We start from the raw sequence: 57,671 nt of genomic DNA, 5'->3' as shown, positions 1-57,671 counted from the left end.
CGTCTGGCTCGCCATGTGCGACGTCCAGGACGTTCCCGCCGAACGGCGGCTCGGCCGGGACATCAAGCCGAGTCCCAGCTAATTCCTACCCGCGGGCAGAGTCCTGACACGCCGACCGATTGTTCGAATATTTGTTCGGACGGGACTATGCTTTTTTCAGCGGGTTATCCACATACGCGGTCCCGCCCGGCAATATTGTCACAGGGCGGCGCTAGCGTCAGTGATGACAGAGAACAGGGCCGCACAGGCCATTCCACAGCGAGAAAGCATTAGAGGTGTGAACCATGGCGGCAGCCCCGGATCGTGCAAAGGCGCTTGAAGCAGCGCTTGCCCAGATTGACAAGCAGTTCGGCAAAGGCTCGGTCATGCGGCTGGGCGATGAAGTCCGCGCCCCCATCGAGGTCATCCCCACGGGATCGATCGCCTTGGATGTTGCCCTGGGAATTGGCGGACTGCCGCGCGGCCGCGTTGTTGAAATCTACGGTCCGGAATCGTCCGGTAAGACCACCGTTGCGCTGCATGCCGTCGCCAACGCCCAGCGGCAGGGCGGCATCGCGGCGTTCATCGACGCCGAGCATGCCCTGGATCCCGAGTACGCCGCCAAGCTCGGCGTAGACACGGACGCCCTGCTGGTCTCCCAGCCGGATACCGGTGAGCAGGCGCTGGAGATCATGGACATGCTGATCGGTTCCGGCTCCCTTGACGTCATCGTCATCGACTCCGTGGCGGCACTCGTGCCGCGGGCGGAAATCGAGGGCGACATGGGCGACAGCCACGTCGGCCTGCAGGCCCGCCTCATGAGCCAGGCCCTGCGGAAGATCACCGGGCGGCTCAGCCAGACCAAGACCACGGCCATCTTCATCAACCAGCTCCGCGAAAAGATCGGTGTGTTCTTCGGCTCACCCGAGACCACCACCGGCGGCAAGGCCCTGAAGTTCTACGCGTCCATCCGCATCGACGTCCGGCGCATCCAGACCCTGAAGGAAGGTGCCGATTCCGTCGGCAACCGCACCAAGGCCAAAATCGTCAAGAACAAGATGGCCCCGCCCTTCAAGATCGCCGAATTCGACATCATTTACGGCCAGGGCATCTCCCGCGAGGGCGGCATCATCGACATGGGCGTGGAGCACGGCATCATCAAGAAGTCCGGTTCCTGGTTCACCTACGACGGCGACCAGCTCGGCCAGGGCATGGAGAATTCCCGGCGCTTCCTCCGCGACAACCCGGAACTGGCGGCGGAACTCGAGCGGCTCATCAAGGAAAAGCTCGGCGTCGGAGTGAAGCCCGCCGCCGATGCCGAGGCGTCACCGAAGCTGAAGGCCGTTGACGGTTTCTAGCAGCAGGCGGCGCGGCCGGGTGCCCGGCGCTGAGGCGGGCCGGCCGTCTGCCCCAGCGCTGCCGCCCGCAGCCGCGGAAGACAGGGACGCCGACCCCGCGTCAGTGGCGCGGGCGATTGTGCTGCGACAGCTGACCAGCGCGCCCAAGAGCAGGCTCCAGCTGGAACGGAAGCTGGCCGAACGCAATGTGCCCGAGGATGTCGCCGCCGCGGTCCTGGACCGTTTTGAAGAGGTCAGGCTCGTCGACGACGCTGAATTCGCGGACATGTGGGTGCGCAGCCGTTCTCAGACCCGGAAGCTGGCCAAGGGCGCGCTCCGCCGCGAACTCGCTGACAAGGGGATTGATCCGGAGACGGCCGCGTCGGCCCTGGAACAGCTCAGCGACGAAGACGAGGAAGCCGCGGCCAGGCACCTGGTGGAACGCAAGCTCCGCCCGGGCGCAGACCTGTCCGACCGTGCCGAGCGGGACAAGACCACCCGGCGTCTGGCCTCCATGCTCGCACGCAAGGGGTACCAGCCCTCGCAGGCCTTCCGGATCGTTGGCGAGGTGCTTGACGCCGCGTCCGGGGGCCGGGCATAGTCTCCGGCGCCGGGCGTAGCTTCTGGGCCGAGGCTGGCTGTCAGGACGGGCAGCACCTCCAGTTGGCCACAGCCGGTACGCTTAACGGGTGAGTCTGACCTACCCTTCCCCCGCATCCGGCGCCGTCCCTGCAGCAGCCGACGCCGCCGGCGCACCCCGCACCTACCAGGTGCGTACCTTCGGCTGCCAGATGAACGTCCACGATTCCGAACGGATGGCCGGGATGCTCGAGGCGGCGGGCTACGTTCCCGCGGAGGGCGCCCAGGCCGACGTCGTCGTCTTCAACACGTGTGCCGTCAGGGAGAACGCGGACAACAAGCTCTACGGCAACCTCGGCATGCTGGCGCCGGTCAAGGAAGCCAACCCGGGAATGCAGATCGCCGTCGGCGGGTGCCTGGCGCAGAAAGACCGCGAAACCATCCTGAAGAAGGCGCCGTGGGTGGACGCGGTCTTCGGCACGCACAACGTGGGCGCCCTTCCGGCACTCCTGGACCGGGCCCGCCACAACAGCGAAGCCCAACTCGAGATCCTTGAATCCCTCGACGTTTTCCCCTCCACGCTGCCCACCAAGCGGGACTCCGTGTATTCAGGCTGGGTGTCCATCTCCGTGGGTTGCAACAACACGTGCACGTTCTGCATCGTGCCCGCACTCCGCGGCAAGGAGAAGGACCGCAGGCCGGGGGACATCCTGGCGGAAGTTCAGGCGCTCGTGGATGACGGCGCCATCGAAGTGACCCTCCTGGGCCAGAACGTGAACTCCTACGGAGTGGAGTTCGGTGACCGCCAGGCATTCTCCAAGCTGCTCCGCGCCTGCGGTGAAATTCCCGGCCTCGAACGCGTCCGCTTCACCAGCCCCCACCCGGCCGCGTTTACGGATGACGTCATTGACGCCATGGCCGAAACGCCCAACGTCATGCCCCAGCTGCACATGCCTCTCCAGTCAGGCTCGGACAAGGTCCTCAGGGAGATGAAGCGCTCCTACCGCTCCGCCAAGTTCCTCGGCATCCTGGACAAGGTCCGTGACAAGATCCCGCACGCCGCGATCTCAACGGACATCATCGTCGGCTTCCCGGGGGAGACCGAGGAGGATTTCCAGGCAACGCTGGACGTTGTCGAAAAGTCCCGCTTCGCCACAGCCTTCACGTTCCAGTACTCCAAACGCCCCGGCACACCTGCAGCGGAGCTTCCCGGCCAGCTCCCCAAAGCCGTCGTCCAGGAACGCTTTGAACGGCTCACCGCCCTGCAGGACCGCATCGCCGCAGAAGAGAACGCAAAACAGATGGGACGCCGCGTCGAGGTCATGGTGACTGCGCAGTCAGGACGCAAGGCAGGGGAGACCCACCGCTTGTCCGGCCGGTCCCAGGACCAGCGGCTCGTGCACTTCTCCGTCCCGGACGGCGCCCCGGCACCCCGGCCTGGCGACCTCGTCACCGTTACCATCACCGAGGCCGCGGCCTTCCATCTGGTCGCCGACCCCGCAACGGCCGCTGACTACTCTCTGCGGCGTTCACGTGCCGGTGATGCGTGGGACAGGTCGCAGGCAGACTCGTGCGGGGCTCCCGCACCGGCGGCCGCGGGCGGCAAAGCCGGCGTTTCGCTCGGCATGCCGTCACTTCCCGTGCGCAGCCGCTAGCCCGTGGCCGCCAGGCAGCCGCCCGTCATCGCGGTGGTCGGGCCAACGGGTTCCGGAAAATCCGACCTTGCCGTCGAGCTGGCGCTGAAGCTCGACGGTGAAGTGATCAACGCCGACGCCATGCAGTTCTACCGCGGCATGGACATCGGAACGGCCAAGATCACCGAACCCGAGCGCAGGGGAATACCTCACCACCTGCTGGACATCCTTGACGTGACCGAGGAGGCATCGGTGTCCGAGTTCCAGCAGCAGGCAAGAGCGGCCGTCACGGACATCCACCGCCGGGGCAAGCGGGCGATCCTCGCGGGCGGGTCCGGGCTGTATGTGCGCGCAGCCCTCGACGTCCTGGAATTTCCGGGCACCGACCCCGGCATCCGCGCCCGCCTCGAGCAGGAACAGGCCGAGGCCGGAACGGCGCCGCTGCTGCAACGCCTCCGGGAGGCTGACCCCGTCTCAGCAGGCCGGCTCGGAGATGCCCGCCGGATCATCCGCGCGCTGGAGGTCTACGAACTCACAGGACGCCCGTTCAGCTCCTTCATGCCCAGCCGGGAGTACTTCCAGCCCGCCGTGCAGGTCGGCCTGGCCGTGGACCGGGACGAGCTGCGCGAGCGCCTGGCGGCGCGGGTCCACCGCATGGTGGACCGCGGGCTGCTGGCCGAGGTCGAGCGCCTGGACGCGGCAGGACTCCGCCGCGGCCGGACGGCGCCCCGGGCCCTGGGGTACGCCCAGTTCCTCAAAGTGCTCGACGGCGAAGCCGACGTTACGCAGGCGGCAGAGGAAACCATCGTGGCCACCCGCCAGTTCGCCCGCCGCCAGCTCACCTGGTTCCGGGCCGACCCGCGCATTGCCTGGCTGGACTGGCAGGATCCCGCCCTGGCGGCCAAGGCCGCCGCCCTCTGCGCCTGATGTCCGGCCGAACACAGCAGGGCGGCTGTTTTCCGGGACCCCGCGGCGTGCGGGTAACCTTGAAGCATGAATGAAGCCCTTGCAGAAACCGCTGAGCGCGCCATCTCACAACTGAGCGGGCTCCGCTTCTCCAAGGGCCACGGAACCGGCAATGATTTCGTCCTGATCGCCGACCCAGAGGGCATGCACGTCATTTCCCCGGAACAGGTCGCGGAGCTGTGTGACCGCCACCGCGGCATCGGCGGGGACGGGCTCATCCGGGCCGTCCCCTCGCGGCTCATCGACGAGGGCCGCCGGCTCCTGACCGAGCACCCCGATGCAGAGTGGTTCATGGACTACCGCAATGGTGACGGCTCCCTGTCCGAGATGTGCGGCAACGGCGTCCGGGTGTTCGTCCACTTCCTCCTCGCCGAGGGGCTCGCCGAACTCCCGACGGGGGGCTCGCTGACCATCGGCACGCGCGCCGGCGTGAAGACCATCGTCCGCACGGCGGACGGCTACGCCGTGGACATGGGGCCGTGGGAGTTCATCTTCCCGGCCGAGGCCGCGGCCCGCGCCATGGACTCCCTGGTCAGTGCCGACGGCCTGGAAGTGCCGCGGCCGGCGCTGTCAGTCAGCATGGGCAACCCGCACACCGTCGTCGCGCTGGCTGAGCTGTCCGAGCTGGAAGCCACCAGGCTCTTTACAGCCCCGCATGTTGACCCCAAGCCGGCACACGGCACCAACGTCGAGTTTGTCGTGCCGTCCGAGCCGCTGGTCCACGAGGGCGTCGGCACCGTGACTATGCGCGTCCACGAGCGCGGCGTCGGTGAGACGCAGTCCTGCGGCACCGGAGCGTGTGCTGCCGCGGTCGCAACCCGCCACTGGGCCGGCCAAGGGGCACCGGACGCCTGGCACGTGAAGGTGCCGGGAGGCGTCGTCGGCGTTAAATTCTTCACCGTGGCAGACGGCCACGAGCACGTGGAACTGAGCGGTCCGGCAACGATCGTTGCTAGTGGGACGCTTTCCTGACCCGCAGGATGCGGAACGACTTGGACGTGCTCTCGCGGGTCACCGCGAACGAATCGTCAAGCTCCTCCGCGAGCCAGCGCTGAAGCGAATCGGACCCCAGGTTCTTCTGCACCACCAGCCAAGCCGAGCCTCCCGGCGCCAGGCGGGGCAACCACAGCATGAGCAGCGAATGCAGCTCATCCTTGCCAATCCGGATCGGCGGATTGGACCAGATGGTGTCGAAGCGCAGTTGCGGATCCACGGCCTCCGGCGTGCTGGCCGTGACATTGCCAAGGCCCAGCAGGGACGCGTTCTCGTTGGTGAGCGTGATGCAGCGTTCGTTGACGTCCACCGCATACACCTGGGCGTGCGGCGCCCGCAGCGCCATGGTCAGGGCGATGGGACCCCAGCCGCAGCCGATGTCCAGCAGGTTTCCCTGCGGAGCCGGTGCGGGGACCTCCGCGAGCAGGACAGCTGTGCCCTTGTCGATGCCGTCCGGGCTGAAGATGCCGGAGGAGGTCTGCAGTCTGCGCGTTTCGCCGGCCAGTTCCACGGTGAGCGGCTTGCGGGTGAACGGCCCGGCGGGCGAGGCGCTGAAATAGTGGGCAGACTCCATAACTGGCCAGATTAGTGGGCTTTCTACCGGGATGGGAAACCGGGATGGGAAACCGGGATGGGAAACCGATGGGAAACCGGGTGGTCCGCATCTGCTACTCTGGAAGGCATGTTCCTGATCTTTGAGTAGCCGGTATTTTCCGCCGCAGGCTTCCAGCCGCGGCGCCGGCCCCGTGCCTCCCGTTGCGATGCAGGTCTACCACCTTCCGCCCGGAGCGCGCCGAACCACACTCAATCAGTCCATTCTTCTGCCGCTCAGGCCTGTGCGCCGACGGCATCCCAGGAGCCCTTATGCCCTCCAGTCGTCAGCCCAGCGCGAATTCTGCGCCCAAGGCAGCCAATCAGCACTATTCTGAAGATGCAGAACCCTTTAAGGAGACCATGACCAGTCAGCACAATTCCGGATCCGAGCCAGCAGCCCAGGACATGAGTCCCGAGGAAATCCAAGCTGTCATCGACCGGATTCTCTCCAAGGACGTCCCGGCAAAGAATGCCGCGGCTGCCAACGGCGCAGGTGCCGGCAGCAAGGCCGTCTTTGGCCAGGCGCAGGCCATCTCTCGGCTTGACGAGGAACACAGCACGTTCGACGGCGACCAGCAGGATCTCGAGGAACGCCGGGCCCTGCGCCGCACCGCCGGACTGTCCACCGAACTCGAAGACGTCACCGAAGTTGAGTACCGGCAGCTGCGCCTGGAGCGCGTGGTCCTGGCCGGGCTGTGGACCGAGGGCACCCTCGCCGATGCCGAGAACTCCCTGCGTGAACTCGCTGCCCTGGCGGAAACCGCGGGCTCGGAAGTTCTCGACGGGCTGGTCCAGCGCCGGGCGAAGCCGGATCCCGGAACGTTCCTCGGCTCAGGTAAAGCCCTGGAGCTCAAGGATGTGGTGATGTCCACCGGCGCGGACACCGTGGTGGTGGATGCCGAACTGGCACCGTCGCAGCGGCGCGGACTGGAAGACATCGTCAAGGTCAAGGTCATCGACCGCACGGCGCTCATTCTGGACATCTTCGCGCAGCACGCCAAGAGCCGTGAGGGCAAGGCACAGGTGGAGCTGGCACAGCTCGAATACCTGCTCCCGCGCCTCCGCGGCTGGGGCGAGTCGATGTCCCGCCAGGCCGGCGGCCAGGTGGGCGGCGCAGGTGCCGGCATGGGTTCACGCGGTCCCGGTGAAACGAAGATCGAACTGGACCGGCGCCGGATCCGCACGCGGATGGCGAAGCTGCGCCGCGAGATCGCCGCGATGAAGCCGGCGCGCGAGACCAAGCGGGCCAACCGCCGTCGTAATGCAGTTCCCTCCGTGGCCATCGCTGGCTACACCAATGCGGGCAAATCCTCCCTGCTGAACCGGCTCACAGACGCCGGAGTCCTCGTGGAGAACGCCCTGTTCGCCACGCTGGACCCTACCGTCCGCAAGGCTGAGACGGCGGACGGCCTGGGGTACACTTTGGCTGACACTGTCGGCTTCGTCCGTTCCCTTCCCACGCAGCTCGTGGAGGCGTTCCGGTCCACGCTCGAGGAAGTGGCGGACGCGGACCTCATCCTGCACGTGGTGGACGTCTCGCACCCTGATCCGGAGGGCCAGATCGCCGCGGTGCGCTCGGTGTTCTCCGAAGTGGACGCCCGCAAGGTGCCCGAGATCATCGTGCTGAACAAGGCCGACGCCGCCGATCCGTTCGTAGTGGAGCGGCTGAAGCAGCGCGAACCGCGCCACGTGGTGGTGTCCGCCCGTACCGGCCAGGGGATCCCTGAGCTGCTGAAGGCGATCAGTGAAGGCATCCCGCGGCCGAGCGTCAAGTTGGAACTGCTGGTGCCGTATCACCGCGGTGACCTGATCAGCAAACTCCACGACTCCGATGCGGAGATCCTGAGCATGGATCACGAAGAGGGCGGCACCCGCGCCGTGGTCATGGTCCGGGAAGGCCTCGCGGCTGAACTGGAATCCTTCATCGCCAATGACTGAGCAGGCGGCGGAGCCCGCCGATGCCGCGGCCGGCGAGGAGTTTGTCATCGAACTCCTCGACCGGGCTGTGGCCGGCATGGGCGGACAAAGCCGCAGCGGCCAGCATGAGATGGCGCGGCAGGTGGCGCGGGCGATCGACACCGGCGACCACCTGCTCGTCCAGGCGGGCACGGGCACCGGCAAGTCCCTGGCCTACCTCATCCCGCTGATCGCCCATTCGCTGGAAAGCGACAAGCCCACGCTCGTCTCCACCGCCACCTTGGCGCTGCAGACACAGATTGTGGGCCGGGATCTCCCGCGGCTGCTGAAGAACATCACGCCGGCGCTGGACCGGTCGGTCAAGGTGGCCCTCGTCAAGGGGCGGTCCAACTACGTCTGCCGGCACAAGCTCGAAGGCGGATTTCCCTCCGAGGAGCCCTCGGAGGGACAGCTCTTTTCGCTCGGCGAGGACACCAGCGTCCCGCACTTCGCCGCCGCCATGGGAGGACCTTCCTCGCAGCTCGGCAAGGAGGTGGTCCGGCTCCGCGAGTGGGCAGAAAAGACAGCCACGGGGGACCGCGACGAACTTCTCCCGGGGGTAACGGACCGGGCCTGGCGCCAGGTGTCGGTCACGTCCATGGAATGCCTCGGTGCGCAGAAGTGCCCCCTCGCGGCCGAGTGCTTCAGCGAACTGGCCCGGCACGACGCCGCCGATGCCGATGTCGTGGTGACCAACCATGCCATGCTCGCTGTCAGCGCCTTTGAGGGCCTGGCCGTGCTGCCCGAGTACGACGTCGTGGTTGTGGACGAGGCCCACGAGCTCCAGGACCGTGTCACCGGGGCGGTGTCCGGGCAGCTGTCCGTCGCGATGGTGCATGTGGCAGCGTCCGGCGCCCGGAAGCACACCGGGATCACCGTGGATGCGCTGAACAACGCCGCCGCCAACCTTGAACTTGCCCTCGTCGGCGTTCCCAGCGGGCTGCTCCCAAACGGACTCAACGCGGAGCAGCTCGACTGCGTGGACCAGCTGCGTGAGGCCTGCCGGGCGGCGCTCTCCGATTCCAAGGGGGACAGCAACAACGCGGCCGACGGCGGGCGGCAGCTTGCGCGGTCCCGCCTCCTCGTCATCCTGGAGCTGTGCGAGCGGCTGCTCGCCGCTCGGGAAAACCGCGAGGTGGTGTGGTTTTCACGGAACAGCACCTTTGACCCCCAGCAGGGGTATTCGGCACCCGATGACACGCAGCCCGCGCTGATCAACATCGCTCCCCTGAGTGTTGCCGGGCGACTTCGGGAGGGCCTGTTCGAAGGCCACACCGTGGTCCTGACCTCGGCAACGCTGGCCATCGGCTCGGCCTTCGAACCCGCCGCCGGCGGACTCGGTCTCCTGGGCGAAGGCGCCCCCAGCTGGACGGGCGTGGACGTCGGGTCCCCGTTCGACTACCCGAAGCAGGGCATCCTGTACGTGGCCGGCCACCTTCCGAAGCCGGGCAGGGGGATGTCGCCGGAAGCGCTCGACGAACTGGAAACCCTGATCCGTGCCTCGGGCGGGGGAGCGCTGTGCCTCTTCTCGTCCCGGCGGGCCGCGGAGGACGCGGCGGAGGCGCTGCGCCCCCGGCTGGACGTCAGCGTCCTCTGCCAGGGCGACTCAACCATGACCGCATTGGTGAAGCAGTTCGCCGACGAGCCGGACACCTGCCTGTTCGGCACCATGTCCCTGTGGCAGGGCGTAGATGTTCCCGGCGGTTCGTGCCGGCTCGTGGTGATCGACAGGATTCCGTTCCCGCGGCCGGACGACCCGCTGATGACGGCACGCTCCCGGGCCGTAGCCCAGGCCGGCGGCAACGGTTTCATGTCCGTGTCAGCCACCCATGCCGCGATCCGCCTGGCCCAGGGCGCGGGGCGCCTCATCCGGTCCACGGACGACAAAGGTGTGGTGGCGGTCCTGGATTCGCGGCTCTCGACGGAGCGCTACGGCGGGTTTCTCCGCGCCGCGCTCCCGCCGTTCTGGCCCACGACGGACAGAAAGATCGCCGTGGCGGCGCTGGAAAGGCTCGCCGGGGCGCAGTCCTAGGGAGCGTCCCTCGGCGCGCCCGATTTAGCACACCCTTGGCGCACCTCGAGCGAGCCGGGACCTAAAGCGACCGCAGTACGGACACGACCTTGCCCATGACCACGGCGTGGTCGCCCAGGATGGGCTCGTACTGGGTGTTCTGAGGAAGCAGCCAGGTGTGGCCGTCCCGCTGCCGGAAGGTCTTGACGGTTGCTTCGTCATCCAGCAGCGCCGCTACGATGTCGCCGTTGACGGCGTCGCTCTGGCGGCGCACCACTACCCAGTCGCCGTCGCAGATCGCGGCGTCCACCATGGAATCACCGGCGACCCTCAGCATGAACAGCTCCCCGTGGCCGACGAGCTGGCGCGGCAGGGGCATGAGGTCCTCCACCATCTGGTCGGCGAGGATGGGGCCGCCGGCGGCAATGCGCCCCACCAGCGGAACCAGCGCCGTGTCCGTGGCGCTGGGCAACTCTGAAACGGACCCACGGCCCGCGCTGTGCTGCGGCGTCCCCTTGTCCCCGCCCGCGGACTTGGAGACCCCGGCATCCAGCGTCAGGGGCATGAGGACTTCCATTGCCCGGGGTCGCTTGGGATCGCGACGGAGGTATCCGAGCTTTTCAAGCTGCGAGAGCTGGTGGGTGACGCTGGACAGGCTGGCCAGGCCAACGGTGTCGCCTATCTCCCGCATGGAGGGAGGGTACCCGTTCTCGTTGACCGAGCGCTGGATGGTTTCCAGGATCTTTTTCTGCCGGACGGTGAGTCCCTTGGGTGCTGTCCGGGACCGCTGGCTGCGCTGGGTAGCTTTGCCGTCGGAGGCTTGTGCTGCCATGTTCGCCAACGCCTTTCGTTCCTCCCGGCTTGCTTGGCTGCAGTTGCCGGGAACTTCCGGCCTGAAATGTCAGACCCTGCTGATCAACTGCAGAAGTGGTTGTTCTTTGATTTCAAACGTAGGCCAGCCACAAGGCTTTTTCAAACATTTGTTCTAGCGAGTCTCGACTTTATTCGTCGATAAGTGCTAAAAATGGAGAAGCAAAGTTCGAACATGTGTTCTAGTACAGCTGCGGAGCGGCCCGGTCATTCGAAAATGTCGGCGGATCCCCGGCGGACCGGGACACACCGGGCAGCACAGAGTGGTCCAGGAGGGCTCAGTTCATGTCAGCTTCAACAGCAGTTCACCATTCACGTCCCCAGAATCGCGTGGGCGCCCAGGGCCTGCAGGCGGGCGGGCAGCCTGGCGGGCCGGCGGCGCGGCCGCCGCGCCTGCGGCTCACCCGCCGCGGGCGGATCGTCCTGATCGGACTGCCGCTGGTACTACTGGCTGCGCTTCTCCTGTCTCTCACCGGCTTGCTGAACTCACCGGCCAAGGCTGCCGACGCCGCCGGCGGGCTGTCAGTGACACAGACCGTTTCCGTGACGGTGCAGCCAGGGGAATCGCTGTGGGCCATTGCGGGGAGTGTTGATCCGGCCAGGGACCCGCGCGATGTCATCGCGGATATTGTCCAGCTGAACAACTTGGAGAACGGCAAGGTCATGCCGGGGCAGCAGCTGTTCGTCCCGTCCAAGTAGGCCTTGATCCCTGTGGCCGGCCCTCCCTGACCTGTCACAGTTTCCCGCTCGCCGTCCGGGGCACTTAAACTGTCCAAGTGACTGACCAGCTTGAGCGACTGAACCGACTGCCCCTTCGGACCAACCTGCGGGGACTGACGCCTTACGGGGCGCCGCAGTTGGAGGTGCCGATCCTGCTCAACGTCAATGAGAACACCCATGGGGTGCCGGCTGATGTCAGGGCCGCCATTTCCGAGGCCGTGACTGAGGCAGCAGCGGGCCTCAACCGCTATCCCGACCGGGAATTCACCGAGCTCCGCGAGGCCCTGGCGGAATACCTGGGCCACGGGCTCGCTGCCGAAAACATCTGGGCCGCCAACGGCTCCAACGAAGTCCTCCAGCAGATACTGCAGGCGTTCGGCGGACCCGGCCGAAAGGCGCTGGGCTTTCCGCCCACATACTCCATGTACCCGCTGCTGGCCAGCGGAACGGACACCGAATATATCGTGGGGCAGCGCGCGGAGGACTATGGCCTGAGCGCTGAGTCCGCAGCCCGCCAGGTCAGGGAGCTGCAGCCGAATGTTGTGTTCCTCTGCTCTCCCAACAATCCCACCGGCACCGGCCTGGGGCTGGACGTGGTGGAAGCCGTCTACGACGCCGGCGAGTCCAGCAGGACCATCGTCATCGTCGATGAGGCGTACCACGAATTCGCCCATGACGGCACCCCCAGCGCGCTCACCCTATTGCCGGGCCGTGAGCGGCTCATTGTCTCCCGGACCATGAGCAAGGCCTTTGCACTGGCGGGCGCCCGTCTCGGATATATGGCCGCGGCCCCCGAGGTGGCCGACGCGCTGCGCCTTGTCCGCCTCCCGTACCACCTGTCCGCGATCACCCAGGCCACCGCCCTTGCGGCGCTCCGGCACCGCGAGGCGCTCATGGCCGACGTTGAGGACATCAAGCGGCAGCGCGACAGGATCGTCACCGAACTCACCAGAATGGGGCTTCGCCCCGCTGCGTCGGACTCAAACTACGTCTTCTTCGGCGGCCTCGAGAACCCGCATGAGGTCTGGCAGGCGCTGCTGGACACCGGAGTCCTGATCAGGGACGTCGGCATCCCGGGCCACCTGCGGGTGACGGCCGGCACTGAGACGGAAACCACAGCCTTCCTGGAGGCGCTGGAACGCATCCTGGCAGGGCAGGCTGCACTTCCCGCCTAAACTTGGGGGTAGACCCGCAACGTCTGCACCTTCCTTCGTCAAAAAGGACACCTATCACTATGAGCGACACCGGAATCAAGGCTGCCGAGTCCCGGACTGCACGCCTCGAGCGTGCCACCAGCGAATCTTCCGTTCTGGTGGAGATCAACCTCGACGGCACCGGCGTTTCAGACATCAGTACCTCGGTCCCGTTCTACGACCACATGCTGACCGCCCTGTGCAAGCACTCACTCATCGACATGACGGTCAAGGCAACCGGCGACATCCACATCGATGTACACCACACTGTCGAGGACGTGGCCATCACCTTCGGTGAGGTACTGCGGACCGCCCTCGGCAACAAGGCAGGCATCCGCCGCTTCGGCGAAGCCACCGTCCCGCTGGACGAGGCGCTGGCCCACGCCGTTGTCGATGTATCCGGCAGGCCCTACCTGGTGCACGGCGGGGAACCGGCAGGCCAGGAGTACCACCTCATTGGCGGCCACTTCACCGGTTCGCTCACGCGCCACGTCTTCGAAGCCATCACCCTGCACGCCGGAATCTGCCTGCACATGAACGTCATTGCCGGCCGCGACCCGCACCACATCGTCGAAGCCCAGTTCAAGGCCTTCGCCAGGGCGCTGCGTGCCGCTGTCGAGCCCGACCCCCGCGTTGAAGGCATCCCGTCCACCAAGGGCGCCCTGTGACCGGGAAGGTTCTGCGGGACGGCGCCATCATCGACCCCTCGGCCACGGTCAAGCCGGCCTCTCCAGAGGGGAAGCCCACCGTTACCGTCCTGGACTACGGCTCGGGCAACGTCCGGTCTGCTGTCCGCGCCCTCGAACGCGCCGGCGCCGAAGTGATCCTTAGCGCGAAGCCGGAGGACGTCCTCAACGCCGACGGCCTGGTGGTTCCCGGAGTCGGTGCCTTCGAGACCGTCATGCGCGAACTGAAAGCCGTCGACGCCATCCGGATGATCGGCCGCCGGGTTGCCGGCGGACGGCCCGTCCTCGGTATCTGCGTGGGCCTTCAGGTGCTGTTCGAAGCCGGCGTGGAACACGGGACCGAAGCCGAGGGCATGGGGGAGTGGCCCGGCAAGGTAGAGCTCCTCCCGGCGGACGTCGTTCCGCACATGGGATGGAATACCGTCAAGGTCCCCGAGGGTTCCAAGCTCTTCCAAGGCGTGGAAAACGATCGTTTCTATTTCGTGCACTCCTACGGTGTGCAGACCTGGGACTTCGATGTCGTGCAGCCGCGCATGGCGGCACCGCTCGTTACATGGTCCGAACACGGCGGTCCATTCATCGCCGCGGTGGAAAACGGGCCGCTCTGCGCTACGCAGTTCCACCCGGAAAAGTCCGGCGACGCCGGCGCCCGGCTCCTCCGGAACTGGGTCAACGGCCTCCGCCACCAGCATGGCCGGACCGCCTAGATGTGGTCCATTGTCCTGATGGGCCTTGCCGGCCTGCTGGCCGGCGGCGCCCTGTCCTTCAGGCAGCAGAAGAAGCCGCTCTGGACGCAGATCGCGTTCTGGGTCCTGGCCGGCATGTCGCTGCTGGCCGCCTACCTGCTAACCCTGCCTGCGGCCTGACCCGCTGACCGGCTAACTGCTTACGGCCACTCCTTGTCGGCCACCCGCCTCCTACTGAACGCCAACTGAGAACTGAGGACCCGAGATGATCAGCCAAACCGATCTGCCCGCACTGGAACTGCTCCCCGCAGTCGACGTCGTGAACGGCCAGGCGGTACGCCTGGTCCAGGGCGAGGCCGGCAGCGAGACGAGCTACGGCACACCGCTGGAGGCTGCCCTGAACTGGCAGCAGCAGGGCGCCGAATGGGTCCATCTCGTGGATTTGGACGCCGCGTTTGGCCGTGGCTCCAATGCCGAACTCCTCCGCGAAGTTGTGGGCCGGCTCGACATCAAGGTTGAGCTTTCCGGCGGTCTGCGCGACGACGAGTCTCTCGAAAACGCCCTTGACCTGGGCGTGGCCCGGGTCAACCTGGGGACCGCCGCCCTGGAGAATCCCGAGTGGACGGCGCGGGCCATCGACCGGTTCGGTGACCGGATCGCCGTTGGGCTGGATGTGCGGGGAACGACGCTCGCGGGCCGTGGCTGGACCAAGGAAGGCGGAGACCTCTGGGACGTGCTGGGCCGCCTCGAGGAAGCCGGCTGCGCCCGCTACGTCGTCACCGACGTGACCAAGGACGGCACCCTCCAGGGTCCCAACGTTGAACTGCTGCGGCAGATGGTGGAAAAAACCGGAAAGCCAGTGGTGGCCTCCGGCGGCATTTCGAGCCTGGATGACCTCAAGGTCCTGCGCTCCCTGGTGCCGCTTGGTGTCGAGGGCGCGATCGTCGGCAAGGCACTCTACGCGGGCGCGTTCACCCTGCCCGAGGCCCTCGACGTCGCCGGCCGCCGCTAGGCTCGCGCCATGGCAGGACAGGGGCTGACGCCCGGCGAAACGGACGGCGCAACGCACCAGCCGCCTGCCCGCAGGCTTCCCGGCCACATCGAGGCAGCCCTCGCGGGCGCCGGCGGCGCCACGGATTCCGCCGGCCAGCCCTGGGCCGGGCGGAGCCTTGCCGGCGATGACGGGAAAATCCACACTTTTGAGGACGACGACGGCACGGCGGACAGCGGATTTCTCGCCGCCGTTGACGCGCTTCTAAGCGGCGGTGGCGATGAAGCCGCCGTTGTTGCGGCGCTGGCGACGGCACGGGTTTTCGTTCCGGTCGTTGCACAGCTGGCGGAGGAAGCCGAAGGCGCCGGCGGGCTGCACGCCGACAAGCAGGCGGACATGGCGCTCGTGACCCTGAAAGCGCCGGACGGCAGGCTGGCCATGCCGGTCTTCAGCTCGTCCGCCGCTTTGACGGCCTGGCACCCCGAGGCCCGGCCCGTTGCCGTCTACGCAGCGAGGGCGGCACTTTCGGCTGTGGCAGAGGGAGCGGAATTGCTGGTGGTGGACCCCGGATCCGACGTGACGTTCGTCGTGAGAAGGCCGGCTGTCTGGTCGCTGGCCCAGCAGCAGCCATGGGTTCCCGCGTACCGCGACGCCGAACTGGCTGACATGCTCGGCGCGGCGGCAGCGGGTTCGTCCGCGGTGCGGCGCCTGGAAATCCTGCCGGGAGAAGGCGTCGCTGCCACCACCGGGTCCGGCCGCAGGATCTCGGGCGGAGGTCCCGGACCGGAGCTGCGCGTAGTGCTCTACCTGGAGGACGGGCTGGATGCCGCCGGCGTCCAGTCGCTGCTCGCCGGCCTGCAGAACAAGTGGAGCCGGAATGAATTGTTCGGTGAGCGCGTTGACTCGATCGAAATCAAACTAAGGCGCGCCGCGGAGTAACCGCCGGTCCATGGTCGGTCCGTCCTTATTCTGCCCGGCGGCAGACCGAAGGGCCTACCTGTGAATTTCAGCCTGTACCGGGAGCTGCTGGCCGTCGGGCCCATACGCCGGCTCCTGGCGGTCGGCATGATTGCCCGCATTCCCCATTCGGCCGCTGGAGTGCTGCTCACATTGCACATCGTGCTGAGCCTGGGGCAGGGGTATGCGGCTGCCGGAACGGCGGCCGCCGTCATGACCATCGGCATCGCCTTGGGCGCCCCATGGCGCGGCCGCCGTGTGGATACCGTCGGGCTGCGCAGGGCACTGATCCCGTCGGTCGTGTCCGAGACCGTCATCTGGTCCATCGTCCCCCACGTGTCCTACCAGTGGCTGCTGCCGCTCGTTTTCGTGGGCGGCCTGCTGACGCTTCCCATCTTCAGCGTCGTGCGGCAGTCGCTGGGCGTGCTCGCCGACGGCGACCAGCGGCGGACGGCCTTCGCCCTCGATGCCATCAGCACGGAGATGGTATTCATGATCGGGCCGGCGGCCGGCGCGGTGGTGGCCACCAGCGGCCACTCCGTCCTCGGCCTGACGGTCGTCGGCGCCGCCACCTCCCTGGCGGGGCTGTTCCTCATGTGGTTCAACCCGCCCACCCGCAGTGCTGCAGGTAGCGCCGCCCGCACCACCGCCCGAAATGAGGCCCGTGAAGCGGACCGGCGGGAGGAGGCCGGGGTGGCGGTAGTGGCTGCTGCACCTGTCCATGTCCAAGAGGCTGCCGCCGGCCCGCAACGGCCGTCGGCCGGCACGCGGCGCCCCAAGACGCGGAATCAAGGGCTGCAGGGCAAGGTCGCTTCCAGCTTCAGGTGGTTCACCCCCGCTGTGGCAGCTGTGTTCGCAGTCGCCTCCGGGGCAGGAATGGTGCTGAGTGGGACCGACGTCGGAATAGTGGCTGCCCTGGAAACAGGCGGTCACCAGGGGGAGATCGGGATGGTCTTCCTCTTCTGGTGCGCCGCTTCGGTTGTTGGCGGGCTCATTTACGGCGCCCTGCACCGCCCCCTGTCGCCGATCCTGCTCCTGATGGGCATGGCCGCCCTGACCATCCCGATGGGGTTCGCCACCGACACGATGACCCTGAGCCTGCTGTCGCTGCTCCCGGGCCTGTTGTGCGCGCCGGTCCTTTCGTCCGCGTCCGAGAAGGTGGCCGACCTCGTGGATGAGGCGCGGCGTGGTGAAGCGATGGGCTGGTACGGATCGGCGCTGACCGCCGGTGTGGCGCTCGGCGCGCCGCTCGCGGGCCTGTTTATCGACGGCGTCGGACCGTGGGGCGGTTTCGTGTCGGTTGGCGCGGGCGGCGTCCTGCTCTGCGCAGTCGGCATAGCCCTGCAGCAGCGCAGGCGCCGGCGGACCGCCGGCCCTTAGGGCACGTGCCGGGGGCCTGCCGTCGGGATCGTGCTTCGGAACCGCTTATTCGGGGGGAAGGACGGGAGGAGTCTGGGCTGGCTTTGTGAGCTGTATGACCTCGCTGGCGGTCACGGCGGCGCACTGGAATTCTGCACTGCAGGTCTGCAGGACTACGAATACGACCGCAGCTCCGGGGTCGAACGCGATCACGCGGGGAATGACCCGGATGGTGACGGTTTGGTTTTGCCGGGTGCAACTCAGTTGTGCGTTCCCGAAGCCGTTGGCAATCCGGCCCTCGGTGACTCTCTGGTTTACTTCCACTACGGGCACGGCGATGATGCGGGTCGGGTCGCTGTCACACACAAACGTTACCGGGACGTCCACCGCGGCGCCGTCGGCGACGAGTGTTCCCGGCCCTACACTTACGAGCGTTGCGGGGGCGGCGTAAGCCGGCGCTGCGATTCCCGTCAGTCCGAGGCTGGCGGCTAAGACGGCGGCGAAACGGGTTTTGGTGCCTAACATGGGGTTCTGCCTTTTTGGAAGGGCGGCAACTTATGGCCGACCAGGCGGTGACGGTGTGCAAGCCGGATGCCTGGGTATACGGGGCGTGCCCCTGACGGCAGCGCTGCTCAGGACGCAGCCAGATTCAAACCGGAAAGCCGGCTGGCCGCCGAGCTTACTCACTCTGCCGTGCGGTGACAATACCCAATTGGTGAGGTGCTTCCGCTGCCGCCGCCCAGGGCAGCTCCGCTTAAACAGAAGCGACGGCCGGCCGTCCCCTCAAGGGCAGCCAGCCGTCGTCGTAGGTTGTTTTCCGGCGTCAGTTCACCGCGCCGGTGTATTTTTCGCCGGGACCCTTGCCCGGGGCATCCGGAATGATCGACTCTTCCCGGAAGGCAAGCTGCAGGGAGCGCAGTCCGTCGCGCAACGGCCCGGCGTGCTGGGAACCGATCTCCGGAGCGGCTGCTGTCACGAGTCCCGCGAGGGCGGTGATGAGCTTGCGGGCCTCGTCCAGGTCCTTAAGCTCCTCGGCGTTCTCTTCGGCGGCCAGGCCGAGCTTAACGGCGGCGGCGCTCATGAGGTGAACAGCGGCTGTGGTGATGACCTCGATCGCGGGAACTTCGGAGATGTCCCGGACCTGCTGTGAGACGTCAGCCTGCTCGCCGGGGGCCTGGTAAACGTGTGAATTACTGTCTGAAGTGCTCATACTGGTAAGCTTGACACAGACCGACTGAATGTCGTTATTTCGCCGTGTAAGAGACCCATCGCCGCAATGTGCGGGGATTGGGTATCTTTCTGTAGAATCTATTTCAGTTTGCAAGCGGAGTTCTCTCCCACCCGCGCCAGCCGTTTTTCCTCGCAGTTCCAGAGGGAAGCAAGGTTGCCGGGTAAAGGTCGGGCGTTTCCGGCAGGCACAGTCCTGCGGTAGCGCGTGCAGCCCTAACGGGTATGCACGTCCGATCCTCGAGGCCTTCGATTGCTCCGGCAATTGGGGGCCTTCTCTATTTGCCGGTGGAACACCAATCACAAACACAGGAGCTTTAACATTAGCGAGCCAAGAATCAATGAGCGTATCCGCGTCCCTGAGGTGCGGCTGGTCGGCCCTGCCGGCGAACAGGTAGGAATCGTCCGTATCGAGGATGCCCTGCGTCTGGCTGCCGAGTCCGATCTTGATCTCGTTGAAGTTGCACCTCAGGCCAAGCCTCCGGTGTGCAAGCTGATGGACTTCGGCAAGTACAAGTACGAAGCCGCAGTCAAGGCCCGTGAGGCCCGCAAGAACCAGACCAACACGGTTCTCAAGGAAATCCGGTTCCGCCTGAAGATCGACACCCATGACTACGAGACCAAGCGCGGCCACGCCCTGCGCTTCCTCGGAGCCGGCGACAAAGTCAAGGCCATGATCCAGTTCCGTGGCCGCGAACAGCAGCGCCCCGAAATGGGCCTGCGCCTGCTCCAGCGCTTCGCTGAAGACGTCGCTGAAGTTGGCGTTGTGGAGTCGAGCCCTCGCATCGACGGCCGCAACATGGTCATGGTCATTGGTCCGCTGAAGAACAAGGCTGAGGCCAAGGCAGAGGCCCGCCGGGCAACGCAGCGTGCTGAGGCCAAGGCCCAGAACGAAGCCAAAGCCACCGGCCGCGTCGACACCTCGGGCGCTGACCAGGCACCCCTGACTCAGTCACTCGCGGACCTGCTGCCGGAAGGCTACCAGGTCAACACCCCGGCCGAGCCGGAGGCCCCGGCAGCAGCAGTTGCTCCGGAAGCCGCCGTCGAAACGCCGGCAGCAGCGGCTGCGGAGGCACCTCAGCAGGAAGCTCCCAAGCAGGAGGCTCCGAAGCAGGAAGCTCCCAAGCAGGAGGCTCCCAAGGCCGCACTGCCTAAGCGCGAAGCGCCCAAGGCTGCGGCGGCGAAGCCACCGGCACCCGCGGCCGCGGCTCCTGCCGCGCCGAAGGCCGCCGAAGCCGCAACCCCTGCTCCGGCAGCACCCAAGCCTGCGGCAGTGCCTGCTCCACCGAAGCCGGTGGCCAGGCCCGCTGCGCCGAAGCCCGCTGCACGCCCCGCGGCACCACGGGCCACGCCCAAGCCGGCGGGCAAGAAGACCAACTAGTTCAAAGCTGCGGAAGGTACCGCCTTCAGGCAGTCAGCAACCAGCATGCCGCCCGCAGGGGCGGCTGCACGAAAGACTGCAGGCATAGCCTGCGGATACGTTAGGAGATCGGTTCCCATGCCGAAGATGAAGACCCACAGTGGTGCTAAGAAGCGCTTCAAGCTGACCGGCAGCGGCAAGCTGCGCCGCCAGCAGGCCAACCGCCGCCACTACCTCGAGCACAAGTCCTCCAGGCTGACCCGTCGCCTTGCCGGCGACAAGATCGTCTTCAAGGGCGACGCCAAGGTCATCCGGAAGATGCTCGGCATCTAATTTCCAAGCACTCTGACTGATTGCCAACCGGCACCAGTCAACTACCCATAAGCCTTCTCAGGCCGGCCGGGTTACCGGCAGTAGACGCTTGGGATAAGAATTTTGAAGGAGTACGCACGTGGCACGTGTGAAGCGGGCGGTAAACGCCCACAAGAAGCGCCGGGTTATCCTCGAACGCGCCAAAGGTTACCGCGGACAGCGCTCACGCCTGTACCGCAAGGCCAAAGAGCAGTTGCTGCACTCGTTTGTGTACAGCTACGGCGACCGCAAGAAGAAGAAGGGCGACTTCCGCCGCCTTTGGATCCAGCGCATCAACGCTGCATCCCGCGCCAACGGCCTCACCTACAACCGTCTGATCCAGGGCCTCAAGGCCGCTGAGGTCGAGGTTGACCGCCGCATGCTGGCTGAACTGGCTGTCTCCGACGCCAACGCCTTCGCTGCGCTGGTCAAGGTCGCCAAGGACTCCCTGCCGGCTGACACCTCCGCTCCGGCTGTTGCGGCTGAAGCCGCACCGGCTCCGAAGGCGAAGAAGCCCGCTGCCAAGAAGGCTGCCGCCAAGAAGCCGGCCGCTGACGAGGCTGCCGAGTAGCAGTCCCGTTCTGGGTAGTTCGAGAACCTGCTGCAACAGCAACTAAGGTTCTTATATGAACGAAACAGGGCGCCCGCAAGATTTTCCACTGTCCAATCCCCGAGCTGATCGGGTCCGGGACGTGGCAAAGCTTGCCGGGCGCCCTGCCCGTTTAAAGCGCCGACAGTTCCTCGCTGAAGGCCCCCAGGCCGTCCGGGAAGCCTTGACCCTGCACCGCAAGAAAATGGACGCGGGGGAGTACGGCCTGGTCCGTGAGGTGTACGCCAGCGAGGCATGCCTGGACCGTTACCCGGAGTTTGAGGAACTGGCCGAAGGCGTCAACGCCAGGCTGGCCACCGACGACGTCCTCGCCGCGATGGCGGACACCGTGACCCCGCAAGGAATCATCGCCGTCTGCGACTTTGTCGATGTTTCCCTTCGCGACGTCCTTGATGCCCGGCCGCGGCTGATAGCCGTGCTGTGCCAGGTACGGGACCCGGGCAACGCCGGAACCGTCCTGCGGGCAGCCGATGCGGCCGGTGCCGATGCCGTGGTGCTTACCGGCTCCAGCGTGGACATCTACAATCCGAAGGCCGTGCGTTCCACCGCCGGCTCCCTCTTTCACCTGCCGGTCGTGCTCGGCGCCGACGTCGAAGAGCTGGTGGCGGAGTGCAGGGCCCGCGGCATTGGCGTGCTCGCCGCCGACGGTTACGGGAAGCTCAACCTGGACCGCCTCCAGGATGAGAGTGCGGCCCGGCGGCTCGGCAGCTCCACGGCCGGTTCGGACTATGCGCTGGAAAGCCCCACTGTCTGGCTGTTCGGCAACGAGGCGCAGGGACTGTCCGAGGCGGAGCTCGCCCTGGCGGACCACCGGGTGGCCGTTCCCGTCTACGGCGCCGCCGAAAGCCTGAACCTGGGCACGGCCGCCACAGTCTGCCTGTACGCCAGCGCGAGATCCCAACAGGACTGAAAAAGCGGGGGCCGACCGTGTGGTGGGCCCCCGCTTTTACTTTCAGCAGGTCCGCCAGTGGGGCGGACCTTACTTTTTACTTTCAGCAGGTCCGCCAGTGGGGCGGACCTTACTTTTTACTTTCAGCAGGTCCGCCAGTGGGGCGGACCTTAGTGGTCTTAGGTGGTCCGGTTGCGTCCGGTAATTGCCCCGTAGATGCCGGCGACTACCAGGCCGCCGATAATGGCGAGGATCCAGGTGCCGAGGTCGAAAAACGCCAGGTCACCCTTGCCGAACAGAAGGCTGCCGATCCAGCCACCAACGATGGCGCCTACAACGCCCAGAACCAGGCTGGTGACCCAGCCGCCGCCAACCCTACCGGGCATAACGGCCTTAACAATTGCGCCTACGATCAGGCCGAGAATAATCCAAGCAAGAAAACCCATTGTCTCCTCCTTCATATTCGTCGGGACCGATACATGTCACTCCCGACATGGCTTCAAGCTAACACAGCGCATGTTTATTTGTCAGCACGCTTAGTTTCAAGGTTTTTTGTGTCGCCGCGGCGCCAGGACTGCCGCTACGCCTAAGGCCGGGCGGGTACGGTAATTACAGTGGTTCCGGTGCGGGGCCGTGTCCATTTCGTTGTAACTCCCCTTGAAGAGGTGAAGCTCCCTTGGCGGCAACTGGCGGTACCAAGGCGATCGTCGCAGCTCTCGCTGCAAATCTGACCATCGCTGTTTTGAAGTTCGTCGCGTTCCTCCTGACGTTGTCGTCTTCCATGCTGGCTGAGGCCATCCACTCGGTGGCCGACTCCGGCAACCAGATCCTGCTGCTCGTCGGCGGGAAACGGGCAAAGCGGGCCGCCAGCGAGGAACATCCCTTCGGCTACGGCCGGGAACGCTACATCTACGCGTTCATCGTCTCCATCGTGCTGTTCAGCGTCGGCGGCCTGTTCGCTCTGTACGAGGCGTGGGACAAGTTCCAGCATCCGCACGCGATCGAGGGCGACTTCTGGTGGGTTCCCCTTGCCGTGCTGATCGGCGCCATCATTGCTGAATCTTTCTCGTTCCGGACGGCCATCATCGAATCCAACCACGTCCGGGGGAAGCAAAGCTGGGTCAACTTTGTGCGCAATGCAAAGCAGCCCGAGTTGCCGGTGATCCTCCTTGAGGATTTGGGCGCGCTGGTGGGTCTGGTCTTCGCGCTCTTTGGCGTCAGCCTGACGCTGCTGACGCATAACGGTGTCTGGGATGCGCTTGGAACGGCCATGATCGGCCTGCTGCTGGTGGCCATCGCCGTGGTCCTGGCCCTGGAAACCAAGTCGCTGCTGCTGGGTGAATCCGCCACGCGGGACGACGTCGCAAGGATCAGGGGAGCCATCGAGTCCGACGGCACCGGAATCATCCACCTCAAGACCCTCCACCTCGGGCCGGAGGAACTCCTTGTGGCTGCCAAGATCACGGTGGGCGCCGCGGTGTCAGGTCTTGAAATCGCCAGGCTGATTGACGCCGCTGAAGATCGTATCCGCACGGCGGTGCCCATGGCACGGGTGATCTACCTGGAGCCGGACGTGCACCGATCGGACCTGCCCAGTCAGGCCGTCGTCGGAGGTACCGGATCCTAGCCTTCGCGAACGTCCGCCGCCAAAGTTCGGCGGCGAAGTGACTGCAGAGAAATGACCCGCAGGCCGCTGGCCCTGTGACCCGGGGGGTTACGGGGCCAGCGGCCTTTTGCGTTCCAGCAGTCCGCTGACCACAGCCACGCCGAGGCCGAGGACGGCCAGCACGGCGCCCACCAGGGCCGGTGCAATATAACCCCAGCCCCAGGCGATGACGAGCCCGCCGAGGAATGCGCCCAGGGCATTGGCGACATTGAGCGCTGCGTGGTTCAGGGAGGACGCCAGCGAGGGCGCGTCCGGTGAGGCATCCAGCAGCCTCGTTTGCAGCGCCGGCACCAGCATGGATCCGGCCGCCCCGACGACGAACACCATCACGAACGCGGACCAGGGCCAGTGCACGGCGACCGCGTACACCACCAGCGCCACAGCGATTCCGGGCAAGACGCGGTAAATGGTTCCCATCACGGACTTGTCGGCGATCCGGCCGCCGACGATGTTGCCGGCCACCATGCCGAGGCCGTAGAGCGCCACCACCAGCGGCAGGAACGCGGAGGGAATACCGGCAACCGAGGTCATGGTGTGGGAGATGTAGGTGTACGTTGCGAAGAATCCGCCGAATCCGACGATCCCGATCAGGATGGCGAGCCACACCTGGGCCCGCTTCAGCGCCCCGAGTTCCCGGCGGATACTCGCGTCGGAGTGGGCCTTCTGGAACGGAACAAACTTCCAGATCAGGGCAAGGGTCACCAGCCCGAGGGCACCGACCAGGACGAAGAGCAGCCGCCAGCCGAAGGCTTGGCCGAGCCAGGTGGCAAACGGCACGCCGATGACGTTGGCAACGGTGAGTCCGGCCATGACCATGGAAATGGCCCAGCCGCGCTTGGTCGGTGCCACGAGCGACGCGGCGATCACGGCCGCCACGCCGAAGAAGGCGCCGTGCGGCAGTCCCGCGGCGAACCGGGAAACCAGCATGCTCCCGTAGTCGGGGGCGATAAACGATGTCAGGTTGGCGATGCTGAAGAACAGCATGAGGCCCAGGGCCAGGTACTTGCGCGGAAGTTTCGCGCCGACGGCGGCCAGCACCGGTGCGCCGACGACGACCCCCAGTGCATACGCCGAGATCAGGTGGCCGGCTTCCGGCGTGCCGATGTTGAGTCCAACCTCCACTTCTTTGAGCAGGCCCATCATGGCGAATTCGGTAACACCGATTCCAAAGCCGCCCATGGCCAGGGCCAGAATGGCGAGTCCGAGGTGTGAGCTGGCTGCTTTGGTTTTGCCGGAAGTGTGAAGTGTCGTCGTCATGTGCCTGCTTTTCGGAGCGTGAAGTGCGGATCTGGCCTCGGCGGAGTACCCGGATAAATCTGAGGCAGAGTAAACCCAAGGGGAGCTATAAATCTGATTTGTACAACATGGTGCCACGGGGAGGTATTCCCGGGCCGGGGGAGGCCGTTGCCGGAACGGGCGCCCCAGCCATTCTCCCCCATAGACTGGGGCGGTGACAGAACTGATCAACGTCGTGGGCGGTGCCGTGCTCGATTCGCTGGCGGAGCCCTCCCGTCTGCTGGTGGCACGGCGGACCGCCCCTCCCGAGTTCGCCGGCATGTGGGAATTCCCCGGCGGCAAGGTGGAGCCGGGGGAGGGGCCGGAATCCGCCCTGCACCGCGAACTGCGGGAAGAACTGGGTATTGGCGTCCGCCTGGGATCCGAGCTGGCAGCGCCGGACGGCTCCGGCTGGCCCCTGAACGAACGTGCCACCATGCGCGTGTGGTTCGCGGAACTCGCCGACGGCGACCCCCGGCCACTCGAAGATCACGATGAACTTGCCTGGGTCAGCATCAGGAAGAGTGATGAAGCTCTCAGCCTGCCGTGGATCCCTGCCGACTTCCCGATTGTCCGGGCGCTGCTGACAGAGCTGGGCGCAACCGCCTCCCAGGGAAACTACGCCGTCTGATCAGAAGAGCGTCGGCTGGGACGCCTGGGCCGACGCGGCCGCCCCGGCGCCGGCCGGGGGCAAACTTCCCTCCGGGTAGGCGGCCTCCTCGCCGCGGGGGTCGTCGACGTCGCGGTGGCTGAACCCGTGGGAGCCGGCAAATCCATGCCGGGCCTTGAAGTAGCGGACCCGCCCCGCCAGCCAGGCCCGGTATTCCTTCGACGCGTAGGATCCCGTGCCGTACAGCCGCCTGTACCGTCCGGCGAGTTCCGGATGCCTGGCCGCGATCCACTGCATGAACCATTCACGCGTGCCGGGCTTCAGATAGAGGGCCCCGGCGGTCACCCCGGTTGCGCCGGCGGCGGCCAGCGAGCCGAACAGGGAATCGAGGGCTTCGTCGCTGTCCGACAGCCACGGCAGGATAGGCATGGCCATCACACCGCAGGGCAGCCCGGCGTCGCGCAGCCTCGATATGAGCTTGAGCCTGGCCCTCGGCCCGGGCGTTCCCGGCTCAATGGCCTCGGAAAGCTGTTCGTCCGTCAAGGCGAGTGAGATGCCGATCCCCACCGGCACTTGGGCGGCGGCGTGTTTCAGCAGCGGGATGTCCCGTGCCAGCAGGGTTCCCTTGGTCAGGATGGACAGGGGCGTTCCGGAGTCGGCCAATGCACCGATGATTCCGGGCATCAGCCGGTACCGGCCCTCAGCCCGCTGGTAGGGATCGGTGTTGGTGCCCAGTGCCACGTGCTGCCGCCCCCAGGACGGCTTGGCCAGTTCCTTGCGCAACACGTCCGCGGCATTGATCTTGACGACAACCTGGCTGTCGAAGTCCAGCCCCGCGTCAAAGTCGAGGTAGGTGTGGCTCTTGCGGGCAAAGCAGTAGACGCACGCGTGGCTGCACCCGCGGTAGGGGTTTACGGTCCACTCGAACGGCATGCGGGAACCGGCGGCCACCTTGTTGAGCACCGATTTGGCGGTGACCTCATGGAAGGTGACCCCGGCAAATTCAGGGGTGGATACGGAACGCACCAGCCCGGCCAGCGGCAGCAGCGGCATTGCGGCGGGGGCGCCCGCGGCGCTGCCGCTGCCGCCCTTGCCGCTACCATCCGGGTCATGCTCTCCGGGTGCCGGATTGAGTGCCTGCGCGTCCCATCTCATGACCTCCATTCGAAGGTATGTTCGAACTTAAGTCAAGGTCCGCCGTTGGTGTTTCGAATGGTCCACCGGCTGCCCGGACGCCCTCCTGGACGCCTGCCGGTAACTCTGCCGGGACGCCTGCGGCTCCGCGCTGCTTCCGCCGGGCGGCCGGGGTATCCGCCGGCTTCGAGCCCTGCATGGCGTTCAAAGGGATTCCCTGACGCCGGGTCGCCGTGCCGCAGCAGTGACCACCCTGCGGCGGTGAAATAGAGCACGAGGAAGGGCAGCCCGAGGCAGGCGTACTGCGTGCTGTGCCGCTCCTCGTGGCCGAGGAGCGCGGGGTTCCCCAGGGCGGCCTCGGGCCCGGCGCGGAAAATGACCACATTGCCCACCGTGAACGCCCCGGCGAAGGGGAGCTTCCAGGTGTAGCCGGTGGCGATCGCCAGGCCGTGCGGGCCTCTGACGGTCGTGGTCCCGGCCAGCCGCGCGAGCAGAAGTCCCAGCAGCGTGGAGCCATTGAGCAGGTTCGCGAGCCGGCGCAACCACTGTCCCGGGGTCATGAGGCCATGCTAGCGGCGGGCACGCGCACTGCACATGGGCCGTCCCGTTCGGGCTGCGGGGCGCGGTCAATTAGACTGGGAACAGTGCCTGCCGGCCAACCTCCGGCGAGCCTGCCCTTGTCCTTGCAGGGCGTCACCGGATGGCGTCAGGCAATGACGTGCCAGTGACGGACGCGCTGCCGGGGAACCGGCACAGCAGCACCGGCCATTGGCATCACCCGACTCGTAGCTAAGAACAGTAGATGACTGAAACTTTGCCGGGCGCTGCCGTCCCGAACCCTCTGGATGAAGCCGCCATCACCGCCGCCGTCGAGCAGGCAATCTCCGCCATCGCCGGTGCCTCCACGCTCGATGAACTCAAGGCCGTCCGTTTGGCCCACACCGGGGAGAAATCGCCGCTGAGCCTCGCGAACCGCGAGATCGGGCGCCTGCCAAAAGACCAGAAGGCCGTCGCCGGAAAGCTCATGGGGTCCTCCCGCGGACGCGTCAGCAAGGCGCTCGCCGACCGCACCGCCGAGCTTGAGGCCGAGAACGACGCCCGCATCCTGGTCGAGGAAACCGTCGATGTGACGGCAGCCCCGCGCCGCCGCCGGGCCGGAGCGCGCCACCCGCTCTCCACACTGCAGGACCGCGTGGCGGACATCTTCGTCGGCATGGGCTGGGAAATCGCCGAGGGCCCGGAAGTCGAATCCGAGTGGTTCAACTTCGACGCACTGAACTTCAAGCCGGACCACCCGGCCCGCGAGATGCAGGACACCTTCTTCGTGGAGCCGCCGGAGGCGCACCTCCTCATGCGCACCCACACCTCCCCGGTGCAGGTCCGCTCCATGCTCGAACGCGAGGTGCCGATCTATGTGCTGTGCCCCGGCAAGGTGTTCCGCACCGACGAACTCGACGCCACGCACACGCCCGTGTTCCACCAGTTCGAGGGCCTCGCGATCGATAAGAACCTCAGCATGGCCGACCTGCGCGGCACCCTGGAGCACTTCGCCCGCCAGATGTTCGGCGACGAAGCGCAGATCCGGCTGCGCCCGAATTACTTCCCGTTCACCGAGCCGTCCGCGGAACTGGACATCTTCCACCCGGGCGCCAAGGGCGGTCCGCGCTGGATCGAATGGGGCGGCTGCGGCATGGTCAACCCCACCGTCCTCCGCGCCGCGGGCATCGATCCGGACATCTATTCAGGTTTTGCTTTCGGCATGGGCATCGAGCGCACGCTCATGTTCCGCAATGAGGTCGGCGACATGCGCGACATGATCGAAGGCGATGTACGTTTCAGCGAGCACTTCGGGATGGAGATCTAAACAGTGCGTATCCCACTTTCCTGGCTGCGTGAATTCGCGCAGGTACCGGCCGGAGCAACGGCTGAAGACGTCATGGCCGAACTCGTCAAGGTCGGCTTTGAAGAAGAAGCGGTCCACCGTCCTACCGACGGCCTCAAGGGGCCCGTCGTGGTGGGCCAGGTCCTGAGCCTGGTTAAGGAGCCGCAGACCAACGGCAAGACCATCAACTGGTGCCAGGTCCGCGTCGTCCCCGAGGGGCAGGAGCAGACCCTCACCGGCAAGGGCATTGATCCTTCGGGTGTCCAGGGCATCATCTGCGGCGCCCACAACTTCGTGGAGGGGGACAAGGTCGTTGTCACCCTTCCCGGTGCCGTGCTGCCCGGCGACTTCCACATCTCGGCGCGGAAAACCTACGGGCACCTGTCCGCGGGCATGATCGCCTCTGTGCGTGAACTCGGCATCGGCGAGGACCATGACGGCATCCTGGTGCTCTCGAGGATCGGGCTGGACCCGGAAATCGGGACAGACGCCATGGACCTCCTGGGCCTTTACGACCAGGCCGCCGAGATCAACGTCACCCCGGACCGCGGATACGCCTTCTCGATCCGTGGCGTCGCGCGTGAATACGCCCACGCCACCGGCACTACATTTACGGACCCCGCTTCGAAGGTTCAGCCGCCGGCCACTCTGTCAGGCGGCTATGGCGTCAAGATCAACGACGACGCCCCCATCTACGGCAAGCCGGGCTGCGACCGCTTCGTGGCCCGCACAGTCCGCGGCGTGGATGCCACGCGGCCCACTCCGCCGTGGATGAGTTCCAGGCTTAGGTTGGCCGGGATCCGCTCCATCTCGCTGCCGGTGGACATCTCGAACTACGTCATGCTGGAACTCGGCCAGCCGCTGCATTTCTACGACCAGGACAAACTGTCCGGCGGCATCGTGGTGCGGCGTGCCGTAGCGGGGGAGAAGCTCACCACCCTCGACGGCAAGGAGCGCTCCCTCGACGTCGAGGACCTGCTCATCACGGACGAGTCCGGTCCCATCGGCGTCGCAGGCGTCATGGGCGGCGCCTCGACCGAGGTCTCTGACGCAACGTCCACGGTCCTGGTCGAGGCTGCCCACTTCGAGGAAGTTTCGATTGCCCGCTCACGCCGTCGCCACAAGCTGCCGTCGGAGGCCTCCAAGCGCTTCGAGCGCGGCGTCGACTGGCAGGTGGCGAACACCGCTGCGCAGCGCGCCGTCGACCTCCTGGTTGAACTCGCCGGAGGCACCGCCGACGAGGCGGGGACCGACGTCGGGAACGCACCTGACGCCGTGACCATCGCCTTGCCGGCCGGCTTCGCCGCCGAACGGATCGGCATCGACTTCACCGAAGAACAGATCGTCACTTCCCTCGAGGATCTCGGTGCCGTGGTGGAAAAGGCCGACGGCGGCTGGACGGTTTCGGCGCCCAGCTGGCGGAACGACCTTGAAACCAAGGAAGACCTGTCCGAGGAAATCGCCCGCCTGGTGGGCTACGACCAGATCCCGGCGACGCTTCCCGTGGCTCCTCCGGGCCGGGGGCTGACCCGCGTGCAGCAGCAGCGGCGGCGCCTGATCCAGGCCCTTGCCGACGCCGGGCTCACCGAAGTCCTGGCCTATCCGTTCGTGTCCAAGGCTGCCAACGACACCTTCGGCGTGGCCGAGGCGGGGGCCTCCCGGACGGCCGTCAAGCTGGCCAACCCGATCAGCGAGGAGCACGGCTACCTGCGGACGTCCGTGCTTCCGGGGCTCATCGAGGTGGCCAAGCGCAACCACTCGCGCGGCTTCCGCGATCTCGCGCTGTTCGAGGCAGGGCTCGTCTTCCTGCCCGGCGGCACCGTGGGCACGGCCTCCATTCCGCCGCTGGGTGTCAGGCCGTCCGATGAGGTGCTGGACGCGCTGTACGACGGCGTCCCGGACCAGCCGCTGCACGTCGCCGCCGTCCTGACCGGCCACGACTCACCGGCCGCCGCCGGACACACCCCGCGGGCCTGGGACTGGGCGGATGCGCTGGACATTGCGCGGCTTGCGGGCGACGTCCTGGGTGTTGAGATCGTGGTGGGACAGGGCCACCACCAGGCATTCCACCCCGGCCGCGCCGCGCAGCTGTCGCTGCGCACCGGCGAGGTGGTGGGCTACGCCGGCGAGCTGCACCCGAAGCTCCTGGCTGCCTCGGACATGCCTGCCCGTTCCGTCGCGCTTGAGATCAACGCGGATGCCCTGTTCGAGGCTGCCGCTGACGTCATCGTGGCGCGCCACATCTCCACGTTCCCCGTCGCCACCCAGGACGTGGCACTCGTGGTGCCGCAGGACGTTCCTGCCGATGACGTCCTGGCCGCACTGCGGGAAGGAGCCGGTGAGCTCCTGGAAGACGTGGCCCTGTTCGACGTTTACGCCGGAAAGGGCATCGAGGACGGCAAGAAGTCACTGGCGTTCGGCCTCCGGTTCCGCGCCAATGACCGGACGCTGACTGCCGACGAGGCCTCGGCAGCCCGCGAGAGCGCAGTGGCCGTGGCTGCGGAGCGCTTCGGCGCCGTCCAGCGCTAGCCGAGGGACGAGTCGCCTGAGGGCCAGCCAGGGAACAATGCGAAAGACCACGCCATCCGGCGTGGTCTTTCGCGCCTCCCCGGTTCGCCCCGCCGACGAATCATTGCTTGACCCTGCTGAGCTTGCACGCGCCGCAGCCATGGAGCCCGCCGCCCGCCGCGCCTTCCTGGCGGGGCGCATCACCCAGCGGGAGTTTGCGGCTGAGCTGCTGGGGGTTCCGGCGCGGGAGCTGACCTGCGGCTACAGCTGTCCACGGTGCGGCAGCGGTCCGGAGCTGTCGCATGGACGGCCCGGATACTCCCGCGCCGGCGTCAGGCTGCCGTTGCTCCTCAGCCTGTCCCGGGCCGCAGGCTGGATACTCGTGGCAGCCGTGACGTCGCCGCGCCCGGGGAGCAGGCTGGGAGTCGACCTCGAGGATCCCCTGCGCACCGATTTTTCAGGCTTTGAGGCCGTGGCGCTTACTGGGCCCGAACGCTTGGCGGTGTCCGGGTTGCGGAACGGCGCGCTGTTGCGTGAGCGCGCCAGGCTCTGGGCACGGAAGGAGGCATGGCTCAAGATGACCGGTGACGGACTGCTGGTGCCGCCGGCAACAGTGGACACGCTGCACTGCCCCGAAGTTTCCGCCGTCAGCGCCATGACGGCGGGCCTGCCTGCAGGGCTCGTGGCGGCGGTGGCCGTCTGCTGACTGGGCCCTGGCGTTACGCGCCGGCCAGTGGCGGCAGAGACTCTTCGTACAGCCAGGGGTGCAGCAAAGACTCCGAATCCAGCCCTGTGACCCGGTCGGCCGTCAGGATGAACTCGGCCGTGGTTACCGAGCCGTGGCGCATGCCCCTGGTCCATTCGTGCAGGAGGGCGAAGAACGCCAGGTCTCCGCATTCCCGGCGCAGGGCGTGCAGGGCCAGTGCGCCGCGTTTGTACACCCGGTCATCGAACATGAGCTCGGGACCGGGATCGCCCACGAGGATGTCCTGGATGCCGGCCTCAAGCTTCCGCCAAGCCGCTGCGGCCCGTCCCTGGACGGGCATGACGCCGGCCTCCTCGGACCAGATCCATTCGGCATAGCAGGCGAAGCCCTCATGGAGCCAGATATCGCTCCAGGAGCTGAGCGTCAGCGAGTTGCCGAACCACTGGTGGGCAAGTTCGTGCGCGACGAGCCGCTGCGACTCCCACCCGTGGTCAAGATGGTTGCGGCCGAGGATGGACAGCGACTGCGCTTCGAGGGGGATTTCGAGGTCGTCGTCGGCGACCACCACGGTGTACTCCGGAAAGGGGTATGGCCCAAAGCAGCCAACGAACGTGCGCATCATCTCCGGCTGGCGCGCCAGCCCGGCCCGGGCCGAACCGGCCAGCGCGGCTGTCACGGCCACGAACTGTGCCACCCCTCCCGACGAGGGAAGGGCCAGCAGCTCATACCTGCCGATCTGCACCGTTGCCAGGTACGTCGCCATGGGCTCGGTCTGTTCATAGACCCAGGTCTGTCGGCTCGACCTGGTGAAGTGGCCCACCAGCAGGCCGTTGCACACTGCCCGGTATCCGGCATCGGTCGTGACGGAAATGCGGTAGCTGGCCTTGTTCCGGGGGTGGTCGTTGCACGGGAACCAGGACGGCGCTCCGTTGGGCTGGCCGGCAACCAGCACCCCGTCCGTCAGTTCCTCCCAGCCCACTTCGCCCCAGATGCCTTTGCGCGGCTCGGGATTGCCGGCGTAGCGGATGTCCAGGGTGAATTCTTCGCCCGGGTTCAGGGCGCGTTCGCAGTGAACCACCAGCTGCTCGGCGCGTTGCGTGTACCTTCGAACCCGGGAGCCGTTCAACGCGATTTTCAGGGCACGGAGGCCCGTCATGTCCAGGACCACCGCGGAGATGGTGCGGGCCGCCACTGCCCGCACCACTGCGCGGCCGATGAGCCGGTTGCTGGCAAGCTTGTAATCAAGCTCCAGCTCGTAACGCAGGACGCGGTAGGCATCCGTGCCGTGTCCCGTGACGTAAGGATCGGTGGTGCCGGTCCCCGCCGCGGGCAGCGCGGCTGCCGGGGCGGGGGATTCTGGAGAACTCATCAGGCGGACGCCTCAATCAAGCTAGTCGAACGGTCTTGTGGTCATTCTGCGGCAACTACTTCAGGCGCCGCGCCGGAACTCCCGGTCCGGTCCAGGGGGTCACGGGGTTACCCATCCAGTACGTCCCGGCCGGGACGGTCTCCCCGCGCATCACCAGTGATGCCGGGCCCACAGTTCCGCCGTCGCCGATCCGTGCTTGTGGCAGGATGACGCCGTGCGGGCCCATAGTGGCGCCGTCTTCGAGCGTAACAGCGTCGATGCTCATGACGCGGTCGTGGAAGAGGTGCGTCTGCACCACGCAGCCGCGATTGACCGTCGAGCTGTGGCCGAGGGTCACGAGGTCTGCCTCAGGAAGCCAGTAGCTCTCACACCACGTTCCGCGGCCAATTTTCGCGCCGAGGGCGCGCAACCACCAGACGAGGGCGGGGGTGCCGGTGGCCGCCCGCGCGAACCACGGCGCGCTGACCATCTCGATAAAGGTGTCCACCACCTCGTTGCGCCAGATGAACGAGCTCCACAGCGGATGTTCCCCCGGCTTGATCCTTCCGACCAGGATCCATTTGGCCGCCACGGCGCTGGCCGCGGCGACGCCGCCGGCGAGCATGAGCACCAGTCCTCCGAGTGCGGCCGCGGCCGCATAGCCCGCCACCGCTGCCAGCCAATCGAAGACGACCATGACGCCGATTGCCAGGGCCACTGTCAGCATGACCGGGACGAAGCGGCACAGCTCCCACAGGGTCCTCGCGGCCTTAAGCCTGGCATGGGGCCGGAAGGTCCGTGTGTCGTCCGACGCAACGGCGGTGCGACGGAGCCTGACCGGAGGGCTGCCGAGCCAGGACGTTCCCGACTTGGCCTTGCTGGGCGTCGCCGAAAGTACCGCCACGAGCGAGTTCTTCGGCACGTTGCGCCCGGCGGCGGTCATCCCCGAGTTGCCCAGAAACGACCGTTTCCCGATCTTGGCGGGGGCGATATGTATCCAGCCGCCGGCCAGCTCATAGGACGCCACCATGGTGTCGTCCGCGAGGAATGCCCCCTCGCCCACGGTCGTCATCTTGGGGAGCAGGAGAACCGTGGATGCCTCGACGTTCTTCCCCACTTTGGCGCCCAGCAGCCTCAGCCAGACCGGGGTGAAGAGGCTCGCGTAGATGGGGAAGAGCAGGTCGCGGGCCATGTCCAGGACCCGCTCCGTCGCCCAGACTTGCCAGCCGATGCGGCTGCGCACCCGGTAGTGGCCCTCCGCCAGCCCCGCCCCCAGCAGCCTCGTGACCGCCAGAACCAGCAGCAGGTTGGCCAGGAACCAGGTCAGGGCGGCCAGCGGCAGCGAGGCCAGGAGCTGTGGCCAGGCTCCGGTCAGGGACTCGTTTCCCCTGATGAACAGGAACACCACCATTGCTGCTGCGGCCGCGGATACGTAGGGGATCATGGCCAACACCGCCGAGGCGCCGGCAAAGGCGGCAAACCACAGCCTGCCGATGAGGGAGCCCGACGGCGTGGAATCCGGCCAATCCTGCTTGGCCTTGCCCCGGCGTTCAGCCGGAGATCCCGCTACCAGCTGCCCGGCTTTGACCTTGCCGAGCACAGCGGAGCCCGGCTCCACCTGCCCGCCGGCGCCAATGCTCGCGCCGGGCATGAGGGTGCTCCGGGCGCCGACCGACGCCCCGGCGCCGATGTGGACGTGGCCGATGTGCACCATATCGCCGTCGATCCACCATCCGGAAAGGTCCACTTCGGGCTCGACGTTGCTGCCGTTGCCGAGCGACAGGAAGCCCGTCACAGGCGGCAGCGAATGCAGATGGACGTTGCTCCCGACCTTGGCACCGAGCGCCCGGGCATAGTACGGAACCCACGGTGCGCTGGCAAGGCTGACGGCACTGGAGAGGTCCTGGATCTGCTCGGCCAGCCAGAGCCGCAGATGCACCCGGCCGGACCGCGGGTAGGTGCCGGGCACAACTTCCCGGAGCAGCAGGCGGGCTGCCGCGACCGAGATGGCCATCCGCCCCAGCGGGCTGACGAAAACCAGCCACGATGCTGCGACCCACCACCAGGAGAGCACCGGAGCCGCCGTAAACCCCGCAAAGGCCGCCAGCAGGTTGTTGGCTGCCATGAGGTAGGTCAGCCAGCGCATTCCCACGAGAATATGGAGCGGGGCTCCCATAAGGGTCTGGAAAACCTGCGACTTGCGGGCGGTGGGCCGCACCGGCCGGGCCGGTGCCGGACCTGCCGCAACACCGTCGGGCAGGGACTGGCGGGCGGTGTCGATCAGGGCGCCAACACGCGGAGTGGCATAGATGTCCGCCACCGTGATGGTGGGATACCGCACGCGGAGGGCCGATACGAGCTGGGCTGCCGCCAGCGAGCCGCCGCCGTGGGCGAAGAAGTCCGCGTCCAATGTAGCCACCCTGCCTCCCAGCACGGCCTCCCACTGCTCCACGATCCACTGCGCGTCTTCGGGCAGGTTGAGCGGGGCAGCGGCTGCGTCTGTGGCGCCGGCGCCCGGCAGCGGCCAGGGCAGCGCGTGCCTGTCCACTTTGCCGCTCGTTTTCGTGGGCAAGCTGCCGACAACGGTCAGCATTGGTATCAGCGCGGCGGGGAGCGTGGCGAGCAGCAGCTCCCGGGCGGCCGCCAGATCCAGCTCGCCGGCGCCGGCGGGGGCGAGGTAGCCAACCAGGACCTGGTTGCCTGCCGCCGTCGTGCGGACCGCGGCAGCTGCGCCCGCCACGCCCGGAAGCGACTGCAGTGCGGCGTCGATTTCGCCGAGTTCGATCCTGCGGCCGCCCAGCTTGACCTGTTCATCGGCGCGTCCGATGAAGATCAGCCCCGCGGGTTCGTAGCGGACCAGGTCGCCGGAGCGGTAGGCGCGGTCCCACGCGAGGGCCGGCATGGGGGCGTATTTTTCCGCGTCCTTCTGCGGGTCGAGGTAGCGGGCCAGGCCGACGCCTCCGATGATGAGTTCGCCGATTTCGCCCTCGCCGACGGGAACGTCGTTGGAGTCGACCACAGCGAGGTCCCAGCCGTCGAGGGGCAGCCCGATCCGGACTGGGCCGGTGCCCCCGAGGGGAGCGGCGCAGGCGACCACCGTCGCTTCGGTGGGTCCGTAGGTGTTCCACACCTCCCGGCCTTCCACCGCGAGCCGTTCAGCCAGTTCCGGCGGGCAGGCCTCCCCGCCGAAGATCAGCAGCCGGACGTTTTCCAGGGCCTCGGCGGGCCACAGCGCAGCCAGTGTGGGCACCGTGGACACCACCGTGATGCCGTGGCTGATAAGCCAAGGCCCGAGATCCATCCCCGTCCGGACCAGAACCCGCGGTGCCGGCACCAGGCAGGCGCCGTGGCGCCAGGCCAGCCACATCTCCTCGCAGGAGGCGTCGAACGCCACGGACAGGCCGGCGAGGACGCGGTCCTGGGGGCCGGCGGGCTCATCGCGCAGGAAGATCCTCGCCTCAGCGTCAACGAACGCGGCCGATGACCGGTGGCACACTGCCACCCCCTTGGGCGTCCCGGTGGACCCTGAGGTGAAAATCACCCAGGCGTCGTCGTCGGGGGCTGCCGTGCGCGGCGCCGGGAAGGGGCGCGGGCGCTTTTTGTCGGTGACAATGTCGCCGCCGCCGCGCAGGACGCCGGCGACGCCCGCCTCGCTGAAGACCAGCTTCGCGCGTTCATCCGGGTCGTCGGCGTCGACCGGCACGTAGGCCGCCCCGATCAGCATGACTGCAAGGATTGAAATGTACAGCTCGTTGGTGCCGGACGGGATCCTGACGCCGATCCTGTCACCGGCGCCCAGACCCGCCAGATGAAGCCGGCGGCCTACAGCGCGGACCTCTGCCATCAGCTGTGCGTAACTCAGGGACTGGCGGCCGTCATCAAGCGCCGAGGCATCGGGGTACCTGGCCGCAGTCTCCTGCAGTATGTCCAGCAGCGTCCGCTCCGGCGGGGCAGACCGCGAACCCGGCAGCTGGGCCGCGTGGACGGTGGCAGCCACGGTCCCGTTGGCCGCGGGGCCTGCGGGTCGGTCGGTCTGGGGGAGTTGCTCATTCACTGGTGGATTCTCTCCCGGCAAGATGAACAAAAGGTAGCGCACGTTACCCGGTGTTCACCTGGCGGCGCCGGCGATGGTCAGGGCACCAGCAGGACCTTGCCCGTGGTGCGCCGCGCTTCGAGGTCCTCGTGGGCACTCTTGGCCTCGGCGAGGGGATAGGTTCCCCCGACGCGGACCTTGAGGTTCCCGTTCGCCGCGGCGGCGAAAATCTCACCCGAGCGCCAGTGGCGCTCCTGGGCGTTGAGCAGGAAGTGCCCGAGCGAGGGCCGGGTCAGCGTCAGCGATCCGCCGGAGTTGAGGCGCTGGGGGTCCACCGGCGGAACGGCACCTGATGCGGCGCCGAAAAGGACCAGCGTTCCCCTGGTGCGCAGGCAGGACAGGGAACCGTCGAAGGTGTTCCGGCCGACGCCGTCGTACACCACGTCCACGCCCTTCCCGCCGGTCAGCTCGCGGATGTGGTGGGGGAAGCCCTCGTAGCGCAGCACATGGTCGGCGCCGGCCTCCCGGGCGAGCTCTTCCTTGGCGTCCGAGGAAACCGTGGTGATGACACGTGCGCCCCGTTCCTTGAGCAGCTGGGTCAGCAGCAGGCCAACCCCGCCGGCGCCCGCGTGCGTCAGCACCGTGTGGCCCGGCTCCACCCTGAAGGAAGAATTGATGAGGTAGTGGGCCGTCATGCCCTGGAGGGGCAGCGCCGCCGCTGTGAGGTCGTCGACGCCGTCGGGCACCGGAAGGGCCTTGGCCGCATCCAGCAGCGTGTAGCCGGCGTAGCATTTTGACCCCTCGGCCGTGGCGACCCGGCTGCCGACGGCGAAGTCCTCGACGCCTTCGCCGACTTCCTCGACGGTTCCGGCGGCTTCAGAACCCGGAGTGAAGGGGAAGGGGACCTGGTACATGCCGCCACGCTGGTAGGTGTCAATGAAGTTCACGCCTGCTGCCGCTACCTTGATGAGCAACTGGCCGGGGCCGGGAACGGGGCGGTCAATCTCCGTGAAGTCCAGGACCTCGGGTCCGCCCGGCTGCTGGGCGACGATGGCGTGCGTCATGGAATCTCTCCTTTCCCGGGCCGGGACTTCCGGCAGCCGGATGCTCAGTCCATCCTAAGGAGAGCGGAGCTTGAGGCGAAGCCGGGCAGGCGCTCAGGGCCGCGGGGGTTCCTGTGCCCGGGCATCTGCGGTGATACGGCCTAGTCCATAACGGACCCTTAGCCAATAACATGAGTAAGGCCGCCGTTGCGAAGGAGAGTACATGACCACCGTCAATGCCCGGGGAGACGAGCGCCAACACCTCCCCATTACGGCAGTAATCCCTCCTGGCCTCACGACTCCGGAGGTGATGATCGACGTCGACGTCCTCGACCGGAACATCGCCCGGATGGCGTCAGCCACGCAGGCGCGCGGGCTCCGGCTCCGCCCGCACGCCAAGACCCACAAGGTCCTGGAAATAGCCGAGCGGCAACTCGCGGCCGGGGCAGTCGGGCTGACCGTCGCCACCATTGGCGAAGCAGAAGTCTTCGCCAAGGCCGGAGTCACGGACATCTTCATCGCCTACCCGCTGTGGGTGACGGAATCCCAGGCGAAACGGCTGCGCAACCTGGCGGAAGCGTGCAGCATCACCGTGGGAGTGGACTCGGCGGAAAGCGCGTCCTTCATGGGGAAAAACCTCGGAGCCGACGCCGGCAGGATAGCGGTCCTTGTGGAGCTCGACAGCGGACACCACCGCAGCGGAGTCCACCCGGACGAGGCCGCCGGGGTTGCGCGCGCGGCCGCCGATGCCGGGCTGGACGTCGCCGGTGTCTTCACGTTCCCGGGCCACAGTTATGCGCCGGGGATGCCGCTGGAAGCGGCCCGGCAGGAGGACGCAGCGCTGCGCCTGGGGGCCGACAAGTTGGCCGCCGCAGGCTTCACCGTGAAAACCATCAGCGGAGGATCCACGCCCACGGCCATGCTCGAAGGGGACACCGCCGCAACTGAACTGCGCCCCGGGGTTTATGTGTTTGGCGATGCCCAGCAGCTTGAGCTCGGGCGGTGCGGGACCGATGACATCGCGCTGACGGTGGCCAGTACGGTGGTCAGCCACCACAGGACGGATCCGGGTGAGCCCGGACGCTTCATCATCGACACAGGCAGCAAGGTCCTGGGCAGCGACCGCCCGGCGTGGGCCAGCGGCTACGGCCGGCTGCTCGACTATCCGGATGCCACCATAACCGCGCTGTCAGAACACCACGCCACGGTGCAATGGCCGCAAGGGCTCGCGCTGCCGCACCGCGGTGACCGGCTCAGGGTGGTCCCCAACCACGTGTGCCTCACTATGAACCTGGTGGACGAGGTGGCGGTCGTCAGCCAGGGGGAGCCCGCAGGCCGGTGGAGGGTTGCCGCGCGGGGAAAGAACAGCTGAGGGCCGGCCGTCAGTAGCGCCTGGTGACCGTGGCCATGGGGCACTCGAAGCGCCGTCCGGCGGCGAGTCCCACCTCGTTGAGATAGCGCACGATGATGCCGTAGGAGGCGATGAGCGTGGTCTCCGTAAAGGGGATGCCGTGCGTCGCGCAGTACTGGCGTACGATCGCGGTCGCCTTATGCAGCTGGGGACGCGCCATGTCGGGGAAAAGGTGGTGCTCCACCTGGCGGTTGAGCCCGCCGAGCAGGATGTCCATGAACCGTCCGCCTGAAATGTTGCGGGACGTCAGGACCTGGCGGCTCAGGAAATCCACGCGGCTGTCAGCAGGGAGGACCGGCATGCCCTTGTGGTTTGGAGCAAAGGATGCCCCCATGTAGAAGCCGAAGACGGCGAGCTGCACGGCGACAAAGGCGCAGGCCATGCCGAGCGGGAGGAATGTAAAGGCGAGCACGGGGATGACGCTGAGCCGTACCAACAGGATGGGCAGCTCCACCCAGCGGTGGTTCACTTTGGCCCGCCCGAAGATGAACCGGACCGAGTCGATCTGCAGGCCCAGTCCCACCAGGAACAGCAGCGGAAAGAAGAGCCAGCCCTGCTTGCGTGTGAGGAAGGAGAGGCGGCCCTGGCGTTCAGCGGCGGCCTCGGTGTGGAAGACAATGGCTCCGGGAGCGATGTCCGGATCCTTGGAGATGACGTTGGGGTGGTTGTGGTGGGCCCCGTGTTTCTGCTCCCACCAGGAGTAGCTGATGCCGGCCACGGAGGTGGCAATCAGCCGGGCGGACCAGTCGTTGGCCCGCCGGGAAGCGAAAATCTGGCGGTGGCCTGCTTCATGGGCCAGGAAGCTCAGCTGCGTGCAGATGATCCCGAGTGCTGCGGCGATCAGCAGCTGGAACCAGCTCTCTCCTATCAGCGCGAAGCCGAACCAGGTGGCTGCCATCAGGACGACCAGGCTGGAGAACACGGTGATGTAGAAGCCCTGGCGCCGTTCCAGGAGACCGGCGGCACGCACGGACTTGAGCAGGTCGGAGTAGCTCTGCGTGACGGGGTTGGCCTTGCGGACCCTGCTGGGCTGGCTGATCCGCGGCTGCGGGCGCTCAGAAGTGATGGTGGACGTCATGAACGGCGTGCCTCGTAACTGTTTACGGGCAACGCTGCTGCCGACGTTCGGCATGCGCGGAGTGGATCACCCTCACTCAAGGATACGCTCCCGCCCACCGTGTACCGTTCCGCTGCTGCTCCCGGCGACGGGACTGTGGCGAACAGCAGAGAGCATGCAGCATCCAATGCATAAATATCGGGACCTATGCATACTCTTGCTGTATAGTCGTGGCATGACTATTTCTGTTGCCGTCTCCGGCGCGAGCGGTTATGCCGGCGGCGAGGTGCTCCGCCTTCTGTCCGGCCACCCTGACGTCACCATCGGTGCCATCACGGCGCACAGCAACGCCGGTTCCAGACTAGGCGAACTGCAGCCGCATCTCCATGGCCTGTCCAGCCGCATTCTGGAGGACACCACGGTGGAGAACCTGTCCGGGCACGACGTCGTGTTCCTCGCCCTGCCGCACGGGGCGTCCGCGGACATCGCCGCCCAGCTGCCTGAAGGCACCGTGGTGATTGACGCTGGAGCGGACCACCGGCTGGAGGACGCCGCCGCGTGGGAGAAGTTCTACGGCTCCGCCCACGCCGGGACCTGGCCCTACGGCCTGCCCGAGCTGCCGGGCCAGCGGGAGAAGCTCCGGGGCGCCAAGCGGATCGCTGTCCCCGGCTGCTACCCGACGTCGGCCCTGCTGGCACTCACGCCCGGCTTCGCCGCCGGGCTGCTGCAGGGCGACGACGTCGTCATCGTCGCCGCCTCGGGCACGTCAGGGGCCGGCAAGGCCGCCAAGGTGAACCTGATCGGCTCCGAGGTCATGGGATCCATGAGCCCCTATGGAGTGGGCGGCGGCCACCGCCACACTCCGGAGATCGAGCAAGGGCTGTCCAACGCCGGGGGAGAGGCCGTGACCGTATCGTTCACGCCCACGCTGGCACCGATGAGCCGCGGCATCCTCACCACCGCCACCGCCAAGGTCAAGCCAGGCGTCGGGGCCGATGACCTCCGCAGTGCGTGGTTCGAGGCGTACGACGATGAACCGTTCGTCCACCTGCTTCCGCAAGGCCAGTGGCCCTCCACGAAATCCGTGCAGGGGTCCAACCATGCGGCCATGCAGCTGGCCTTCGACGCGCACACTGGCCGCGTGATTGTCACCTGCGCCATCGACAACCTGACCAAGGGGACCGCGGGCGGCGCCGTGCAGTCCATGAACATTGCCCTCGGCCTGGCGGAGACCGCCGGCCTCAACCTGCAGGGAGTTGCCCCGTGACCGTTACCGTGCCCCAGGGATTCCGCGCCGCCGGCGTCAAGGCAGGCCTCAAGGCGTCCGGAAACCCGGACCTGGCCCTCGTGGTCAACGACGGCCCCTCCAAGGCTGCCGCAGCCGTTTTCACGTCCAACCGTGTGGCCGCCGCACCCGTCCACTGGTCGCGCCAGGTGGTGTCTGACGGCCGCGTGGACGCCGTCATCCTGAACTCGGGCGGGGCCAACGCCTGCACCGGGCCGCAGGGCTTCCAGAACACGCACACCACGGCCGAGAAAACGGCCGAGGTCCTCGGCATTTCCGCCACCGACGTCTTTGTCTGCTCCACCGGCCTCATCGGTGAGCAGCTGCCCATGGACAAAATCGTCCCCGGGATCGACACCGTGGCAGCCGCGCTCAGCGATGACGGCGGTGCGGAGGCCGCAGCGGCCATCATGACCACGGACACGGTGCCCAAGCAGGCAGTCTTCACAGGAACCGACGCCGAGGGGAACGGGTTCAGCATCGGCGGCATCGCCAAGGGCGCCGGCATGCTCGCGCCCGGGCTCGCCACCATGCTGGTGGTCCTCACCACGGATGCCGACGTCCCGGCTGAAATGCTCGACGTCGTCCTCCGCGATGTCACGCGCGTCACCTTTGACCGGGCCGACTCGGACGGCTGCATGTCCACCAACGACACCGTGGTGCTGCTGGCCTCCGGGGCCTCAGGTGCCGTGCCGTCCGCCGAGACGTTCAGCGAGGGACTCACCCAGGTGTGCGCCGAACTCGCCCGCAAGCTGATCGGCGACGCCGAAGGCGCCAGCCACGACATCGCAGTCCGCACGTTCAACGCGGCCAGCGAACGCGACGCCGAAACCGTCAGCCGTGCCGTCGCCCGCTCCAATCTCTTCAAGGCGGCCATATTCGGCAAGGACCCGAACTGGGGACGCGTTCTGTCCGCCGTCGGAACAACTGACGCCGTCTTCGAGCCCGACGCGCTGAACGTCTCCATGAACGGCATCCAGATCTGCCAGAACGGCAGCATCGGCCAAGACCGCAAGCTAGTGGACCTCGAACCGCGCGAAGTGCACGTGGAGATCGACCTGCAGGCGGGCAGCGCGGAAGCCACCATCTGGACCAACGACCTCACCCACGACTACGTGCACGAGAACAGCGCCTACTCAAGCTAGATCCACCAGCCACCCCTGGAGAGAACAGCAGCATGAACACCCAGACCCGCGAGACCACGTCCATGAGCGATGCCCAGGGCAAAGCCGGCACGCTGATCGAAGCCCTGCCCTGGATCCAGCGCTTCGCCGGAACCACCATGGTGATCAAGTACGGCGGCAACGCCATGGTCAACGATGAGCTGCGCCGCGCCTTCGCCGAGGACGTCGTTTTCCTGCACCACGTGGGCATCCACCCCGTGGTGGTGCACGGCGGCGGACCGCAGATCAACGCCATGCTGAGCCGGCTCGGCATCGAGTCCGAGTTCAAGGGCGGCCTGCGCGTCACCACCCCCGAAGCGATGGATGTGGTGCGCATGGTGCTCACCGGCCAGGTGGGCCGCGAACTCGTGGGCCTGATCAACTCCCACGGGCCCTACGCCGTGGGCATGTCCGGTGAAGACGGCGGCCTGCTGCGCGCGGTCCGCACGGGAACCGTGGTCGACGGCGAAGAGGTGGACCTTGGCCTGGTGGGCGAAGTGGTGGGCGTCAACCCGGAGGGAATCGTCGACATCCTGGCCGCTGGCCGCATTCCCGTAATCTCCACGGTTGCCCCGGAGATAGCCGAAGACGGCAGCACCACCGGACAGGTGCTCAACGTCAACGCAGACACGGCGGCGGCCGCCGTCGCGTCGGCCCTTGGCGCCTCCAAACTTGTCATCCTCACTGACGTCGAGGGTTTGTACGCGAACTGGCCGGACAAGTCATCGCTGATCTCGTCGGTGACGGCTTCGGAGCTGCGGGAGATGCTGCCGCGCCTTGAGTCCGGGATGATCCCCAAGATGGCGGCATGCCTGAAAGCCATTGACGACGGCGTCGAGCGCGCGCACATCGTAGACGGCCGCCTGCCGCACTCGATGCTCCTGGAAACCTTCACGACCGCCGGCATCGGCACCCAGGTGGTCCCGGACGAGGAAGTGAACGCATAGTGAGCAACCTTGAAGATCTCGACAAGCTCGATCACCGGAGCCCGGTGGTTGAGCAGTCCCCGGTGGTTGAGCTCGTCGAAACCACAGGGCACTCCAGCGGGGCCGACTGGCTGGCCCGCTACTCATCCTCGCTGATGGGCGTGTTCGGCACGCCGCAGCGCGTCCTGGTCCGCGGGGCCGGCTGCCTGGTCTGGGACGCCGACGGCAAGGAGTATCTGGACCTGCTCGGCGGCATCGCCGTCAACGCCCTGGGACATGCCCATCCGTTCGTGACCTCGGTGATCGCCAGCCAGCTGGCCACGCTGGGGCATGTCTCCAATTTTTTCACCAGCCCCACGCAGATCGCCCTGGCCGAGAAGCTGCTGGCACTGAGCAACGCGCCGGCAGGCTCGAAGGTCTTCTTCACGAACTCCGGCACCGAGGCCAATGAGGCAGCCTTCAAACTGGCCCGCCGGAATTCCGGTTCTCCCGCCGGGGAGGCGGGCGGCAAGCCCAGGACCAGGATCATCGCGCTCGAGGGAGCCTTCCACGGGCGGACCATGGGTGCGCTGGCGCTCACGGCGAAGGAAGCCTACAGGGCGCCCTTCGAGCCGATGCCCGGCGGGGTGGAGCACATCCCGTTCGGCGACATCGACGCGCTCCGGAACGCCGTGGACGACACCGTGGCCGCGGTCTTCCTGGAACCCATCCAGGGCGAAGCAGGAGTCCGGCCCCTTCCCGCCGGGTACCTGCAGGCGGCCCGCGAGCTCACGTCGCAGGCCGGTGCCCTGCTGATCCTTGATGAGGTGCAGACAGGCATTGGCCGCACCGGAAAGTGGCTTGCCAGTGAAGACGCAGGAATTGTTCCCGACGCCGTCACCCTGGCCAAGGGGCTCGGCGGCGGCTTCCCCATTGGCGCCCTGGTCACGTTCGGGGAGGAGACCTCGTCCCTGCTGACGGCGGGGCAGCACGGCACCACGTTCGGCGGAAACCCTGTGGCCACGGCCGCTGCCCTGGCCACACTGCATGCCGTCGAAAACCAGCACGTGCTGGACAACGTCCGGGCGGTGGGGGAGCACATCCGCGCTGCCCTGGCCGCCGTCGACGGTGTCACGGAGGTCCGTGGGGAGGGCCTCCTGATCGGCTTCGACCTCGACGCCGATGTTGCTCCCGCCGCCGTGGCAGCCGCGCTCGACGCCGGGTTCATCATCAACAGCCCCGGGCCGCGGACCATCCGCCTGGCCCCGCCGCTGATCCTTACGGAAGACCAGGCAGACCGTTTCCTCGCCGCCCTTCCGGCCATCCTGCAAACCGCAAAGGACGCACAGTGACTTCAGCAACCGCTTCCCAACCCGCGACCCGCCACTTCCTCAAGGACACCGACCTCAGCCCGGCTGAACAGGCCGAAGTCCTGGAGCTGGCCGTCCGCATGAAGGCAGCGCCCTACAGCGTCCAGCCGTTCGCCGGAGAAGGCAGCGGGCGCAAGACCGTGGCTGTCATCTTCGACAAGACCTCCACCCGCACCCGTGTGTCGTTCGCCGCCGGTGTGGCGGACATGGGCGGCAACGCCCTGATCATCAACCCGGGTGAGGCGCAGATCGGCCACAAGGAATCCGTGGAGGACACCGCCAAGGTGCTGGAGCGCATGGTCTCCACCATCGTGTGGCGCACGGGCGCCCACTCGGGCCTCGTCGCCATGGCGGAAAACTCCCGCGTTCCCGTCATCAATGCCCTGTGCGATGACTACCACCCCTGCCAGCTGCTGGCGGACCTGCTGGCAGTCAAGGAGCACAAGGGTGAACTCAAGGGGCTCACCATGGCCTACCTCGGGGACGCAGCCAACAACATGGCCAACTCCTACCTGCTGGCCGGCGTCACGGCGGGGATGCATGTTCGCATCGCCGGCCCGGAGGGATACCTGCCGGCGGCAGGCATCGTCGAGTCAGCCAGGGAACGCGCGGCAGAATCAGGCGGCTCCGTGCTCATCACCACCGATGCGCAGGAAGCCCTCAAGGGGGCCGACGTCGTGGCAACGGACACGTGGATCTCCATGGGCCAGGAAGCCGAAAAGGAAGCCCGGCTCCAGCTGTTCCGCGAGTACTCCGTCGACGAGGCCGCCATGGCACTGGCGGCGGAAGACGCCGTCGTGCTCCACTGCCTCCCCGCCTATCGCGGTTTTGAGATCTCAGCGGCCGTCATCGACGGGCCGCAGTCGATTGTCTGGGACGAGGCGGAAAACCGGCTGCACGCCCAGAAGGCGCTGATGGCCTGGCTCATGCACCGCTCCGGACTCGCCGTGGTCGACGGGCTCCCCCCGGTGGCAGGGCAGGCCTAGTTGTCTGTCCAGCCGCCGGTGCCGGGCGCGAGTCCGGCCACCAAGACGGCCCGCCAGGCGCGGATCACCGCGATCCTGACGGGCGAGTCGGTGCGCTCCCAGGCAGAGCTGGCAGCCCTGCTCGCGGACGACGGCGTGCAGGTCACGCAGGCTACCCTGTCCCGTGACCTCGTGGAACTCGGGGCTGTCCGGGTCCGCGGGAAGGAAGGCGTCCTGGTCTACGCGGTTCCCGGCGAGGGCGGCGAACGGGCTGCGAAGAGCGGGGTCAGCCAGGAAATCCTCGACGCGCGGCTTTCCAGGCTGTGCGGGGAACTGCTGGTCACCGCCGAGGCGTCGGCCAATATCGCCGTGCTGCGCACGCCTCCCGGGGCGGCGAACTTCCTGGCACTCGCGATAGACCATTCCGTCATGCCGTCCATCCTGGGCACCATAGCGGGGGACGACACCGTGCTGCTGGTCGCCCGCGATCCGCAGGGCGGGCCGGAACTCGCCGCGCGTTTTTTGCAGCTCGCTGAGGAAGCCGGCCAGTAAGCCGGGACAGCACGTTTTCAAATTGGGCCCGGCACAGCGGTGTGACAGGCTTTTCATCAGACAAACAAGTTCAACCAACCAACTAAGGAGCATTTGACGTGACTGAACGTATTGTTCTGGCCTACTCCGGTGGCCTGGATACTTCCGTAGCCATCGGCTGGATCGGTGAAGCCACCGGCGCCGAGGTCATCGCCGTGGCGGTCGACGTCGGACAGGGCGGCGAATCGCTGGAGACCATCCGCCAGCGCGCCCTCGGCTGCGGCGCCGTCGAGGCCTACGTGGCTGACGCGAGCGACGAGTTCGCCAACGAATACTGCATGCCGACGCTGCAGGCCAACGCGCTGTACCAGGGCCACTACCCGCTGGTCTCCGCGATTTCCCGCCCCGTGATCGTCAAGCACCTCGTCAAGGCGGCCCGCGAATTCGGCGCCACCACCGTGGCCCACGGCTGCACCGGCAAGGGCAACGACCAGGTCCGCTTCGAAGTGGGCATCCAGACCCTCGGCCCGGACCTGAAGTGCATCGCGCCGGTCCGCGACCTCGCCCTGACCCGCGACAAGGCCATCGCCTTCGCCGAGGAAAAGGGACTGCCGATCGAGACCACCAAGAAGAACCCCTACTCGATCGACCAGAACGTCTGGGGACGCGCCGTCGAAACCGGCTACCTCGAGGACATCTGGAACGCCCCCACCAAGGACATCTACGACTACACCGCCACCCCGGAGTTCCCGCCGGCCCCGGACGAGGTCACCATCTCCTTCGAAGCCGGCGTTCCGGTAGCCATCGACGGCGTCAAGGTCACCCCGCTGCAGGCCATCAAGGAACTCAACCGCCGTGCCGGTGCGCAGGGTGTGGGCCGCATCGACGTCGTCGAGGACCGCCTCGTGGGCATCAAGTCCCGCGAAATCTACGAGGCTCCCGGTGCCATGGCACTGATCACGGCCCACAAGCACCTCGAGGACATCACCATCGAGCGTGAGCAGGCCCGCTTCAAGGCCACTGTTGGCCAGCGCTGGGCCGAACTGGTCTACGACGGCCAGTGGTTCTCCCCGCTCAAGCGCTCCCTCGACGCCTTCATCGCAGACACCCAGCGCTACGTCTCGGGTGACATCCGCATGGTGCTGCACGGCGGCCAGGCGATCGTCAACGGACGTCGTTCCGAGACCTCGCTCTACGACTTCGACCTCGCCACCTACGACACCGGCGACACGTTCGACCAGTCCATGGCTCGCGGCTTCATCGAGCTGTGGGGCATGTCCGCCAAGGTTGCCTCCGGCCGCGACATCCGCGTCGCAGGGAAGTAAAAATCGGTGGTTGAGCCTGTCGAAACCCCGAAGTCCGAAGCCACCAACACCGGTGCGCTGTGGGGCGGCCGGTTCGCCGGCGGCCCGGCAGACGCACTGGCGGCGCTCAGCAAATCCACGCACTTTGACTGGCGCCTGGCCCGCTACGACATCGCCGGCTCCATGGCGCACGCCCGCGTGCTGCAGAAGGCCGGGCTGCTGGACGACGCCGAGCTTGAGGGCATGCTGGCCGCCCTCAGGCAGCTGGACGAGGACGTTGCCTCCGGCGCCTACCTGCCGGCGGAGTCCGACGAGGACGTCCACGGATCGCTGGAACGCGGCCTGATCGAGCGCGCCGGCACCCAGCTGGGCGGCAAGCTCCGCGCCGGACGTTCGCGCAACGACCAGGTGGCCACCCTCGGCCGCATGTTCCTGCGCGACCACGCCCGGATCATCGCCCGCGGAGTGTTGGCCACCATCGATGCGCTCGTGGAGCAGGCTAAGGCGCACAAGGGCGTGGCCATGCCCGGCCGCACACACCTGCAGCACGCCCAGCCGGTTCTGCTGAGCCATCACCTGCTGGCCCATGCCTGGGCGCTGCTGCGGGATGTGCAGCGGCTGCAGGACTGGGACAAGCGTGCGGGTGTCTCGCCCTACGGCTCGGGTGCCCTCGCGGGCTCCTCGCTGGGCCTGGACCCCGAAGCCGTCGCGGCGGACCTGGGCTTCTTCTCGGCAACCCACAACTCGATCGACGGCACCGCATCCCGCGACGTCTTCGCCGAGTTCGCGTGGGTGTGCTCAATGATCGGTGTGGACCTTTCGCGCGTGTCCGAGGAGGTCATCCTGTGGGCCACCAAGGAGTTCTCCTTCGTCACGCTGCACGATTCGTATTCCACCGGGTCGTCGATCATGCCGCAGAAGAAGAACCCGGACGTGGCTGAACTGGCCCGCGGCAAAGCCGGGCGCCTGATCGGCAACCTGACCGGCCTGCTGGCAACCCTGAAGGGCCTGCCGCTCGCGTACAACCGCGACCTGCAGGAGGACAAGGAACCGGTCTTCGACGCCGCGGACACCCTGGAGCTGCTGCTCCCGGCGGTCTCCGGCATGATTGCCACCCTGAAGTTCAACACCGCGAGGATGGAATCGCTGGCCCCGCAGGGCTTCGCGCTGGCCACGGACATCGCCGAATGGCTGGTCCGCCAGGGAGTTCCGTTCCGCGAGGCGCATGAGCTCTCCGGTGCCGCCGTGAAGCAGGCGGAAAGCCGCGACGTCGAGCTGTGGGACCTGACGGATGAGGAGTACGCCGCCATTTCTGAGCACCTGACGCCCGAGGTCCGCACGGTGCTCAGCACCGAGGGTTCCCTCAACAGCCGCAACTCGCAGGGCGGCACCGCACCGGCCGCCGTCGAACGCCAGCTGGCCGCGCTGGAAGGCGAGCTGGCCGGCGTGCGCGAGTACGCCGGGTAACAGCACCACGCTCTCTCAGTTGTTGCGGCTTTTTGGCCAACGCTCTCTCACTTTCCGCAAGAAAGTGGGAGAGCGTTGTCGATATCCATGCATGAGAGAGCGTTGTGGGTTTAGCGCCGAAGACCCACCACGATCATGGCCGGCGCGGGACCTGCGTTAAGGCAAATTAACTGTCCGCTACGATTGCCGTATGACCGCAATCACACCCGACACGGTTCTCGCCGAACTTCACAAAGCGGCCGACGTCGTTGCCTCCCTTGCAGCAAAGCTCACCCAGGAAGACGTTCCGGCACCCTCCCTGCTGGCGGGCTGGACCCGCGGACATGTGCTCGCGCACATCACCGGTATCTCGAACGCCATGGCCCGGCAGCTCGAATTCGCGGCCCGCGGCGAAACGGTGGAGCTGTACGACGGCGGTTACGACGGCCGCACGAATGCCATCGAGGCGGCTGCCGGCCATGGCATCGACGAACACCGCCGCGACCTCACCGCAGCGCTCGAACGGGCCCTGCAGGCGTTCGACTCGCTGGAGCCGGGCGGCTGGCAGGTTCCCATTTCCTACCGCGGGGGAGTGGTGCTCGACGGCGGCCTGGCGCTGTGGCGCGAGCTCGTGATCCATGCGTCCGACCTCGGCACCGGGCGCGGGCCGGAAACCTGGAGCAGGCAGTTCTGCGAACACCTCTTCGATTTCCTGTCGGCCCGGGTGCCGGAAGGACAGAAGTTTGTGCTCCAGCCCCTCGGCCTGCCGCCTGTGGCAATCGGCACCGGCGGGCGCTCCACTGTCATCAGCGGAATGGTCACCGACATCGCGGCCTGGCTCGCCGGCCGCGAACCTTCGCTGGGCAGCCTGCGCGCCTCTGCGGCGGCCGACGGCGTGGATCTGCCGGAGCTGCTGCCGTGGCCGTCGGGAGTTCCGGCGTCCAAGTAGGGACGCCGCCTCGCCTAGCGCGCCTGCGTTGTGAGAGATTCGGCCGCGGGTGATGGCGCTGTGAGGGCATCCCTTTCGCGGGCCAGCAGGCTTTCCTTGATCCGCAGCCCCCACCGGAAACCGCCCAGCGTGCCGTCGGTGCGGACCACCCGGTGGCACGGCACGAACAGCGCCGCGGCGTTGAAGGCGCATGCACTGGCCGCGGCGCGCACCGCCTTGGCATTACCGGACAGCTCTGCGTACTCGGTGTAAGTCACCGGCGCTCCGGGACGGACGGTCCGCAGGACATCCCAGGCGTGTGCCCGGAAAGGACCCGACTTCTGCAGCACGGGCACGCCCATGGCCGGGGCCGGGTTGCCGGCGTAGAAGGCCTCCACGGCCGCAGAAATGGGGCCGAGGCCGTCCACGTTCTCGTAGCCGGCCGGCAGCAGCTCGGGATGGATCTGACCGGTGAGTTCACTGGCCTCCGCCGTCCAGCCCGAAGCCAGCACCACACCGTCCCGGGCGATGATGGTAAACGGGCCGTCCGGAGTTGCCATGGTGAGCAGCTGCGCCTTGATGGCCGTGTCCGTGTGCTCGACTCTCATGTTCTGTGCCTTCATGTCAGTGCCTTTACGGCGGTGGTTGTGGTGGATTTCGGGGCAGCCGCGGCCGCCCTCCAGAGGTGCATGGTGGCATAGGAGCGCCACGGACTGACTTCAGAGAAGTCGGAGGACAGCGTGGCGGTGTCGGCGCCCTGCCCGCTAGAGACCGTGCCGGCCGACAGCGCCCGGATCCCGTTGCGGACCGCGGCGTCGTTGGCGAGATAGATGTCCGGGGCGCCGATCACGCGCATCGCCACGTACCCCACGGTCCAGGGGCCGACACCCGCCAGCGGGAGGAGCTTCGACCGCAGCCCCGGCAGGTCATCCCCGTAGCCCAGCTCCAGGTCTCCGGCAGCCAGTGCGGCCGCGGCCGCCATGAGTGAGTCTATTCTGCGTTGCGGCCCGCGCAGCAGTTCCCTGCCGGCTGCCGAGATCTGCTCGGGCGTGGGGAACCTCCTGTCCAGGCCGTCGCCGGCGACAGCACTGGCACTGCCTGCCGCGGAAAGCTGCGTGAGCGCCGTCCGGGCCGCGGCAACCGTAATCTGCTGGCCGATCATGGCCCGGATCAGCAGTTCCTGCGGATCCAAGGCGCCAGGCATGCGCATGCCGGGCGCCGCGGCCACCGCGGCGGACAGCCGGGGATCAGCGGCGAGGGCGTCGTCGATCGCCACAGGGTCGGCGTCGAGATCGAACAGCCGGCGCACCCTGCTCAGCAGGGCCGGAAGGTCGCGCAGGTCCACCGCCGCGATGGTGAGCACCAGCGGACGCCCCGGGGCCCCGGCGCCGTACTCCACGGTGAACCGGGCATCGCCATGGGGCAGCCGCAGGCAGCGGCCGTACGACGTCGGCGTGCCGGCCTCGATCCCCGGGATGGCGCGGAGCGCCAGGAAGGTAAAAATCCCAGGGTCGAAGGGCTTCCGGTAGGGCAGATTCAGGGTGAGTGCCGTGCTGGCCGCCGGCGCGGGATGGGGGTGCGCTGTGGCGCGAAGCGCTGTCGGTGTCATGGCGAAGACCTCGCCCACGGTCTCGTTGAACTGGCGGACGCTGCTGAAACCGGCAGCAAAGGCGATGTCCGCGAGCTTCATGGACGTGGACACCAGCAACGTGCGGGCGGTCTGTGCCCTGCCGGCCCGCGCCAGTGAGAGCGGACCGGCCCCGAGCTCATGGCTCAGGATCCTGTTCAGCTGCCGGGATGAGTATCCGAGGCGTGCGGCCAGGCCTTCCACGCCGTCACGGTTGATCACGCCGTCGTTGATGAGCCGCATGGCCCGGCCCGCTACGTCCGAGCGGACGTTCCAGGCGGGGGTCCCGGGCACGGCCTCGGGCAGGCAGCGCTTGCAGGCACGGTAGCCGGCTTCATGCGCGGCAGCCGACGTTTCGTAGAACGTGACGTTTTCCGCTTTTGGCGTCTTCGCCGGGCAGGAGGGCCTGCAATAGATGCCCGTGGTCCGCACCGCCGTGTAGAACTGCCCGTCGAAACGGGTGTCCCGTGCGTCGATGGCGCGGTAGCGCTGCCAGAAGTCCATGACTCCATCCTGTCAGCCGGCAGAGTGCGGGGCTAGCGGAAATCGGACATGGCCGTGGGCGTGTGCGGCTGCCCGCCCCCGCACCAGAAACCCTTGGGTAAAGTCGGGGCATGACCACCAGCGGACCCATGCGGCAATTCTTGTCCGGCGATGCGCGGGAAATCGCCCCGCTGCTCCTGGGGTCGGTCCTGACCCACATGAGCCCGGAGGGACCCGTCGCCGTCCGCATCACTGAGCTGGAGGCCTACATGGGTCCGGTGGATTCCCTCCATCCCGACCCCGGCTCCCATACGTACCGCGGACCCACCCGCAGGAACGCCCCCATGTTCGGTCCGGCGGGCCATCTCTATGTCTACTTCACGTACGGCATGCACTACTGCGCCAACATCGTGTGCGGACCGGCCGGCCACGCCTCCGCTGTCCTGCTGCGCGCGGGCGAAATAGTTGAGGGCCGGGAACTGGCCCTCGAGCGGCGGCCCACGTCGAAATCCGCCAAGGACCTGGCCAGCGGTCCCGCCAGGCTCGCCACGGCGCTCGGGCTGACCACCGAGGACAGTGGCAGGGACGCCCTGAGCCCGCCGTTCGGTCTGGCCATGCCGCCTGCACCCGCCGCGCACGTAAGCGCGGGTCCGCGGGTCGGCGTGGCCGGGCACGGTGGCACGCACGACTATCCGTGGCGCTTCTGGTTGACGGGGGACCCCACTGTGTCCCGCTACAAGGCGGCGAAGGCGCGCCCGGCGCGCACCGCCGACCCGGCGCGCCCCTAGAGGCGCGCTGATTCCTGCCCGTCCCGTCAGATAACCTGCTGTATGCAGTTCAACAGCCGCCACGGACACCGAAATGGTTGTAGAATGGACGGTCTGTCTTTTGCGATAGGGGAACGTTTAAATGCTCGACGCCGATTTGGCCCACGAACGGGACTATGTGGCCGGTCTGTATGCCCGGCTTGATGAATTGCGCGAGGAAAAACGCGCCCAGCTGGCACAGGTGCGCCGCGCTGGCGCAGTGGGCACCATGCAGAACGTTTCCGAACGCGACGCCTTCGCGGCCCTCTACGAGGACCGCCTGGCCCAGCTCGACGCCGTCGACGACCGCCTGGTGTTTGGCCGGCTGGACCTCGACTCAGGAGAGGCGCAGTACATCGGCCGCATCGGCCTGACCACCGATGATCTGCAGCGCCTCATGGTGGACTGGCGTGCGCCCGAAGCAGGGCACTTCTACCAGGCCACGGCCTTTGATCGCCAGGGCGTGCGCCGGCGCAGGCACCTGATCCTCCAGGGGCGCGAGGTCAAAGCCATCGAGGACGACGTCCTGGACGCGGACATGCTGGCGGACAACGAGTCCCTGCAGGGCGAAGGCGCGCTGCTCGCCGCCCTGAACTCCAAGCGGACCGGCCGGATGTCGGACATCGTCGGCACCATCCAGTCCGAACAGGACCGCATCATCCGGTCGTCCATCTCCGGTGCCCTCGTGGTCCAGGGCGGGCCGGGCACGGGTAAGACCGCCGTCGCGCTGCACCGTGCCGCATACCTGCTCTACACGCACCGGGACAGGCTCAAGACAGCCGGCGTGCTGCTGGTGGGACCGTCGTCGTCCTTCATGAAGTACATCGAACGCGTCCTGCCGTCGCTCGGCGAAACCGGCGTCGTGATGGCAAGCGTCGGCCGGCTGATGCCGGGCATCAACGCCGTCCCCGAGCCGGAGGCCGATGTTGCTGCCATCAAGGGGCGGCTGGACATGGCCGACGTCATTGCCAACGCCGTGGCCAACCGGCAGCGCATCCCTGCCGAAAACCGGATTCTCGAAGTGGACGGACGAAAGCTGGTCCTCACGCCCCGGCAGGTCCGCCGCGCCCGGGAACGGGCCCGCTCCACCGGCAAGCCCCACAACGAAGCACGCGTCACGTTCGTCAAAATCCTGCTCCGCGAACTGACGGAGCAGATAACGGAGCTCGTGGAAGCGGGCAACATCGGCAACAACGCAGACCGGTCCTATCTTGCCGAGGACGTCCGCTCCGCCAGGGACGTCCGCATCGCGCTGAACCTCTGCTGGATGCCGATGACGCCCGAAAAGCTGGTCAGTGAACTGCTGAGCAAGCCCGCGCTCCTGGAAGCCTGCACGCCGAAACTCACGGCGAGGGAACGTGAGCTGCTGCTCCGCGCTCCGGATGCCCCGTGGACCGAGGCCGACGTGCCGCTCCTTGACGAGGCGGCCGAACTCCTCGGCGAGCTCGATCCCGCTGCCGGCCGCGGACTCGCCCAGCAGGAGCACGACCGCGCCCGGGACCTGGCAAACGCCCGGCAGACGCTCGTCAACATGGAGACGGCCGGCGTGGACGTCCTGATGTCCGCCGAGGAACTCGTTGAGCAGAACCAGGAGCGCGAGGCACGGTTGACCGCGGCCGAGCGGGCCACCAGCGACCGCACCTGGGCGTTTGGCCACATCGTGGTGGATGAGGCGCAGGAACTGTCGCCGATGCAGTGGCGCCTCCTCGTCCGGCGCTGCCCGCTGAAGTCCTTCACGATCGTGGGGGACATCGCCCAGACCAGCTCCGTGGCCGGGGCCAATTCGTGGCAGGGTGCCCTCGGCCCGCTGTTCGGCGACCGCTGGCAGCTCGAAGAGCTCACCGTGAACTACCGGACGCCGTCGCAGATCGCCGAGTCGGCTGCGCGGATGGCCAACGCTGCCGGGCTCGTGGTGTCCGCGCCGAAGGCGGTCCGTGAGGGCCGCTGGTCGCCCATCATCGATCGGGTGGACCCGGGCAGCCTGGTAAGCCGGCTGGTGGAGGTGCTGCCGGAGGAGCTGGACGCGATCGACGGCGGCCTGCTTGCCGTTATTGCCGACGGGGACCTCCTGCCCGAGGCCACGTCAGCACTCCGCGCAGTCTACGGCCGCCGCATCGGCTCCGGCGCCGGCAGCTACGAACAGGACGTAGTCGTCATCAGCCCCAGGGAGGCCAAGGGCCTGGAATTCGACGCCGTGGTGGTTCTCGAGCCGTCCATGATGCTCAACCATGAACATGGCAGGGTGGGCGACCTCTACGTAGCCATGACGCGGCCCACGCAGCGGCTCCGGCTGATCGCAGGCGCGGGCATTCCGGCGGGCATCGAACGCTGAGATTGTCCGGGGCGGTTCCGGGCGCCCGTGGCCGTCTCTGATGACGGGCGCCCGGTGCCGGCTCCGATGAGGGCGACTGGTGCCGGCATGAGGGCCGCCGCAGGCCGCCGATCCTGCTAACTTAGAAGGCGTGTCACACCTAAACGACCTCGAATCCCAGCAGAACGACCCCAGCTTCGCCAATGTCTGGCAGGAGCTCAAATGGCGCGGACTTGTCCACGTGTCCACCGATGAGGTGGAACTGGAGAAGCTCCTTGCGGGAGACCCGGTCACGTATTACTGCGGGTTCGACCCCACGGCCCCGAGCCTTCACCTGGGGAACCTGGTCCAGCTCCTCCTCATGAGGCGCCTCCAGCTGGCAGGCCACAAGCCCCTGGGCCTCGTGGGCGGCTCCACCGGCCTGATCGGTGACCCTCGGCCGACGGCGGAGCGCACCCTGAACACGAAGGACACAGTTTCGGAGTGGGTCGGCTACCTGCAGGACCAGGTGCGGCGCTTCCTGAGCTTTGATGGTGCCAACGCGGCACGCATGGTGAACAACCTCGACTGGACCGCGCCGCTGAGTGCAATCGACTTCCTGCGCGAGATCGGAAAGCACTTCCGCGTGAGCACGATGCTGCGCAAAGACGCCGTGGCATCGCGCCTCAGCTCCGACGAGGGCATCAGCTACACGGAGTTCAGCTACCAGATCCTGCAGGGGATGGACTACCTGCAGCTCTACCGCGACTACGGCTGTGTGCTGCAGACCGGCGGATCCGATCAGTGGGGAAACCTGACGAGCGGCACGGAGCTCATCCGCAAGGTGGAGGGGAAAACCGTGCACGCGCTCGGCACCCCGCTCATCACCAACGCCGACGGCACGAAGTTCGGCAAGAGCGAAGGCAATGCCATCTGGCTGGATCCGGCCATGTGCAGCCCCTACGCCTTCTACCAGTTCTGGCTGAACACTGCCGATGCCGACGTTGTTGACCGGCTCAAGGTCTTCACTTTCCTGAACCGCGCCGAGATCGAGGCGATCGGGGTGTCCGTTGCCGAACGTCCCTTTGCCCGCGAGGGCCAGCGCCGGCTCGCGTACGAGGTGACCTCGCTGGTCCACGGCGTCGAAGCGACTGAAAAGGTCATCGCGGCATCGGCTGCGGTCTTCGGCCACGGGGACCTGTCGGTACTGGACGAGCAGACGCTCGCGGCGGCGACGTCCGAGCTGCCCTCTGCCTCTGTGGACGGGGCGGCCCTGGGCATCATCGACCTGCTGGTTGCATCGGGTCTGTCGGAGAGCAAGTCTGCCGCGCGCAGGATCGTTGGCGAAGGCGGCGCCTACGTCAACAACGCCAAGGTGTCCGACCCCGATGCTGTGATTGCACGGTCCGAACTGCTGCACGGCAAATACCTGCTGTTGCGCCGGGGCAAAAAGAACCTGGCCACCGTCCAGGTATTGGGCAGCTAGCACTACGATCCCTTCATTGCACGCTCCTCCGCAGCCGATTTGCACGGCCGCGGGGGAGCGTGTAATGTCTTCTGAGTCGCCGCCGCTGAGTGGTGACAAACCCCCTTCACTGAGAAGCAATTCTTCATGTGCAAAGCACTGAATGAAGAAAAGCTTCCAATAGTGCTGGGCGGATTCGTTACACGGAAGTGAATATCGGGAAAACAACCGGATTTGCAAAGTGAAAATGAATGAAATAAGCTATAAACATCGCAGCGAAGAAATGCGAAACAAAAGAGATTAGCGAATTGAGTCGCAAATTGTTTCGAGAAGTATTCGAATGTGTCTGTTGTTTGAGAACTCAATAGTGTGCCAAGTTTGTTGATACCGGTTTATTTTATATGAATTGGTTGATTTGCCGGGCTCGCCTGCCCCTGTGGGTGGGTCTGGTTTTTTAGCTGGTTTCAAATTTTGTGCAGCCT

Annotated in this window: 52 protein-coding genes (1 of these 52 running past the window's edge); 38 read left to right on the top strand and 14 right to left on the bottom strand. The window is 67.0% G+C overall.

The window, feature by feature from the left end; genetic code table 11:
• The 6 genes from JYA52_RS05620 to dapF all read left to right on the top strand — a co-directional run.
• Positions 1-82 carry the final stretch of a DUF3046 domain-containing protein gene (locus tag JYA52_RS05620; RefSeq protein ID WP_205652216.1) on the top strand. 143 nt of this gene lie to the left of the window's left edge, so only the last 82 of its 225 coding nucleotides appear in the window; its start codon lies beyond the left edge, outside the window; its stop codon occupies positions 80-82.
• A 202-nt stretch (positions 83-284) separates the two neighbouring features.
• A complete protein-coding gene (gene recA, locus JYA52_RS05615; protein ID WP_205652215.1) occupies positions 285-1,337 on the top strand; it encodes a recombinase RecA in 1,053 nt (350 codons plus the stop codon).
• Between the two features lie 103 nt (positions 1,338-1,440).
• The gene (locus JYA52_RS05610) at positions 1,441-1,917 is read left to right on the top strand and encodes a regulatory protein RecX (protein WP_205652246.1); all 477 of its coding nucleotides are present in this window, start codon (positions 1,441-1,443) and stop codon (positions 1,915-1,917) included.
• An 88-nt stretch (positions 1,918-2,005) separates the two neighbouring features.
• Positions 2,006-3,550 carry a tRNA (N6-isopentenyl adenosine(37)-C2)-methylthiotransferase MiaB gene (gene miaB / locus JYA52_RS05605; RefSeq protein ID WP_205652214.1) on the top strand — a complete coding sequence of 515 codons (1,545 nt, stop codon included), beginning with the start codon at positions 2,006-2,008 and terminating at the stop codon, positions 3,548-3,550.
• Positions 3,551-3,553: 3 nt separating this feature from the next.
• The gene (miaA, locus tag JYA52_RS05600; protein WP_205652213.1) at positions 3,554-4,456 is read left to right on the top strand and encodes a tRNA (adenosine(37)-N6)-dimethylallyltransferase MiaA; all 903 of its coding nucleotides are present in this window, start codon (positions 3,554-3,556) and stop codon (positions 4,454-4,456) included.
• Between the two features lie 66 nt (positions 4,457-4,522).
• Entirely contained in the window at positions 4,523-5,467 is a 945-nt protein-coding gene (dapF, locus tag JYA52_RS05595; protein WP_205652212.1) for a diaminopimelate epimerase, read from the top strand.
• On the opposite strand, the gene JYA52_RS05590 is transcribed toward dapF, so the two are convergent.
• Complete coding sequence (locus JYA52_RS05590) at positions 5,448-6,062, bottom strand: class I SAM-dependent methyltransferase (protein ID WP_205652211.1); 615 nt, start codon at positions 6,060-6,062, stop codon at positions 5,448-5,450. The genes dapF and JYA52_RS05590 overlap by 20 nt on opposite strands.
• Positions 6,063-6,442: 380 nt before the next feature.
• Here JYA52_RS05590 and hflX point away from each other — a divergent pair, with 380 nt between their 5' ends.
• Positions 6,443-8,020, top strand: coding sequence for a GTPase HflX (hflX, locus tag JYA52_RS05585; RefSeq protein WP_205652210.1), 1,578 nt, complete (start codon positions 6,443-6,445; stop codon positions 8,018-8,020).
• Positions 8,013-10,070 carry an ATP-dependent DNA helicase gene (locus JYA52_RS05580; protein WP_205652209.1) on the top strand — a complete coding sequence of 686 codons (2,058 nt, stop codon included), beginning with the start codon at positions 8,013-8,015 and terminating at the stop codon, positions 10,068-10,070. Before hflX ends, JYA52_RS05580 begins: the two co-directional genes overlap by 8 nt.
• A gap of 61 nt (positions 10,071-10,131) precedes the next feature.
• Here JYA52_RS05580 and lexA read toward each other — a convergent pair whose 3' ends face one another.
• Positions 10,132-10,881: a transcriptional repressor LexA gene (gene lexA / locus JYA52_RS05575; protein WP_205652208.1), complete on the bottom strand. Its 750-nt coding sequence runs from the start codon at positions 10,879-10,881 to the stop codon at positions 10,132-10,134.
• Positions 10,882-11,204: 323 nt separating this feature from the next.
• Here lexA and JYA52_RS05570 point away from each other — a divergent pair, with 323 nt between their 5' ends.
• The 8 genes from JYA52_RS05570 to JYA52_RS05535 all read left to right on the top strand — a co-directional run bounded on the left by JYA52_RS05570 (position 11,205) and on the right by JYA52_RS05535 (position 17,532).
• Positions 11,205-11,618, top strand: coding sequence for a LysM peptidoglycan-binding domain-containing protein (locus JYA52_RS05570; protein WP_205652207.1), 414 nt, complete (start codon positions 11,205-11,207; stop codon positions 11,616-11,618).
• A 77-nt stretch (positions 11,619-11,695) separates the two neighbouring features.
• The gene (locus JYA52_RS05565) at positions 11,696-12,814 is read left to right on the top strand and encodes a histidinol-phosphate transaminase (protein ID WP_205652206.1); all 1,119 of its coding nucleotides are present in this window, start codon (positions 11,696-11,698) and stop codon (positions 12,812-12,814) included.
• A 59-nt stretch (positions 12,815-12,873) separates the two neighbouring features.
• Positions 12,874-13,500 carry an imidazoleglycerol-phosphate dehydratase HisB gene (hisB, locus tag JYA52_RS05560; RefSeq protein ID WP_205652205.1) on the top strand — a complete coding sequence of 209 codons (627 nt, stop codon included), beginning with the start codon at positions 12,874-12,876 and terminating at the stop codon, positions 13,498-13,500.
• On the top strand, positions 13,497-14,225 hold the full coding sequence (gene hisH / locus JYA52_RS05555) for an imidazole glycerol phosphate synthase subunit HisH (RefSeq protein WP_205652204.1): 729 nt from the start codon (positions 13,497-13,499) through the stop codon (positions 14,223-14,225). The genes hisB and hisH overlap by 4 nt, the downstream gene beginning before the upstream one ends.
• Positions 14,226-14,384, top strand: a complete 159-nt coding sequence (locus JYA52_RS05550) for a CG2302 family histidine operon protein (protein WP_205652203.1) — start codon at positions 14,226-14,228, stop codon at positions 14,382-14,384.
• Positions 14,385-14,469: 85 nt separating this feature from the next.
• Entirely contained in the window at positions 14,470-15,216 is a 747-nt protein-coding gene (priA, locus tag JYA52_RS05545) for a bifunctional 1-(5-phosphoribosyl)-5-((5-phosphoribosylamino)methylideneamino)imidazole-4-carboxamide isomerase/phosphoribosylanthranilate isomerase PriA (protein ID WP_205652202.1), read from the top strand.
• A gap of 9 nt (positions 15,217-15,225) precedes the next feature.
• A complete protein-coding gene (locus tag JYA52_RS05540; RefSeq protein WP_205652201.1) occupies positions 15,226-16,134 on the top strand; it encodes an SseB family protein in 909 nt (302 codons plus the stop codon).
• Positions 16,135-16,194: 60 nt separating this feature from the next.
• Positions 16,195-17,532, top strand: coding sequence for an MFS transporter (locus tag JYA52_RS05535; RefSeq protein ID WP_205652200.1), 1,338 nt, complete (start codon positions 16,195-16,197; stop codon positions 17,530-17,532).
• Between the two features lie 45 nt (positions 17,533-17,577).
• On the opposite strand, the gene JYA52_RS05530 is transcribed toward JYA52_RS05535, so the two are convergent.
• On the bottom strand, positions 17,578-18,036 hold the full coding sequence (locus JYA52_RS05530) for a hypothetical protein (RefSeq protein ID WP_205652199.1): 459 nt from the start codon (positions 18,034-18,036) through the stop codon (positions 17,578-17,580).
• 298 nt (positions 18,037-18,334) lie between these two features.
• A complete protein-coding gene (locus JYA52_RS05525; protein ID WP_205652198.1) occupies positions 18,335-18,721 on the bottom strand; it encodes a DUF1844 domain-containing protein in 387 nt (128 codons plus the stop codon).
• 381 nt (positions 18,722-19,102) lie between these two features.
• On the opposite strand from JYA52_RS05525, the gene infC reads away from it, so the two are divergent.
• The 4 genes from infC (at position 19,103) to JYA52_RS05505 (ending at position 21,969) form a co-directional block, all read left to right on the top strand.
• Positions 19,103-20,119: a translation initiation factor IF-3 gene (gene infC / locus JYA52_RS05520; RefSeq protein WP_372433743.1), complete on the top strand. Its 1,017-nt coding sequence runs from the start codon at positions 19,103-19,105 to the stop codon at positions 20,117-20,119.
• Positions 20,120-20,236: 117 nt separating this feature from the next.
• Positions 20,237-20,431 carry a 50S ribosomal protein L35 gene (rpmI, locus tag JYA52_RS05515; protein ID WP_009358635.1) on the top strand — a complete coding sequence of 65 codons (195 nt, stop codon included), beginning with the start codon at positions 20,237-20,239 and terminating at the stop codon, positions 20,429-20,431.
• 118 nt (positions 20,432-20,549) lie between these two features.
• Complete coding sequence (rplT, locus tag JYA52_RS05510; RefSeq protein ID WP_205652196.1) at positions 20,550-21,020, top strand: 50S ribosomal protein L20; 471 nt, start codon at positions 20,550-20,552, stop codon at positions 21,018-21,020.
• A gap of 55 nt (positions 21,021-21,075) precedes the next feature.
• A complete protein-coding gene (locus tag JYA52_RS05505) occupies positions 21,076-21,969 on the top strand; it encodes a TrmH family RNA methyltransferase (protein WP_205652195.1) in 894 nt (297 codons plus the stop codon).
• A 158-nt stretch (positions 21,970-22,127) separates the two neighbouring features.
• Here the strand turns inward: JYA52_RS05505 and JYA52_RS05500 are convergent, their stop codons facing one another.
• Entirely contained in the window at positions 22,128-22,394 is a 267-nt protein-coding gene (locus JYA52_RS05500) for a GlsB/YeaQ/YmgE family stress response membrane protein (protein WP_104137371.1), read from the bottom strand.
• Positions 22,395-22,624: 230 nt separating this feature from the next.
• Here JYA52_RS05500 and JYA52_RS05495 point away from each other — a divergent pair, with 230 nt between their 5' ends.
• The gene (locus JYA52_RS05495) at positions 22,625-23,575 is read left to right on the top strand and encodes a cation diffusion facilitator family transporter (protein ID WP_205652194.1); all 951 of its coding nucleotides are present in this window, start codon (positions 22,625-22,627) and stop codon (positions 23,573-23,575) included.
• 87 nt (positions 23,576-23,662) lie between these two features.
• On the opposite strand, the gene JYA52_RS05490 is transcribed toward JYA52_RS05495, so the two are convergent.
• Entirely contained in the window at positions 23,663-24,871 is a 1,209-nt protein-coding gene (locus tag JYA52_RS05490; protein WP_205652193.1) for an MFS transporter, read from the bottom strand.
• A 193-nt stretch (positions 24,872-25,064) separates the two neighbouring features.
• On the opposite strand from JYA52_RS05490, the gene JYA52_RS05485 reads away from it, so the two are divergent.
• Positions 25,065-25,520, top strand: a complete 456-nt coding sequence (locus tag JYA52_RS05485) for a (deoxy)nucleoside triphosphate pyrophosphohydrolase (protein ID WP_205652192.1) — start codon at positions 25,065-25,067, stop codon at positions 25,518-25,520.
• On the opposite strand, the gene JYA52_RS05480 is transcribed toward JYA52_RS05485, so the two are convergent.
• Together JYA52_RS05480 and JYA52_RS05475 are read right to left on the bottom strand one after the other, a co-directional pair.
• Positions 25,521-26,654, bottom strand: coding sequence for an Rv2578c family radical SAM protein (locus tag JYA52_RS05480; protein ID WP_205652245.1), 1,134 nt, complete (start codon positions 26,652-26,654; stop codon positions 25,521-25,523). It lies immediately after the preceding gene.
• 32 nt (positions 26,655-26,686) lie between these two features.
• A complete protein-coding gene (locus tag JYA52_RS05475; RefSeq protein ID WP_205652191.1) occupies positions 26,687-27,193 on the bottom strand; it encodes a hypothetical protein in 507 nt (168 codons plus the stop codon).
• Between the two features lie 242 nt (positions 27,194-27,435).
• Between JYA52_RS05475 and pheS the strand changes: the two genes are divergently transcribed.
• Genes pheS through JYA52_RS05460 form a run of 3 tightly spaced genes read left to right on the top strand, consistent with a single transcriptional unit; the run spans position 27,436 to position 31,729 of the window.
• Complete coding sequence (pheS, locus tag JYA52_RS05470) at positions 27,436-28,497, top strand: phenylalanine--tRNA ligase subunit alpha (protein ID WP_205652190.1); 1,062 nt, start codon at positions 27,436-27,438, stop codon at positions 28,495-28,497.
• Between the two features lie 3 nt (positions 28,498-28,500).
• The gene (gene pheT, locus JYA52_RS05465) at positions 28,501-31,044 is read left to right on the top strand and encodes a phenylalanine--tRNA ligase subunit beta (protein WP_205652189.1); all 2,544 of its coding nucleotides are present in this window, start codon (positions 28,501-28,503) and stop codon (positions 31,042-31,044) included.
• A 37-nt stretch (positions 31,045-31,081) separates the two neighbouring features.
• On the top strand, positions 31,082-31,729 hold the full coding sequence (locus tag JYA52_RS05460; protein ID WP_205652188.1) for a 4'-phosphopantetheinyl transferase family protein: 648 nt from the start codon (positions 31,082-31,084) through the stop codon (positions 31,727-31,729).
• 13 nt (positions 31,730-31,742) lie between these two features.
• On the opposite strand, the gene JYA52_RS05455 is transcribed toward JYA52_RS05460, so the two are convergent.
• From JYA52_RS05455 to JYA52_RS05445, 3 genes are all read right to left on the bottom strand, one after another.
• The gene (locus tag JYA52_RS05455) at positions 31,743-33,098 is read right to left on the bottom strand and encodes a M1 family metallopeptidase (RefSeq protein ID WP_205652187.1); all 1,356 of its coding nucleotides are present in this window, start codon (positions 33,096-33,098) and stop codon (positions 31,743-31,745) included.
• A 55-nt stretch (positions 33,099-33,153) separates the two neighbouring features.
• The gene (locus JYA52_RS05450; protein ID WP_205652244.1) at positions 33,154-37,074 is read right to left on the bottom strand and encodes a Pls/PosA family non-ribosomal peptide synthetase; all 3,921 of its coding nucleotides are present in this window, start codon (positions 37,072-37,074) and stop codon (positions 33,154-33,156) included.
• Positions 37,075-37,208: 134 nt separating this feature from the next.
• Positions 37,209-38,174 carry a quinone oxidoreductase family protein gene (locus JYA52_RS05445; RefSeq protein WP_205652186.1) on the bottom strand — a complete coding sequence of 322 codons (966 nt, stop codon included), beginning with the start codon at positions 38,172-38,174 and terminating at the stop codon, positions 37,209-37,211.
• Positions 38,175-38,376: 202 nt separating this feature from the next.
• Here JYA52_RS05445 and JYA52_RS05440 point away from each other — a divergent pair, with 202 nt between their 5' ends.
• The gene (locus tag JYA52_RS05440; RefSeq protein ID WP_205652185.1) at positions 38,377-39,525 is read left to right on the top strand and encodes a D-TA family PLP-dependent enzyme; all 1,149 of its coding nucleotides are present in this window, start codon (positions 38,377-38,379) and stop codon (positions 39,523-39,525) included.
• A gap of 10 nt (positions 39,526-39,535) precedes the next feature.
• On the opposite strand, the gene JYA52_RS05435 is transcribed toward JYA52_RS05440, so the two are convergent.
• Positions 39,536-40,642, bottom strand: coding sequence for a fatty acid desaturase family protein (locus tag JYA52_RS05435; RefSeq protein ID WP_205652184.1), 1,107 nt, complete (start codon positions 40,640-40,642; stop codon positions 39,536-39,538).
• Between the two features lie 214 nt (positions 40,643-40,856).
• On the opposite strand from JYA52_RS05435, the gene argC reads away from it, so the two are divergent.
• From argC to JYA52_RS05390, 9 genes are all read left to right on the top strand, one after another.
• Positions 40,857-41,888 (top strand): N-acetyl-gamma-glutamyl-phosphate reductase, encoded by a 1,032-nt coding sequence (gene argC / locus JYA52_RS05430; RefSeq protein ID WP_205652183.1) that lies wholly within the window; start codon positions 40,857-40,859, stop codon positions 41,886-41,888.
• A complete protein-coding gene (argJ, locus tag JYA52_RS05425) occupies positions 41,885-43,051 on the top strand; it encodes a bifunctional glutamate N-acetyltransferase/amino-acid acetyltransferase ArgJ (RefSeq protein ID WP_205652182.1) in 1,167 nt (388 codons plus the stop codon). The genes argC and argJ overlap by 4 nt, the downstream gene beginning before the upstream one ends.
• A gap of 32 nt (positions 43,052-43,083) precedes the next feature.
• Positions 43,084-44,016 (top strand): acetylglutamate kinase, encoded by a 933-nt coding sequence (gene argB / locus JYA52_RS05420; RefSeq protein WP_205652181.1) that lies wholly within the window; start codon positions 43,084-43,086, stop codon positions 44,014-44,016.
• Between the two features lie 44 nt (positions 44,017-44,060).
• Positions 44,061-45,326, top strand: coding sequence for an acetylornithine transaminase (locus JYA52_RS05415; protein ID WP_205652243.1), 1,266 nt, complete (start codon positions 44,061-44,063; stop codon positions 45,324-45,326).
• On the top strand, positions 45,323-46,330 hold the full coding sequence (gene argF, locus JYA52_RS05410) for an ornithine carbamoyltransferase (RefSeq protein ID WP_205652180.1): 1,008 nt from the start codon (positions 45,323-45,325) through the stop codon (positions 46,328-46,330). The genes JYA52_RS05415 and argF overlap by 4 nt, the downstream gene beginning before the upstream one ends.
• The gene (locus JYA52_RS05405) at positions 46,331-46,861 is read left to right on the top strand and encodes an arginine repressor (protein WP_205652179.1); all 531 of its coding nucleotides are present in this window, start codon (positions 46,331-46,333) and stop codon (positions 46,859-46,861) included.
• A gap of 98 nt (positions 46,862-46,959) precedes the next feature.
• Entirely contained in the window at positions 46,960-48,165 is a 1,206-nt protein-coding gene (locus JYA52_RS05400; RefSeq protein WP_205652178.1) for an argininosuccinate synthase, read from the top strand.
• A gap of 6 nt (positions 48,166-48,171) precedes the next feature.
• A complete protein-coding gene (gene argH / locus JYA52_RS05395; protein ID WP_205652177.1) occupies positions 48,172-49,611 on the top strand; it encodes an argininosuccinate lyase in 1,440 nt (479 codons plus the stop codon).
• A 190-nt stretch (positions 49,612-49,801) separates the two neighbouring features.
• A complete protein-coding gene (locus JYA52_RS05390) occupies positions 49,802-50,539 on the top strand; it encodes a maleylpyruvate isomerase family mycothiol-dependent enzyme (protein WP_205652176.1) in 738 nt (245 codons plus the stop codon).
• 14 nt (positions 50,540-50,553) lie between these two features.
• On the opposite strand, the gene JYA52_RS05385 is transcribed toward JYA52_RS05390, so the two are convergent.
• Both JYA52_RS05385 and JYA52_RS05380 read right to left on the bottom strand, forming a co-directional pair.
• The gene (locus tag JYA52_RS05385; RefSeq protein WP_205652242.1) at positions 50,554-51,099 is read right to left on the bottom strand and encodes a methylated-DNA--[protein]-cysteine S-methyltransferase; all 546 of its coding nucleotides are present in this window, start codon (positions 51,097-51,099) and stop codon (positions 50,554-50,556) included.
• 38 nt (positions 51,100-51,137) lie between these two features.
• The gene (locus tag JYA52_RS05380; RefSeq protein WP_205652175.1) at positions 51,138-52,649 is read right to left on the bottom strand and encodes a DNA-3-methyladenine glycosylase 2 family protein; all 1,512 of its coding nucleotides are present in this window, start codon (positions 52,647-52,649) and stop codon (positions 51,138-51,140) included.
• 110 nt (positions 52,650-52,759) lie between these two features.
• Here JYA52_RS05380 and JYA52_RS05375 point away from each other — a divergent pair, with 110 nt between their 5' ends.
• From JYA52_RS05375 to tyrS, 3 genes are all read left to right on the top strand, one after another.
• On the top strand, positions 52,760-53,416 hold the full coding sequence (locus JYA52_RS05375; protein ID WP_205652174.1) for a DNA-3-methyladenine glycosylase: 657 nt from the start codon (positions 52,760-52,762) through the stop codon (positions 53,414-53,416).
• Between the two features lie 121 nt (positions 53,417-53,537).
• Positions 53,538-55,766: a HelD family protein gene (locus JYA52_RS05370; RefSeq protein ID WP_205652173.1), complete on the top strand. Its 2,229-nt coding sequence runs from the start codon at positions 53,538-53,540 to the stop codon at positions 55,764-55,766.
• Positions 55,767-55,896: 130 nt separating this feature from the next.
• Positions 55,897-57,210 carry a tyrosine--tRNA ligase gene (tyrS, locus tag JYA52_RS05365; RefSeq protein ID WP_205652172.1) on the top strand — a complete coding sequence of 438 codons (1,314 nt, stop codon included), beginning with the start codon at positions 55,897-55,899 and terminating at the stop codon, positions 57,208-57,210.
• Positions 57,211-57,671: the final 461 nt, after the last annotated feature.

It is taken from the genome of Arthrobacter pascens (assembly GCF_017052465.1).
Classification (GTDB): Bacteria; Actinomycetota; Actinomycetes; order Actinomycetales; family Micrococcaceae; genus Arthrobacter; species Arthrobacter pascens.
Note: the sequence above shows the minus strand (reverse complement) of the source record. Positions and strands in the feature narration are given on the sequence as shown.

Excerpts from the sequence above, each read along its gene's own strand:
- recA (WP_205652215.1), top strand. The coding sequence starts at position 285 with ATGGCGGCAGCCCCGGATCGTGCAAAGGCGCTTGAAGCAGCGCTTGCC.
- dapF (WP_205652212.1), top strand. The coding sequence starts at position 4,523 with ATGAATGAAGCCCTTGCAGAAACCGCTGAGCGCGCCATCTCACAACTG.
- rpmI (WP_009358635.1), top strand. The coding sequence starts at position 20,237 with ATGCCGAAGATGAAGACCCACAGTGGTGCTAAGAAGCGCTTCAAGCTG.
- JYA52_RS05490 (WP_205652193.1), bottom strand. The coding sequence starts at position 24,871 with ATGACGACGACACTTCACACTTCCGGCAAAACCAAAGCAGCCAGCTCA.
- JYA52_RS05550 (WP_205652203.1), top strand. The coding sequence starts at position 14,226 with ATGTGGTCCATTGTCCTGATGGGCCTTGCCGGCCTGCTGGCCGGCGGC.
- JYA52_RS05435 (WP_205652184.1), bottom strand. The coding sequence starts at position 40,642 with ATGACGTCCACCATCACTTCTGAGCGCCCGCAGCCGCGGATCAGCCAG.
- JYA52_RS05380 (WP_205652175.1), bottom strand. The coding sequence starts at position 52,649 with ATGGACTTCTGGCAGCGCTACCGCGCCATCGACGCACGGGACACCCGT.
- JYA52_RS05500 (WP_104137371.1), bottom strand. The coding sequence starts at position 22,394 with ATGGGTTTTCTTGCTTGGATTATTCTCGGCCTGATCGTAGGCGCAATT.
- JYA52_RS05590 (WP_205652211.1), bottom strand. The coding sequence starts at position 6,062 with ATGGAGTCTGCCCACTATTTCAGCGCCTCGCCCGCCGGGCCGTTCACC.
- pheS (WP_205652190.1), top strand. The coding sequence starts at position 27,436 with ATGACTGAAACTTTGCCGGGCGCTGCCGTCCCGAACCCTCTGGATGAA.
- JYA52_RS05390 (WP_205652176.1), top strand. The coding sequence starts at position 49,802 with ATGACCGCAATCACACCCGACACGGTTCTCGCCGAACTTCACAAAGCG.
- hisB (WP_205652205.1), top strand. The coding sequence starts at position 12,874 with ATGAGCGACACCGGAATCAAGGCTGCCGAGTCCCGGACTGCACGCCTC.
- priA (WP_205652202.1), top strand. The coding sequence starts at position 14,470 with ATGATCAGCCAAACCGATCTGCCCGCACTGGAACTGCTCCCCGCAGTC.
- JYA52_RS05475 (WP_205652191.1), bottom strand. The coding sequence starts at position 27,193 with ATGACCCCGGGACAGTGGTTGCGCCGGCTCGCGAACCTGCTCAATGGC.
- JYA52_RS05445 (WP_205652186.1), bottom strand. The coding sequence starts at position 38,174 with ATGACGCACGCCATCGTCGCCCAGCAGCCGGGCGGACCCGAGGTCCTG.
- hflX (WP_205652210.1), top strand. The coding sequence starts at position 6,443 with ATGACCAGTCAGCACAATTCCGGATCCGAGCCAGCAGCCCAGGACATG.
- JYA52_RS05375 (WP_205652174.1), top strand. The coding sequence starts at position 52,760 with ATGACCACCAGCGGACCCATGCGGCAATTCTTGTCCGGCGATGCGCGG.
- JYA52_RS05370 (WP_205652173.1), top strand. The coding sequence starts at position 53,538 with ATGCTCGACGCCGATTTGGCCCACGAACGGGACTATGTGGCCGGTCTG.
- JYA52_RS05460 (WP_205652188.1), top strand. The coding sequence starts at position 31,082 with ATGCGAAAGACCACGCCATCCGGCGTGGTCTTTCGCGCCTCCCCGGTT.
- argB (WP_205652181.1), top strand. The coding sequence starts at position 43,084 with ATGAACACCCAGACCCGCGAGACCACGTCCATGAGCGATGCCCAGGGC.
- JYA52_RS05530 (WP_205652199.1), bottom strand. The coding sequence starts at position 18,036 with ATGTTAGGCACCAAAACCCGTTTCGCCGCCGTCTTAGCCGCCAGCCTC.
- JYA52_RS05505 (WP_205652195.1), top strand. The coding sequence starts at position 21,076 with ATGAACGAAACAGGGCGCCCGCAAGATTTTCCACTGTCCAATCCCCGA.
- JYA52_RS05455 (WP_205652187.1), bottom strand. The coding sequence starts at position 33,098 with ATGAGTTCTCCAGAATCCCCCGCCCCGGCAGCCGCGCTGCCCGCGGCG.
- JYA52_RS05570 (WP_205652207.1), top strand. The coding sequence starts at position 11,205 with ATGTCAGCTTCAACAGCAGTTCACCATTCACGTCCCCAGAATCGCGTG.
- JYA52_RS05525 (WP_205652198.1), bottom strand. The coding sequence starts at position 18,721 with ATGAGCACTTCAGACAGTAATTCACACGTTTACCAGGCCCCCGGCGAG.
- JYA52_RS05540 (WP_205652201.1), top strand. The coding sequence starts at position 15,226 with ATGGCAGGACAGGGGCTGACGCCCGGCGAAACGGACGGCGCAACGCAC.
- argC (WP_205652183.1), top strand. The coding sequence starts at position 40,857 with ATGACTATTTCTGTTGCCGTCTCCGGCGCGAGCGGTTATGCCGGCGGC.
- JYA52_RS05480 (WP_205652245.1), bottom strand. The coding sequence starts at position 26,654 with ATGAGATGGGACGCGCAGGCACTCAATCCGGCACCCGGAGAGCATGAC.
- lexA (WP_205652208.1), bottom strand. The coding sequence starts at position 10,881 with ATGGCAGCACAAGCCTCCGACGGCAAAGCTACCCAGCGCAGCCAGCGG.
- JYA52_RS05580 (WP_205652209.1), top strand. The coding sequence starts at position 8,013 with ATGACTGAGCAGGCGGCGGAGCCCGCCGATGCCGCGGCCGGCGAGGAG.
- JYA52_RS05440 (WP_205652185.1), top strand. The coding sequence starts at position 38,377 with ATGACCACCGTCAATGCCCGGGGAGACGAGCGCCAACACCTCCCCATT.